This window comes from Nonomuraea sp. NPDC000554 (genome assembly GCF_040300065.1).
GTDB lineage: Bacteria > Actinomycetota > Actinomycetes > Streptosporangiales > Streptosporangiaceae > Nonomuraea.
The window spans coordinates 112,358-170,028 of record NZ_JBEPDC010000017.1; the positions used below are offsets into that span (position 1 = coordinate 112,358).

The following is a 57,671-nucleotide window of genomic DNA, read 5'->3' on the forward strand; positions in this document are numbered from 1 at the left end:
TCGGGACAGACTGGACAAGGAGGACGGCGAGGCCGAGCGTCACGCGGTCACCGAGACGGTGACGTCCTGGCTGCTGCGGATGGCCACCGCCGCGGGGCGGTGGTTCGAGCCTGCCTACGGCCGTCCCGAGTCTGGTCTCTCCTCCGCGGAAGAGGCCGACCACTGGCTGCGTGTGAACGTGGACAACTGGCTGGGTGCGTTACGGACGGCGGCGATTGCCGACCGGCACGCCGCCGTCCTCGACTGCGCCGAGTCCATGGACTGGTTCTCCGACCGGTGGATGCACGCGCCGCACTGGCAGGAGGTCTTCACTCTCGGTGCCGAGGCCGCCGCCGCGCTGGATGATCCGGTACGGCAGGCCAGGCAGCTGAACTTGCTGGCCTGGGTTCACCTGATACCCCGAGACGACCCGGAAACCGCACTGCGATACGCAAACCAGGCCCTGGATCTGGCCACCCACAGCGGCGCCACCGCGCAGATCGCCTCGGCGCGCCACACCGCGGGAGGCGCGCTTCGAAAGCTCGGACGGCTCGATGAGGCCACCGCGGCGGAAACCCGGGCCGCGCAGATGTTCAAGGCCGACGGCGACATCGACTCCTACGCCCAGTGTCTCGGCGCCCTCGGCTCCTGCCTGCGCGACGCCGGACACTACGCCGAGGCGCTGGAGCAGTACCTCGACCTGTGGGCCCTGGTGAACGACGAGCAGTCCGGGATGACGCCGGGCATCGCGGCGTTCACCCGCCCGATCGCCCTCGCCCGCGTCGGCGAATGTCTGGGACTGCTCGGCCGGCGAGCCGAGGCGATCATCAAACTCACCGAGGCGATCAGCCTCATGGAGCAGGCGCAGCTGCCCGCTCCGCAGGCCCGCGCCCTGGAGACGCTGGCCGCCCTGCTGGCCGGCGCGGGCAGGACCGACGAGAGCCGCGACGCCTACGCGCGGGCGGCCGAGGTGTACGAGGCCATCGCAGACCGCGAGTCGAGCAGCCGCTGCCGTGACCTGGCGACCGCCGCATCCTGACGCGCAGCCCTACTTCTGCGTGCTGTTCTGCGTGGTCCGTGATCTTCCGCGCGGCTTGGATTGAGCGCACTGGGACAGGCGTCCGGCCTGTCCATCCAGGTCAGGAGCGACCATGACCATCAAGAACATCGTGCTGGTGCACGGTGGCTTCGTGGACGGATCCGGCTGGCAGGGCGTCTACGACGAGCTCACCAGGCACGGGTTCCGCGTCCACGTGGTGCAGAATCCGACGCTGTCGCTGGAGGGCGACGTCGCGGTGACCCGCCGCGTTCTGGACTCGCTCGACGGCCCGGCCGTGCTGGTCGGCCACTCCTACGGCGGCGTCGTCATCACCGAGGCGGGCACCCACCCCAACGTCGCCTCCCTCGCCTACATCGCGGCGTTCGCCGCCGACAAGGGCGAGTCGGTCAACGCCCTCATCGCCGACCCGCCGCCCGGCGCGCCGGTGCCGCCGATCCTGCCGCCGGTGGAGGGGTTCCTGTTCCTCGACCGCGACAAGTTCCACGGCTCCTTCGCCGCCGACCTGCCCGACCAGGTGGCCGCGTTCATGGCCGACTCCCAGGTCCCTTGGGGCGTCGACGCGCTCGGCGGTACGGTCACCGAGCCCGCCTGGCGGCACAAGTCGGCCTGGTACCTGGTGGCCACCGAGGACCGGATGATCCCGCCGCCGGCCCAGCGGGCCATGGCCGAGCGCGCAGGGGCGACCGTCGTCGAGGTCGTCGGCAGCCACTCCGTGTACGTCTCCCAGCCCGCCGCCGTCGCCGACCTCATCCGCCAGGCCGCCGGCTAACCCTTTCTCAGCCCGGCCCTCGACCTGCGGGGGCCGGCGCCACCTCTCTTTCTTGGAGAAGGCCATGAACCGTCCTGTCGCCTTGTCGCGCCGTCTGATGCTCTCCGTCGCTGTCGGTGGCCTGGCCGCCGCGCTGCTGGCCGTACCGTCCGCGTCCGCTTCCACCGTCGCGTCCGATACGGCCAAGCCGACGATCGTGCTGGTGCACGGCGGTTTCGCCGACGCCTCCGGCTGGAACGCGGTGATCCAGCGGCTCCAGCGTGACGGATACAAGACGATCGCGCCCGCCAACCCGCTGCGCGGGCTGCCGACCGACGCGCCGTACATCAAGAGCGTCCTGAAGTCGATCGACGGGCCGATCGTGCTCGTCGCCCACTCGTACGGCGGAGCGGTGATCACCAACGCCGCCGTCGGTGTCGACAACGTCAAGGCGCTCGTCTACATCGCCGCCATGGTGCCCGACGAGGGTGAGAAGCTCGTCGACCTGTTCGGGAAGTTCCCCGGCAGCCAGATCCCGGACTCCGTCCAGGAGGTGCCCTATCCGGGCGGCGTCGACCTTTACCTCAAGCCGGATACGTTCCGGGGCGCTTTCGCCGCCGACCTGCCCGAGTCCACCACGCGCCTCATGCAGGCCACCCAGCGTCCGTTCGCCGCCTCCTCCTACACCGACACGACCACGGGAGCGGCCTGGCACACCATCCCGTCCTGGGCGCTGGTGGCCACCCAGGACAAGGCCATCCCGCCCGCCCTGGAGCGCTTCTTCTACAAGCGCGCCAAGTCCCACGTCTACGAGGCGAAGGGCGCCTCCCACGTACCGGTGATCAGCCAGCCTGGCCTCGTGACGAGCGTCATCAAGGACGCGGCCCGTGCCGTTGACTGATGTGGAGACCGTCCGCGGCCGGGTGCGGGCGGATGAGCTGAAGACGGTCCTGATGCACGAGCACGTGTTCGTGACCACTCCGGAGATCCAGCTCAACTACCCGCACCTGTGGGACGAGGACGAGCGCGTCGCCGACGCAGTGCGCAAGCTCACCGCGCTGAAACAGGCCGGCGTGGACACCATCGCCGACCCGACGGTGATCGGGCTCGGCCGCGACATCGCCCGCATCGCGAAGGTCAACGCCCTGGTCGACATCAACATCATCGTGGCGACCGGCATCTACACCTACAGCGACGTCCCGCACTTCTTCCAGTACCACGGCCCAGGGACGCTGCTCGGCGGTGACGACCAGATGGTGTCGATGTTCGTCCAGGACCTGACCGAGGGCATCGCGGGAACGGGAATCAAGGCCGCTTTCCTCAAGTGCGCGCTGGAAGGCGAGCTGACTCCCGGCGTCGAACGGGTCCTGAGGGCGGTGGCCGAGACGCACAAGCGCACCGGCGCACCGATCACCGTACACACCAATCCGGTCAGACGAACCGGGCTGGTGGCGCAGCGCATCCTGAAGGAGGAGGGCGTCGACCTCGGCGCGGTGGTGATCGGACACAGTGGCGACACCGCCGACCTGGACTACGTGCAGGAGCTGATCGACAACGGCTCCTACGCGGGGAATGGACAGGTTCGGTCTGGACATCCTGCCGAACTGGCACTACACCCACATCCACGACGCGGTCCTCCCGGCACTACGCCAGGCCGGGGTCACCGACGACCAGCTCGACACCATGCTGATCGACAACCCTCGCCGCTACTTCACCTGAATGCCGCCTTTCAGGAGTCCCTATGAGCTTGCCGCGTCCCGGCACCCACACCGTGAGCCTTCACGGTGTCCTACACCGCTACCACGTCGCGGGCTCCGGCCCGCTGTGCCTCGTCCACCCCGGCGGGCCCGGGCTCGGCTGGGAGTACCTGCGGATGCCGGACCTGGAACAGCACCTGACGCTGGTCTATCTCGAACCGATCGGAACCGGCGGATCCGGACACCTGTCCCGCCCGCAGGACTACCGCATCGACACCTACGCCCAGTTCCTGCACAGCCTCATCGAACACCTGAACGTGCAGAAGCCGTTCCTGCTCGGCCACTCCCACGGTGGCTTCGTCGCGCAACGCTACGCACTCGACCACCCCGCCGCCCTAGCGGGCCTGATCCTGTACGACACGTCGCCCCAGACCGGGGAGCGGTTCTGGAACCAGGCGCTCAGCAACCTCGACCGCCTGCCGGAGCGACACCCCGGCCAGCCCGAGGCCGCCACGATTCCGCAAGCCTTCCGCCAGACCTTGGCCGCCACCGACAACGAATCCTGCACCCAGGGCCTGCACGCCATCCTGCCCGCCTACTTCGCCGACTACTGGGCGCATGAGGCCGAACTGGCTCCGCTCCGGGCGCGCCTGCGCGCGTGGGTCGACCCGATGCGCGCGAACGAATCTCCCTTCGACCATCGCGACCGGCTCGGCGAGATCACCATGCCCACCCTGATCATCAGCGGAGCCCACGACTTCATCTGCGGCCCGCTCTGGGGACGGCAACTGCACGAAGGCATCCTCCGTTCCCAATTCGTCCTCCTGGACAAGAGCGGCCATCTGGGACACCTCGAAGAACCCGACGCCTTCACCTCCGCGATCACGGGATTCACCCGAGCGACGGCGTAGCTACCTGCGCCTGCTCAGGACGTCGGCCAGTAGGTTGAGCGCCTCGATCACGCGCGCGCGGGTCCGCGCCCAACCCCTCCAGCAACTCGGCCTCCCTGGCCAACTGCAGGGGGAAAACGGCATCGACGGCCGCTTCACCGGCGGGCGTCAGCAGTACCAGGGCCGCTCGCCGGTCGGTCGGGTTGGGTTCTCTCACGACCAAGCCGCGGCTCGCCAGCCGGGTCAGCGTCTTGCTGATCGCCGCACGGGAGTGGCGCATCTGATCGGCCAGGTGGCGTGCGATCGTCGGGCTGGGGTCGTGTCGCAGCGACGCCCGCGGATCCGAACGGCCGGGCTGCCCAGTCGGCCGTCTTGGTGCAGCCGTCTTTGCCCCGGCACCCGAGGCCGCCTCCTCGTGGCTGTAGGAGGCGCCGCTGGGATCGGGGACTTCCCCCTTCACGCGCCAGTCTGGTGCGTGCGCGTCCGCACCCAGCGGTCGGGCGCAGGCCGTAGCCGCAGGTCTTCGATGGCCATCTTGGGTTCTTGGCCCCTTCTCGCAGGTCAGAACGATGTGATCTTGTCAGATATGTAAGGGCACGGTGCTGAACCGGGCAGCCATAAGCGATTACTTCGCGCGCGTGCTTCGTGCACACGCGCGAAGGTAGGTCTTCGAGGAGGATGCGTGCGGGAATTGGCGCTAGACAGGCGATCTTCGTTCGGTGCCTGAGCGTGCCTGACGCCGACAGCCGTCATCGGTACGGCCCGCCCGGATTGCTTTCCCTCCTCGGCGGGATATCAGCCGTTGACGTATGCGTACTCGCCGACGGACGCGTCCCGCATGGTGAACCGCGCGCCGGTCAGACGCGCCTTGGCGGTCCCGTTGGCGGCCATGATCGGCGTGTCCACGCCGGTCAAGGCCAGTTCGCTGCCGGCAGGCTCAAGGTCCTTGAGCTTGCCGCCGAGGCGTACCGGGTTGGCCGCATACAGGGTGCCGGCCGGGGTGACGATGTCGAACTCGGCGTCGAGGTGCAGTTCGCTGGCGAACCGCACCCGGCTCAGGCTGTCCTCGTTCCCCTCGCCGAGGGTGCCACCGGACGGCCGCGGCCAGCTGGCGCGCAACATCACGCGGCCGCCGAGGGCGTCGCTGTGACCGACCATGGCCAGGCGCGACATCTGGGCCAGCACGCCGGCCCCGTCATCGTGCTTGTCGGGCCCGAACAGCAAGATCTCGGCGCCCGCCGCCTTGAGGTAGTCGCCAGCCACGTCGATGCGCTCGGTCTTGCCGTTGATCTCGACGTCGATGCTGCCTTCCATCGACACCTGCATGATCATCGAGGGGTCGACGAGCATCGACATGAACGGGGCCGCGCTCGGAGCGAAGAACAGTGTGGGCGTGATGCCGGTCGGCTCGTTGTCGTCGTCGGCCGGGTACCACGCCTCGGGCAGGGTGGTGCCGCGCAGCACGTTCGGCGCGTGGGCGATGTCGAACGGGCCGTCGCCGCGTGGGATGCCGTGGTAGGGCCTGGTGAGCGGCTTCGTGTGTGGGGGGACGTTGTCGATGACGGCGTAGGTGTCGATGGCGTTGCGGTGCACCAATCGCAGGGTGCTGGTCTCCAGGATGCCGAAGCGGCGGATGTGCATCTGCGCAGGGAAGTTCTTGCCCGGCGCGATCTGCCGCACGTGCCCGGTGCTGGGCAGGAACGGGTTGGACAGCAGCTGGATACGGTCGTCGAGTTCGTAGCTGAAGCCCTTGATGCCGGCCTCGGGAGCGCTGCCCAGCTCCTGCTCGAGCTCGGCGCGGCCACTGTCGTCCACGCGGGTCTCGAAGCCGGGCATCGGCCACGTGTTGATCTGAACTAACCCGGAGAGGTTGATCGTCTCGCGGCGGCCCGCGTAGTAGTCGTCGCCGAACACGACGGTGGCGCAGGCGAGGAGGTGGGCCCGGATCGGTTTGGGCTCGAGGTTGAGAGACTCATAAGTCTCTCGAAAAGTAGTCATATCGTCACGGTATCGCCGAGTTGTGCGTGAAGATCTACGGCAGGCCGCGAGGGGAACCACGCCGAGTTTATTGGAGGCCTCCAAGAATCCCGGACCGGTTTACCTGGCCCGTGGACACCACGCTGGCCGATGGCTGCTCTATGGTTGCTCCTGCGCGTTCGATCTGCCGTGAAGCTCAAGCCTCATCACGGAGTTCTGGCCCTGCGCAGCCTACAAAGAAGTGGACAAATAACGCATATTGCCGATGGTCAAGAACGCGTGGTTGCTCGGTGGCTGCTCGCGCGTACGCGATACAGCGCGACATCAACCGCTACTTCCCAGCACGATGATGGGGATGATCGTGGACAGAGCGATAGGAAACGTCACCCCGCGGCACTCAGCGGCACCAATAGAACCGACTCATAATCCGTGGGTCGTGGGTTCAAGTCCCACCCGCCCTACTCGACGAAATCCTTCTAGCTTGGGACTTCATCGGCTCACCTGAATCCGTGGGTTGCTCGGCCTCCTCTTGGGAGACCGAAGGGAGACCGCCAATGTGGGACGCTCCAACGGCGACCGCGCGAGGCACCAGAGCGACGCTCGCCTCGGCCAGTTGACTTACGCCCACGTCCTCAGCCTCGTTGGCAAGGACATAGCTGCTGAGAGTGCCGAACTCGACTACAAGGCGTAGGCCTACCCAAGGACGAGGCTGCGGCGTAGCCGGCGAGAAACAAACGCGACGACAAGCACAAGGAGGCTCAGATGTCCTACGACTACCCGCCCGAGCCGCTTGGCGTCATCGACGACGACCGGCTCCGGCTGATCTTCATCTGCTGTCACCCGCCGCTGGCGGTGGAAGCGCGTGGCGCTGAAGCTGCGCATGGTCGCCGGCCTGACCATGCCCGAGATCGTCTGTGCCTTCCTGGTGCAGGGGACCACCATGGAGCAGCGCATCACCCGCGCGAAGGCCAAGATCAAGGATGCGCGCATCCCCTATCCGATGCCGTCCGCCGAGAGTCTGCAGGCACTCGTCTCCGGCGTCCGACCAAGGCGAGCACGCCGACGGTCGGGCTCGCGCAAGCGTGCCCCACAAAGATCGCCCCCGCGCCTGCGGTCCGGCGCGCTTCCTGAGTCAGCTTGCAGGCGCCTCCGCAAGGCCGAGATGACCTGTCGCGCGCCGGACTGGCTCCGGCGACACGGTGGCGCAGGGTCCGACGCCCCGGGACCGAGCCCTGGTGGACATGGTCGAAGGCCGCTCCAAAGCAGTGCTCAAGACCTGGCTCGACGCCCAAAGCAGCGCCTTCCGCAATGGGTTCGAGGTCGTGGCGATGGACGGGTTCACCGGCTTCGAGACCGCCGCCGCTGAGGCCGTCCCCGACGCGGTCGCGGTCATGGATCCCTTCCACGTCGTAGCGCTGGCCGGCGACGCCCTCGACCGATGTCGGCGACGCATCGTCGCCGCCTACCGCGACCCGAATCGAGCCTCCGCGAAGACCAACCTGGCCAAGACCATCACCGTCATCAGCGCGACGGCGCCCGCGGCACTGACCGAGCTGATCACACTCGGGCGAACGCTCAAACGCCGGGCCGACATGTGTCGGCCTACTTCGACCGGGTCGGCGCCCGCAACGGACCGGCTGAAGCGATCAACGGCCGCCTCGAACACCTACGCGGCACCGCGCTGGGCTTCCGCACCCTCGCCAACTACATCGCACGATCACTACTCGGGGCTGGCGGGTTCAGGCCACAACTCCACCCTCAGATGGGATGAGCCCGGAAAGTTGTGAAAGAAATCCGGGAGGTGTGTCGGATCGGGGCGGTGGTGTTCGTAGCAGGGGTGAGGCCGCCACAAGGCGCGCGCGACCGACTTCCCGCAAGGAGACACCATGCCTGCCACCTACACCTTCGACATCTTCTCCACGCTCGACGGCTTTGCCAACCACGACGGCGACTGGGGCGGCTACTGGGGCAAGCAGGGCCCCGAACTCCTCGCCTATCGCGCCGCTGCCTACCGCGACCCGCTGCGCATGGTGCTCGGGGCCACGACCTACTCCTCGAACGCGCCGTTCCTTGACGCAGGCTTCGACCGCAGCCTGTTCGACGGGTGGATCACGCGCATGTTCGACTCCCCGGTCACGGTGCTCTCCAGCCGGCTGACCGAGCCGCTGGAGTGGCCGGACACGACCATCGAGTCCGGCGATCCTGTCGAGGTCGTCAAGCGCCTCAAGGCCGAATCCGATGTGCCGCTGCGCTCCCACGGCAGCCTGACGCTCAACCGGACGCTGCTGAACGCCGGCCTGATCGACGCCATCGAGGTGACGGTCTTCCCAGTCATCTCCGGGACGACCGGCGTGGACCGGATCTTCGACGGTGCGGACGACTTCGACCTCGAGCTGCTCGAGGCCCGGACCTTCGACGGCCACACCCAGGTGCTGACCTACCGGCCGACCCGACACAGTTGATCGGCGACGAGCCGTGCCGGGATCGTCATCCTCGCCGCGTGCGTGGGTGCTCCTGACGTCCACACGTTGACCAGGGATCTCGGCGACCAGCGCGCCGCGTGCGCGGCCTTGACGCGGGCACCGGATCTGGCCGAACCCGAGCGGCTGATCGTTTCCCTTCGCGATGGCGCATGGCTCCTCGAGACCATGCCGGCGGCCCGGACCTCGCACGGCGCGCTGATCAACGACATCCTCGATGCCGTCGAACACGGCAACCCCGCCGCTCCGCCGACCGCGGAGGAGCTCAGCTCCGGGGAGCTTCGCGTCTTCCGCTACCTTCCGACGCATCTGACCAGGCCCGAGATCGCCGGCGAACTGTCGGTCTCACTGAACACCGTCAACACTCATATCCGCAGGATCTACGCCAAACTCGGCGCCACCGACCGCTCGGCCGGCGGCGCCACGTCCGTCTTCAACCGGTAGGGGCCCGACAGCTTGAGGTAGCAGTACCCGCCGGCGAGCAGCGGCAGGAGTTCGGCGCGGCCCCGTAGTCGGTTGCGGTCATCGATCTTTTCTCCGGTCGCTCGAATGGTCGTTCCTCACCGAGAATCCGGGAAAGCGGAGGTGCTGGGGCATCGCACGAACAGGTGAGGGGCACGACGGGCAGCGGAGGGCCCGCATCTGACGCAGGATGAGAGCGAGCGGCTCGAAACTCCCGCGGAACCTACTCACCAAGAAGCCGTGCGCGTGCCGGACCCGGAGGGTGAACCATGCAGTCGGGATCGTTGTGGGGACGGACCGAGCCTATGGCGCGGGCGTTGGCGGTAGTGCGCGGAGCGCAGCGGCACGGGCTCGGCGGGATCCTGGTGATCGGCGGGCCCGCCGGGGTCGGTAAGACGGCGCTGACCTGGGAGGTACGGCGGCAGGCGGCCCGGATGGGGCTCAGGGTCGCCGCCGGGCAGTGCGATCCCGCGCAGCAGTCGGCACCCGGAGCCGCCGTGATCGCGCTGCTGCGGGCAGGGCGCGAACCGTTGCTCGACAGCGATGCTTATGCGGATCTCGTGCGCATGGCAGCGGAACCGCTGCCCGTCGCCGATCGGATCGGGGATCATCTGGCCGGTGCCGCGGGTAGCGGGCCGCTGCTGATCGCGCTGGACGATCTGCATCGAGCCGACCCGACCAGCCGATTCCTGTTGCGCACCGTGATTGCGCGGCTGGCCGGGCTGCCCATCGTCTGGGTGCTGGCCGGGTGTGACGATCTTTTCGTCGGTGAGCTGGCCGGAGCGGACGATCTCCGGGTCGAGCAGATACGGCTGCAGCCGCTGGCCACCGTCGATCTGGTCACCATGGCCACTGACCGGCTGGGGCACGGGCCTGACGAGCGCACCTCGCGATACCTCGACGCCACGGGTGGCAATCCTCGGTTCGCTGTGCGGATCATCGACAGCGTCGCGCGGGGTGCGGCCGATTCGGTGGCGGCCGAGTTCCACGCCATGGTCAGCGGCCGCCTTGCCCGGCTCGGCGAGGCTGCCCAGAGCGTGGTGCGCCTGCTGGCCGTGGCCGGCAGGCCCTTGACGATCGGCGAGATCGACGCGCTGCTGCCGGACACCGCCGCCCATCGCGAGGACGACGTGGTGTCCGAGGTCCTGGATTCCGGGTTGACCACGGCGGTCCGCGAGGGACTGTCCTGCCGCCACGAGCTGGTAAGCCAGGCCGTACGCGATTGCACACGTGCGTCGCACGTAAGAAGGCTGCATCGGCGGCTCGCCGAGTACTACCTCACTGATTCCGTACGGCCGGCGCAGGCGGTGGCCCATGCGCGGGCCGCCGCCGAGCCGGGGGATGCGAGCAGCGGCATGACCCTGCTCGTGGCCGCGGAATCGCTCGCCGACACCGACCCGGACTGCGCCAGCGAGCTGGCCACGCACGAGGATTGCCATCGGCCTCGGCGATGATGCGGTCGCGTACGCGCGGGTCGAGCCGCACCTGCCACGGGGAGCCCAGGAGCTCGACGGCCGCTGCACGGGCCAACCCGCCGATGCGCTGCGCAGGCAGATCTTCCAGTTCAGGCCTCTCCACCAGCTCCCGCACGGCGAACACCATGAGTATGCGCTCTGCTGTCAGGTTCCTGGCCATGATGCTCAGCGCACGACCAGAAGCCGGATCCAGCCATTGCGCGTCATCGATGACGCACAGGAGCGGTCGCTCACCGGCAACCTGAGACGCCAATGCCGAAAGGCCGTGCGCCACCACCGAAGCCTCTGCTTCGCCGTCCCGCAAGGCGAAAGCCCTTTCCACGGCCTCTCGCGGCTGCGACAGGATCCGATCGAGCTTGTCCAACAGCGGGACGAATAGCTGGTGGGCCGCCGCGAACGCCAAACCCATCTCGAACTCTGCACCCGCCGTCTGCATGATGCGGAACTCCGTCGCCTGCGCCCGGAGATGGCCCAGCAAGGCTGTCTTGCCGATCCCAGGGGCGCCATGCAGGATCAGCGCATTCCCGTGGCCCCGGCGGGCACGTCCAAGGAACCGGGCGAACAATCGGCTCTCACGCTGCCGCCCGTACAGGACCGGCACAAACGGGTCGAGCCTGGACTGATTCATCGAACAGCAATCCTAGCTAGCACCGACCTGCATGCCAGAGTCCTGGCGATCGAGTACCCACGTCAAGGAGAGGTCGCCGAGCCAGCCTAGGTATAACCCACCCCCTCTCCACCGCGATCCGAGTGCGGTTTCGCCCCTAATCTCGGAGCCATGGACAGTGAGCGGAACAGCCGGCTCGGGGAGTTTCTGCGCGTCCGCCGCGCGCAGCTACAGCCCGAGCAGGTCGGGTTGGCTGCGGCGGGCCGTCGCCGCGTCCCGGGTTTGCGTCGCGACGAGGTCGCCCGTCTGGCTGGTCTGAGTCCCGGCTACTACGTCCGTCTGGAGCAGGGACGCGAGCTTCGCCCAACACTTCAGACGCTGGAGAGCCTGACCCGCGCGCTACGGCTGAGCGGCGATGCCGTGGTCACGTTGTACCGCCTCGCACGTCCTACTTCACAGCGGCGGCGCCCGATCCGCGTTGAACGAGTGAGCGAGGACGTGCTCGCCCTGCTGAACGACTGGACTGTTGCTCCCGCCTATGTTCTGGGCCGGTCTCTGGACGTTCTCGTCCGTAATCCGCTGGCTACCGCTCTCCATAGCCGCTTCGTCTTCGGCGACAATCTGCTGCGCATGGTCTTCCTGGATCCGGTGGGCGGCGAGTTCTTCCGCGACTGGTCCATCACCGCGCGTGCCACCGTGCAGGAGCTACGCCGAGTAGCGGATCAGGCGCCAGACGACCGCACCGTGCGAGAACTGGTCGGCGAGCTGTCGATCGCAAGCCCGGATTTCCGTAGGCTCTGGGCTGGACCCGAACCACGCGGGGCGATTCCGTACGGTAGCCATTTCTTCCAGCCCGACATCGGTGAATTGCAGCTGAGAACCGAGATCTTCCCGATCGTCAGCAGCCCCGGCCAACGGCTGATCGCACAACCTGCCACGCCGGGATCTCGTTCCGCCGAAGCACTGGCGCTGCTGGGCACACTCATCGACCAGTCGTGATCACGCGTCGCACTCATCGGCCCCAACCTGTAGGGCGTCAGAACTTGCGTACGCGGGGTTTCACCAGTCGAGCCAGGCGACTCGGCGGTACTCGTTGATCGCTCCCGAAACGGCGTGAACCTCAGAGTGCGCCGTTCCGTCGCCGCGCTGACGTGAAAGCCCAGCCGCACCAACTCTCCGTGCACCCGTCGATGGCCCCACCCTGGGTTCTCTCGCGCCAAGCCAGCGCGCTCGCGACGCCGTGGGACGGCTTCGGGCGCGACCACGGCAGGGCATCGAACTCGGGGCACACCAGAGCCTCCAATGAAGCCGGAGCGCTTCGTTCCTTGTTCGGTTGGCGGGTTGATGTCCCGGATAGTCGCAGCCTGAGGTTATTTGATCCCTTATCTGGCTTATTCGGCGTGGTGTCCACGGCGGAGCCGCCACCCTGTTAGATTCGGGATCATGATCAAGGTGAGGCGCGCGTCAACGGCCCGGCCATGGGCCGTTGAGGCGTAGGACGGTGCTCCTCGGTTCTAGGAGGATCGACGGCCCTTCGACGGGGCTCTGATGCCGTCCCCGCGCGGCCGGTCAGTGCAGCAAGGTCAGGACCGGTCGTGTGCCGTGTGAGCAGCCAGGCCAGCCGATCAACGATGGGAGCAATGTGCCAAGAAGAACTTCCCTGCTCACCGCCGCCCTCGTGGCGATGGCGACGCTGTTAACCGCTCCTATGGCCGGGGCGGGCAACGCGACGGTATCTGGAGAGGACGTCACGGATGCCGTCGGCAAGCGCGGCATCACCTGGGGGCCATGCGAGGAGGAGCCGACCGTCGAGTGCGGCAAGCTGGCCGTACCGATCGACTGGTCCAAGCCGAACGGACCCACCGTCGCCCTGACCCTCGCCCGGCGCAAGGCCGCCGACCCCTCCGCGCGGATCGGATCCCTGCTGACCAACCCGGGCGGACCCGGCAACTCCGGCGTGAACGACATCCTTCGCCCCTCCGGCTTCAGTGAGGACGTCCAGCGGCGGTTCGACATCGTCAGCTACGACCCCCGGGGCGTCGCCCGCAGTGGCTCGGTGACCTGCTCGGCTTCGGTGTACAACAAGATGCCGTACCCGGTCATGACCAGCCAGGCCGACTACGACAAGTGGGTCGACTTCGACAAGAAGCTGTACGCGGACTGCCGCAAGCTCACCGGCCCCCTGTACGACCACATCGACTCGGCCAACGTGGCGCGTGACATGGACGCCATTCGCGCCGCGCTCGGCGAGGAGAAGCTGACCTCGTACGGCGTCTCCTACGGCACGCTCGCCCAGCAGATGTACGCCGAGCTCTTCCCGAACCGGGTCCGGGCCATGGTGCTGGACAGCAACATGGACCACAGCCTGAACGTCAAGGCGTTCCAGGTGACTGAGGCGGCCACCGTCCAGGACAGCTTCGATGAGTTCGTCGCCTGGTGCGACCGGGACACCGACTGCGTCCTGCACGGGCGCGACGTCCGGGCGCTGTGGAAGGGGCTGCTCAAGAAGGCGGACCGCGGCGAGCTGTACTGGCCGGGCTCCACCGACCGCCCGGTGAGCGCCCACAACCTCCTCTGGTTGGGCGTGGTGCTCAATGAGGCGCCCGTCTGGCGGCAGGAGGCCAAGGTGCTCCTCGCTCTGGACGGCGGGCCGGTGCCGGATGACATGCCGGGCCCTCCCGGCAACGGGCCCGTGAACGGTGACTCCGCCGAACTCCCCACCGCGATCCTCTGCGAGGACTTCAACCTGTCGCTCCGGAACTACAACGAGTACGCCGACGTGATGCGCAGCTCCAACGCGGTAGCCCCGGACATGCGGTACAACCCTATGCCGATGGGCGACATGCCGATCTGCCAGGGCCACCCGGTCAACAACCCGCAGCACCGGTTGCGGTACACGGGCAGAGCTCCGCTGCTGGTGGGCACCTCCAAGCACGACCCCGACACGCCGTACGAGTGGTCGGCCAACGTGGCCCGCCAGCTCGGTTCCAAGGCCACACTGCTCACGTACGAGGGCTGGGGCCACGGCATCTACGGCATGACTCAGTGCACCACGGCCGCCATGGACAGCTACCTGATCTCGCTGACCGTCCCCGCACGGGGTGCCCGCTGCCCGGCTGAAGAGCCCCAGGGTTAGGGAGAACAGCGGCAGACTGAGACATGAACGCCGGTGCCGGGCTGACGCGGATCAGCCCGGCACCACCATGACGGAGCTGCAGACGGGACCGTCACCGCCCACGATCTGGGCCGGCTGATGGTCTGCGGGCTCTCGGGCTGCTCGATCGCCACCGGAACGCCCGCGGCGAACGTCTTGGGCCTCGCGCTCCTCGAGTCCGGGCTCACACCGATGGTGAGCCCGCTGCCGTCCGTGCGCTCCGCAACAAAGGTGATGCCGGCGTCGGTCCGCATCTGCTCGCGAATCGGCGCCGCCGCGGCCTGATGACCGCCAGTCCCCATGAGCTGAGCGGTGATGAGCGCGGCGCGAATCGGGCCGTCAAGACCTGTCGACGACCTGCGTGGTGAACCCATCGTGCTCTTCGGGGCCGACGACGGGGTGCTCCGGGTGGGTGATCTTGACGCTTGATCGTCCGCCGGGACGAACCGGCGGGCCGCCCGTGGTGGAATCGGACGAACGCGGTCCGTTTGACCTGGCCTATGCTCCAGCGACATGGAGTCAGGGGGGATGCCGGTGTCGAGCTTCGATGAGATGAGCGCGTGGCTGCGAAGCCGGCTGCCGGACCTGCTCGCCGAGAACCGGGTGCCCGGGGCGGCGGTGGCGGTCTGCGCCGGCGACGAGTCGGTCGACGTCGCGGCCGGGGTGCTGAGCACGGCCACCGGCGTCGAGGCCACGACCGGCTCGCTCTTCCAGATCGGCTCGATCACCAAGGTGCTGACCGCGACGCTGGCGATGCAGCTGGTCGACGAGGGCAGGCTCGACCTCGACGCGCCGGTGCGGGCCTACCTGCCCGGCTTCATGATCGCCGACGAGCGCGCGGCCGTGCGGATCACCGTGCGGCAGCTGCTGTGCCACGTCTCGGGCTTCGAGGGCGACATCTTCACCGACACCGGCAAGGGCGACGACTGCCTCGAGAAGTACGTCGACCTCTTGCACGAGGTGCCGCAGCTGTTCGAGCCAGGAGAGATGTTCTCCTACAACAACGCCGGCTTCTGCGTTTTGGGGCGAATCATCGAGGTTGTCCGGGGCAGGCCGTTCGACGACTGCATGCGGGCGCACCTGTTCGAGCCTCTGGGCCTTACGCACGCTGCGAACGACCCGTACGACGCGATCCTCCACCGCACCGCGGTTGGGCACATCGAGCAGGAGCCCGGCGGCCCGCTCGAACCCACCCGCGTCTGGGCGCTGGCCCGATCGAACGCACCGGCCGGCTCGATGCTGGCGATGCGCGCCCGCGACCTGCTGGCCTTCGCCCGCATGCACCTGGACGACGGCCGGGGGCCGGACGGCCGCGCGGTGCTCAGCCAGGAGAGCGTCCGGGCCATGCGGCAGCCGCAGGTCTCTCAGCCCGACCTCGACCAGGGCACCGGCTGGGGCCTCGGCTGGGAGCTCTTCCACCGCCCCGACCGGGCGATCTTCGGCCACGACGGCAACACCATCGGCCAGTCAGCGTTCCTCCGCGTGGTCCCGGAGCGCGGCGTGGCGCTGGTGATCCTCACCAACGGCGGCTCCCCGAAGCCGGTCTTCCGCGAGCTCGCCGGGCGGGTGCTCGGCGAGCTCGCCGGAGTCGAGCCGGGTGAGGTGCCCCGGCCGGACCCGGCCGCGCCCCTGCTGGACGCCGCCCGCTACGTCGGCACCTACCTGTCGAGCACCTCGCGGACCACGGTGAGCCAGGACCCCGAAGGGCGGCTGTGGCTGGACCGCGTCCCCCTCGGCGTCACCGCCGACCTGGACGAGGCGCCGTACCGCACTGAGCTGGTCGCCTGGCGCGGCGACTCGGTGCTTCCGGCCGAATCCGAACGGGGCGTCCGCGCGCCGCTCGCCTTCCTCGGAGACGACGGGCAAGGGCGCGCCCTCTACCTGCACACCGGCCGGGCCGACCGGCGCGTGCCGTCCTGAACGCCGTGAAGGATCGCTGAAGAACTCGGTCTGTGCCCGCCGTGGATGGGATCGGCATCCTGTCATCAGGCGGCGGTTGCCCGGGCCACCAGCCAGGCCACTCCTCGTTCAACCGGTGAGCGCCAGCGACGATAGTCGGCCTGCCAGGCCGGTCGGTCGCGCCACGCACCCCAGCCGGCGCCACCATCAGAGTGATCATGCTCTGACTTCCGCGATCTGGCACCACGACAAGACCGGCCGGCCCACCGCACGATCCCTCACCGCCTATGACCGTTGACGCTCAGCCGTATGTCCTGGAATCAGCCGTTCACGGCGCCCGGCGATCAGTTCGTCCCGGTGGACGAACGCGGACTTCAAGGTTCGATCGAAGCGACGAACACCACCAGGGGATCGCGCCCCAATATCGTCGGATGGATTGGGAGAGCACGGCCTTGAGCACGGCCGATGGTTCCAGGGACGCGCATGGCGGCCGTTTGCTGACGATCCGTGACCTGTCGGTCGAGATCCGGCGGGGCGATCGGGTCGTCCGCCCAGTGTCCGGTGTCAGCCTGGCGCTCGACCGGGGCGAGACGCTGGGGATCGTCGGCGAGACCGGGTCCGGCAAGTCGATGACCGGTCTGGCGATCATGGGCATGCTGCCGGCCGGCGGCCGGGTCACTTCAGGCTCGATCGACTTGGACGGCAGGGAGCTAGTCGGGCTGCCCGCCGCGCAGTACCGCGCGATCAGGGGCAACGACGTGGCGATGGTCTTCCAGGACTCGATGACCGCGCTGAACCCGACCAAGCGCATCGGCGAGCAGGTCGCCGAGCCGGTTCGGCTGCACCGCGGCGCCTCGAAGCGGGAGGCGCGCGCCCGCGCCGAGGAGATGCTGGCCCTCGTGGGGTTGCCACGGCCGGCCGAGCGGCTGGACGACTTCCCGCACCAGCTCTCCGGCGGCATGCGGCAGCGCGTGATGATCGCGATGGCGCTGGTCTGTGAGCCCCGGCTCGTCATCGCCGACGAGCCGACCACCGCGCTCGACGTCACCATCCAGGCGGAGATCCTCGACCTCCTCGACGACCTCCGGTCCCGGCTGGGCATGTCGATGATCCTGGTCACCCACGACATGGGGGTGATCGCCCGGCACGCCGACCGCGTCGGGGTGATGTACGCCGGGCGCGTGGCCGAGACCGGGCCGACGCCCGTGTTGTTCGGCCGGACGCGGCACCGCTACACCCAGGCGCTGCTCTCCTCGATCCCGTCGCTCACGCAGGACCGCCGCGAGGAGCTCTTCAGCATCCCCGGGGCGCCGCCGGACCTGACCGTGGTCGAGGCGGGTTGCCCGTTCGCGCCGCGCTGCGCCGCCGTGACCGACCGGTGCCGCGAGGAGCCCCCGCCGCCCGCGGCCGAGGCCGATGACCACGTCTACGCCTGCTGGCACCCCGCCGACGGCCCGGCCGCAAGAGGCCGCGCGCGGCTGGTCGTCCCGGCGCCAGCCGTCACGGAGCCGCGCCTGCGCGTGGTCGACCTCCGGCGCGAGTACCCGGCGGGCAGCGCGGGCCTGTTCGGCGGCCGCCGCACCGTCAAGGCGGTCTCGGGCGTGAGCTTCGAGGTGGCGGCTGGGGAGACCTTCGGGCTCGTCGGCGAGTCGGGCTGCGGCAAGTCCTCCCTGGGCCGCATGCTGGTCGCTCTCGACCGGCCCACCTCCGGCGAGGTGATCTTCGACGGCGAGCCGGTCGCACGGATGAGCGCCCGCGCGCTGGGGCCCCGACGTACCCAGCTGCAGATGATGTTCCAGGACTCCAACGCCTCCCTCGACCCCCGCATGCGCATCGGCGCGATCCTGCGCGAACCCCTGGCCATCCAGGGGGTCGGCACCCGCGCCCAGCGCACCGCCCGCGCCCGCGAGCTGCTGCGGGACGTGGGCCTGCCGGCGAGCATGCTGGAGCGCTACCCCTATGAGCTGTCCGGTGGGCAGCGGCAGCGGGTGGGCCTGGCCCGCGCGCTCGCCCTGGACCCGAAGGTGCTGATCGCCGACGAGCCGGTCAGCGCCCTGGACGTCTCCATCCGCTCGCAGGTCCTCAACCTGATGCGCCGCATCCAGCTCGAACGCGGGCTCAGCAGCGTGGTGATCTCGCACGACCTCGCGGTGGTGCGGTACCTCGCCGACCGCGTCGGCGTCATGTACCTGGGCAAGCTGGTCGAGACCGGCACCACCGAGGACGTGTACGGCTCAGCCGCGCACCCCTACACCGCGGGGCTGCTGGCGGCGATCCCGGACGCCGACCCCGAGGCGCCGCAAGCCCCGGCGGCCGCGAGGGTGCGCGGCGAGCTGCCAAGCCCCATAGACCCGCCGAGCGGCTGCCGGTTCCGCACCCGGTGCGCCCTGGCGACCGAGTTGTGCGCCCAGAAGGAGCCCCCCTTGACGCCGGTCACCGGCACCCACCACGTCGCCTGCCATCACCCACTGCGCCGAGAGGAGTCGCGCTCATGACCTGGTACGTGCTCCGCCGCCTGGCGGTCTCGCTCCTCGTCCTGCTCGGGATCTCCGCGGTCGTCTTCCTCATGCTGCACCTGGTGTCGGACAGCCCGGGACGTGTCGTCCTCGGGCAGCGCGCCTCGCCGGAGGCCGTGTCGGCCTTCAACCGGGCGCACGGCTTCGACCGTCCGGTCGTTGTGCAGTACTTCAGCTACCTCGGCCAGCTGCTCCAGGGCGACCTGGGCCGGTCGTACAAGCTGAACGAGAACGTGGGCACGCTGCTGGCCCGGAACGCCGGCCGTAGTGCAATGGTGTCGCTGGCCGGGCTGGTGCTGGCGCTGCTGATCGCGGTCCCGCTCGGCATTCTGCAGGCGGTCCGGCGCAACAGCGTCGTCGACCGGGTCGCCACCGCGGCGTCGTACGTGCTCTACGCGACGCCGTCGTTCCTGGTCGGGCTGCTGCTGATCGCCGTCTTCAGCCAGACAATCCGGATCTTTCCGGCGGAGGCGTCGCAGTCGCACTCGCCGTGGGTGGTCTTCACCGATCCGCGGGCGATGGCGTTGCCGGTCATCACGCTCGCCGTCACCAGCGTCGCGGTCTTCGCGCAGTACCAGCGTTCCGCCGCCCTCGACCAGCTCGGCCAGGACTACGTCCGGGTCGCGCGCGCCAAGGGCCTGCCGGAGCGGCTGATCCTCACCCGCCATCTGCTGCGCAACGCCTGCCTGCCGCTGGTCATGCTGGTCGGCACGCTCGTCCCCACGCTGCTGGCGGGCAACCTGATCGTCGAGTCTCTCTTCAACTACCCCGGCCTGGGCCTGCTGTTCCTCAACAGCCTGCAGCGCGAGGACTACCCGGTGCTCCTGGCCTACACCCTCATCGGCGGCGTGCTGACCGTGGCCGGCAACTTCATCGCCGACGTCGTGGTGGCGTCCACCGACCGCCGAATCGAGCTGAGCACATGACCGCACCAGATGTGACCGCCGCGCCATCCCCCGAGGCCGAGACGTCGGCGGAGAGGAACCCGGTCTCGATCCGGTCGGTCCTGCGCGGGCTGCGCCGGCATCCGCTCGGCCTGGCCGGCGGGCTGCTCCTGCTGCTCATCGCCGGGTTCTGCTTCCTCGGGCCGCTGTTCTACCAGACCAACCAGACCGACGTGGACCTGGTCAACGCGGCCCTGCCGCCCGGCCCCGGCTACCCGCTCGGGACCGACACCAACGGCTTCGACGTGCTCGGCCGGCTGATGTCCGGCGGCCAGGTGTCGCTGCAGATCGGGCTGCTGGCCGCGCTTTTCGCCACCACGATCGGCACCGTCTATGGGGCCGTGGCCGGGCTGGCCGGGGGTGCGGTCGACGGGTTCATGATGCGGCTGGTCGACGTCATGTTGTCGATCCCGTTCCTGTTCTTCGTGCTGATCCTGTCGGCCCGCTTCCACGCCGACGCGCTGACGCTGAGCCTCGTCATCGGCGGGTTCTCCTGGCTCGTCTCCGCCCGGTTGGTGCGCGGTGAGGTGCTGACCCTACGGGTGAGGGAGTTCGTGCTGGCCGCCAAGCTGATGGGCGCCTCCCGCACGCGGACCATCCTCACCCATCTGATCCCGAACGCGCTCGGCGTCATCATCGTCAACATCACCTTCCAGGTCGCCGACGCCGTCCTGGTCGTCGCCGCCCTGGGCTTCCTGGGGTTCGGCCTGACCTACCCCACCGCCGACTGGGGCAGCCAGCTGGCCAGCGGCGTCACCTACATCTCCGCCGACTACTGGTGGCTGATCTACCCGGTCGGCGGCTGCATCGTCCTCACCGTGCTCGCGCTCAACCTGCTCGCCGACGCGCTCCGCGACGCGGTCGGGCGGCGGGCCGACTGATGCCCTGTTCACCAGGACGGAGGCGGGCGCGCGGAATTGTCCGCATCGCCGAACACGGGTCGAAGCCGCTGGTGCAGTGTCAACGCACCCCGGCACACTTCTTCAGGGAGCCATCAATGAACCACCGAGGCCGCCTCTCCGCGGCACTCGTCGCCGCCGTCGCCGTGCTGGCCACAGCGTGCAGCGGCGGCGGGGGAACGACGAAGGACATCGCCGGCAGCTACACCGCCAAGCCCACGCAGACCGGCACCCCCAAGCAGGGCGGGACCGCCACGGTCGCGCTGACCCCCGGGCTCAGCCCCAACTACATCTACCCCTACCCGCCGGCGGCGGCCAACGGCACCGTCATCGCCCGCGGCCAGCTGTGGCGCTCCCTCTACCGGCCCAGCGGCGAGGGCGACCAGGTCTCCGACGCCGAGCTGAGCCTGGCCGAGCCGCCCGTCTACAGCCCCGACCGCGACACCGTGACCATCAAGATGAAGGACTACAAGTGGTCCAACGGCAAGCCGGTCACGGCCGATGACGTCGTCTTCTCTCTGGCCCTGCTCAAAGCAGCGCTCGCGGAGAGCCCGGCCAACTGGAGCTTCTACACCCCCGGCCAGTTCCCCGACGGCGTGAGCGCCGAGGCCGCCGCGCCCGACACGCTCACCCTCAAGCTGGAGACCACGTACAACCCGTCGTACCTGCTGTCCATGCTGACGCTGCTGTACGTGCTGCCCTCCACCGAGTGGAACATCGCCGCAACCGGCGGCCCGCACCTCGACTACAAGCAGCCTGAGAACGCCAAGGCGATCTACAAGTACCTCACCAAGCAGTCGGAGTCGCAGGCCACCTTCGCCAGCAACCCGCTGTGGCAGGTCGTCAACGGCCCCTACCGGCTCAAGAGCTTCGACCCGACGACCGGCTCGTTCTCCCTGGCGCGCAACGAGTCCTACAGCGGACCGGGCGAGTCGCGGCTCGACCAGATCGACTTCAAGGCCTTCACCTCCGCCGCCGCCGTGCTCAACCAGTTCAAGGCGGGCAACCTGACCGTCGGCACGCTGGACTCCAGCTTCGCCACCCAGATCGGCGAGCTGAAGGCCAAGGGCTACAACGTGTACGGCGCGCCCGCCCCCGCCCGGTTCGACTCGCTCGTCATCAACTTCGCGAACACCGTCAACAACTTCGACAAGGTGATCAAGCGGCCGTACGTCCGCCAGGCACTGCAGCGGCTGATCGACCAGCAGGGCTACATCGCCAGTCGCGGCATCTACAACGGCGCCGGCTCCCCGAACTACAGCACCGCGGGCACCGGATCCCCCTACCCGCCCGCCTTCGGCGACCAGCCGCCCTACCCCCACGACCCGGCCGCCGCCGAGAAGCTGCTCACCGACAACGGCTGGAAGGTGGCGCCGAACGGCTCCACCACCTGCGAGCGTGCTGGCACCGGGCCCGGCCAGTGCGGCGCGGACATCCCGCAGGGGCAGACGATCAGCTTCACCCTGGCCTCCGCCAGCTCCCCGGCCTTCGTCGGCGCGCGTGACGTCGCCTTCGCCTCAGCGGCCAAGAAACTCGGCATCGAGGTCAAGATCGTGACCAAGTCGCTCAACTACATGTACGCCAACTACGGCAACACCTTCGCCCCCGCCACCAAGAACGAGTGGGCGATGCAGGACTACGGCCCCCTCTACCTGGCGGCCGGCTACCCGAGCAGCAACACGGTGTTCAACACCGAGGGCAGCTTCAATCTTGGCAGCTACAAGAACGCCGAGGCGGACAAGCTGATCAGCGCCTCGACCTTCGGGGCGGACGAGAAGTCGCTTTCGGCCGAGGTGACCAGCCTCGCCCAGGACCTGCCGGTGCTCTTCCTCCCGACCCCGCACACGCTGGTGGTGTGGAAGAACACCCTGTCGGGCCCGCAGTCGTCGTTCAACGCCCTGATCAGCTTCCTGTACACGCCGGAACTATGGTACTTCCACGACTAGCGCGAGACCTGGCCGGTGACGCCAGGGTGGTGGCCCTCGGCGAGGGCGCGCACAACATCACGGAGTTCTACGAGCTCAAGGACGAGCTGTTCCGCCTGCTCGTCGAGGAGCACGGGTTCACCGCCTTCGTGATGGAGTCGGGCTTCGCCGAAGGGCTGGCCGTCGACGCGTGGATCCACGGCGGGCCCGGCGAGGTCGAGACGGTCGCCCGCGACGGCATCACCTACCGGTTCGGCGAGTGCGAGCCCATGTGGCGGCAGCTGACCTGGATGCGTGAGTGGAACGCCGCGAACCCGACGAAGGTCAGCTTCTACGGCATGGACCTGCCCGGCTCCTCCACCTCGCCCGGACCGGCCGTGCGCGCGTGCCTCGACCGGCTGCCGGAGCTCCCCGGCGACGAGGAACTCCGTCGCCTCAGCGACCTGGGCGGCCGGACCGAGGCGGCGATCCGCTACCGGGCCATGCCCGCCGCTGAGCGGGCCCGCCTGCTCGACGGCCTCCGCGCCCTGGTGGAGCGTACGGCGGCGCACGACGACGGGGGCGTGCACCGGTGCGGGGCCTCGATCGGCGCCTTCCTCGCCGAGCTGGACGTGCCGAGGGCCGGGCCGTACCCGCGCGACGTGTTCATGGCCGATACCGTGCGCTGGATCCTGGAGCGCGAGGAGCGGATCGTCGTGAGCGCGCACAACGCGCATGTCCGGCGCACGCCGCTGCACGGCCGGCCGATGCTCGGCGGCCTGCTCGGCGAGGGTCCCGTCGTCATCGGGATGACGTACGGCTCCGGCCCCGAGGTGCGCTTCACTCAGCGCTCGCCGCGCCCGTTCGACTGCGACGTCTCCCTCCACGAGCGCACCCTGCCGCCGAACGCCATCGAGTCGCGGCTGGAGCGCCTCGGCCGGCCCGTCGCCGCTGTCGACCTGCGCCACGCGCCGGCCGAGCTGTTCGACGGGGTGGCGGGCACGCTGGCCGCCGGCGGCCTCGACCCCGTCGACGACTTCCCCGCCGCCTACGACGCGCTCATCCACGTCCGCCGGGTGACCCGGGTCCCCGGCGCGTTCGAGCGGCTCCGCGCAGAGTTCGAGACCGGAGCCCAGTCCCCAGAAGAGCCGGAGTCACCGTGACCGCTGCCTACCCGCCCGCCCGCACCGTCGAGGTCGTCGAGGACGTCGCCGGCGTGCGCGTGCCCGACCCCTACCGCTGGCTGGAGAAGGAGACCCAGGAGGTGCGGCAGTGGCAGCGGCGGCAGGCCGAGCTCGCCACCGCCGCCGTCTACATCGGCCAGGATCCGGAGGCCGTCCGCGACCTGATCCGCGCCTGCGACACCGGCTCCCGCCCAACCCTGCCGACGTACGCCTCCGGCCGCTGGTTCCGCGTCGTGACCCCGCCCGAGGGCTCGGCGCCCGTGGTGGTCGTCTCCGACAAGCCCCTCGGAGACGGGCGGAAGATCGTCTCCCTGGCCGGATGCGGTGCGGGCGAGCATCCGCCGGTCGTGTCCTGGCTGGCGCCCGCGCCTGACGGCCGGGTCCTGGCGCTCGGCCTGTGCACCGACGGCAGCGAGCACAACACCATCCGGCTCGTCGACGTCGCCTCCGGGCGGCAGCTCGACGGCGCGCCCGAGCAGGTCCTGCACAGCGCGTGGGCGGGCGGCGTCTCGTGGCTGCCGGACAGCACGGGCTTCTACTTCTTCGCGCTCACCGGCACGCCGGAGGAGTTCCGGCAGACGGTCTTCCTCCACCGGCTCGGCGGCGGGACCGAACCGGAGCCGATCCCGGTCGGCGAGGGCTCCCGCGAGTACACGCTCGTCCAGATGTCGACCGGCAGCCGCTGGGCCGTCGCCGCCCACCGGGTGGGCAGCCCCGTCCCGGTCGCGGTGCGCGACCTTTCCGACCCCGATACGGCCTGGCGGCCCTTCGTCACCGGGTGCACGGGGACGATCGCCGGGCACGTCGTGGGCGACCGCTACATCGCGGTGACCGACGTCGACGCCCCGCGCGGCAGGGTCGTCGCCATCCCGCTCGACGCGGCCGCCCCCAGCGACCCTGCCGGGTGGACCGAGCTCGTCCCGGAGGGGGACACGGTGCTGCGCTCCCTCACCCCGGTCGGAGAGCACCTCTACCTCAGCGAGTTCGACCGGACCTTCGCCAGGGTGCGCATCCTCGACCGCTCGGGAGCCGTCACCGGCGAGGTCCGCCTCCCCGGCCGGGGCGCGCTCGCCGCGCCCTTCTTCCCGCTCACCGCCCTGGCCACCGGCACGCCCGCGGCCGACTTCGTCTTCGCCTTCTCCACCCTCACCAGTTCCTGGGGCGTCTACCGGCACCGGCCCGGCGAGACGGAACCGGAGACGTTGACGCCCCCCGCGATCGTCCTCGACGCCGTGCTGGAGGAGGGCGAGGCCCTCGCGCCGGACGGCGTCGCCGTGCCGTACCACGTGGTGCGCGGCACCTGCGGCGATCCGTACGGCGTCGCCGTGCCGTTCCACGTGGTGCGCGGCGCCGGCGGTGATCCGGCGCCGGTGCTGATCTCCGCGTACGGCGCGGCCAACGTGCCGCTCCTGCCGCAGTACCAGCCCGACCTGGCCGCCTTCGTCGCCGCCGGAGGCGTGCTGGTCCAGGCGTACCTGCGCGGCGGCGGCGAGTTCGGCCGCGACTGGTACCTGGCCGCGCACCGGGAGCGCAAGCACGTCCGCGACGCCGACCTCGTCGCGGTCGCCGAGCACCTCCTCGCCACCGGCCTGACCAGCCCCGACCGGCTCGCGCTGACCGGCGGCTCCGACGGCGGCCTCATGTGCGGGATCGCCGTCACTCGGCGGCCCGAGCTGTGGCGTGCGGTCCTGCCGAGGGCCCCGCTGCTCGACCTCATCGGCGGCACCCGCGACCCCTACCTCGACTTCGTCATACGCAAGGCGTGGGGGGACCCGGACGACCCCGCCGAGGTGCGGCGGCTCCTCGGGCTCTCGCCGTACCAGCTGGTCGAGCCCGGCGTCTTCCCGGCGGTCTACCTGCAGGCCGGGGCGACCGACCCACGGTGCCGGCCCTGGCACGCGCGCAAGTTCGCCGCTCGCCTGCAGGCCGCGCAGCGGGGGGACGCGCCGATCCTGCTGCATGTCTTCGAAGACGCCGGCCACGGCGCGGCGACCGCCCCCGACGTCGCTGTCGCGCAGGACGCCGAGTGGCTGGCGTTCCTGATCGGCACGCTCGGCCTGCCGGGCGTCAGCCGTCCGGGACCGACCTGATCGACATCAGGCGCAGCTGCAACATGGCCGACAGCCGCGCGCCCGAGTCGCCGAGGTCGAGCCGGCCGACCTCGGCGGCGCGGCGCAGCCGGTAGCGGAAGGTGTTGGGGTGCACGTACATCGCGGCAGCGGCCACCGCGACGTCGCCGAAGGCGTCGAGCCAGGCCCGGAGCGTCTCGGCCAGGCTGCTCTGGTGCTCCCTGTCGTAGGCGACGATGCGGGCGACGGCCCCGCTGGGGATGTCGCCGCGCGGGACGAGGTCGGCGAGCTCGATCAGCAGCGCCTCGACGTGCACGTCGTCCAGGCGGGCCACCTGCTGCCCGCCGCCCCCTGAGCGCAGCGCGCGAAGGGCGCGCTCGGCACCCGACCGCGACCGGGCGAGCGCCGAGCTGTCAGCGGCGAGCGGCCCGACCCCGATCAGCGGGCGCAGCCGCGAGCCGACACGGGCCAGGAACTCGGTGGCGACCCACATCGCGCGCTCCTCGACGTCCTCGCGGTCTTGCTCCCGGTTCTGCGGCAGGGGCAGCACGCCGAAGGCGACGTCGCCGATGAGCGCCGCGGCGGCCCGCGGGTGCGCCGCGGACAGGTGCATGGCGAAGGCGTCGGCCAGCCGCTTGCGCTCGGTGGCCAGCTGGGCGGGCAGCGGGTGCTCGGCCGCCGAGCCGACGACGGTCAGCGCGAGGACGACCACGGGCTCGTCCTTCAGCCCGAGGCGGCGGACCGCCTCCAGCGACCCCGGCCCGCTCTCCAGGGCGGTGCTCAGCAGCTCGGCCCGCAGCCGCCGCTCCATGTCGGCGTCGGCGCGCTGCCACACCATGTGCATCGCGACCAGCTTGGACGCCTCGTACAGCGCCTCACTGCGCTCCTCGTCCAACGGTTCGGGGACGACCACCCAGATCGTGCCGAGGATCTCGTCCCCGGCCCGCACCGCGATCGCCGCCCGGGGCAGTTCCGGCGGCAGCGACGGGTCGACCGGCTCGGGAAGGGGCGCCACGTAGACCGGCCGGTCGCTGCGGTAGATCGCCTGGAACACCCCGCGCTCCTCCAGGATGCGCGTGTAGCGCCCCGGGACCTGGCGGCCCAGGATCGTCTGGACACGCGAGTGGTCGGCCTCCTCCTGCCGGCTGGAGAAAGCCAGCAGCCGCGAGTTGCGGTCCTCGATGGTGACGGGCGCGTCGAGCAGCGCGGCGATGGCGTTGGCGACCGCGAACAGGTCGCCGGACCTGATCCGGCCGACCGTGTGCGCGTCCCGGTCGGCCAGCCCGCCGCCCTCGGCGGTCAGCGACCGGAGCATCCCCGCCAGGTGCGTCCATGACGCGCCGCGCGCAAAGGACAGGACCGTCACCCCCGCCTCGCGGGCCGCCGCGACCAGACCGTCGTCGGGCACGACCGGCGCACGGACCACGAGGCCGACGGCGTCGTGCCGGCCGAGCTGGGTCACCACCCGGGCGAGGTCGGCCGAGTCGTGCAGGCCGACGCCGAACACCAGCGCGCGGCTCGGCAGCTCGGGCTCGTCGAGTGGGTCGTAGATGACGACGCCGCCGACGTCGCCGGCCTGCTCGACGTCGCCGCAGACGACGTCGAGCAGGGTAGAGCCGAGTTCCTCCAGGACGCGGGCGAGGCTGGCTCGCGGGAGGCTGGTCACGGGGACAAGCACGCGGCCGAAGCTAGCGCAGCGCGGGTGGGTCGGCGTTCGTTCTGCATGACGAAAGGATGCTACCCGGTTCGTCGGACCGGACCGGACCGGTCTCAGGCGAGGGGTACCCACTCCGTGGCGACCGTCACCTCGTCCAGGACCTCGGGGATCGGGGCGACGCCCAGCCCCGGGCCGGTCGGCACCGCGAGGTGCCCGTCCTCCAGGACGAACGGCGGCGTGAGGTCGGCCCGGTAGTAGCGCTCGGACGCCGAGGTGTCGCCGGGCAGGGTGAACCCGGGAAGCGCGGCGAGCGCCACATTGGCGGCTCGGCCCAGCCCCGTCTCCAGCATGCCGCCGCACCACACCGGCACGCCGTGCGCCGCGCAGACGTCGTGGATCCGCCTGGCCTCCAGGTATCCGCCCACCCGGCCCGGCTTGATGTTGACCACCTGGCAGGCACCCATCGCGATGGCGTCGGCGGCGGCGCGAGCCGAGACGATCGACTCGTCGAGGCAGATCGGCGTGCTGATCCGCCCCGCGAGCTCCGCGTGCCCGAGCAGGTCGTCCTCCGCCAGCGGCTGCTCGAGCAGGAGCAGCCCGAACGGGTCGAGCCCTGCCAGGTGCCGCGCGTCGCCGCGCCCATAGGCGGTGTTGGCGTCCACCTGCAGCAGGATGTCGCCGAAGCGCTCGCGCACCGCGCGGACCGGCTCGACGTCCCAGCCGGGCTCGATCTTCAGCTTGATCCGCAGGTAACCTGCCTCCAGGTAGCCGGCCACGGTGTCGAGCAGTTCGGGGATCGACCCGGTGATCCCCACGGACACCCCGCACGGCACGCTCTCGCGGACCGCGCCGAGGGCCCGGCCGAACGAGACCCCGGCCGCGCGCAGCTCGGCGTCCAGCACCGCCGTCTCCAGCGCGGCCTTGGCCATCCGGTGGCCCTTGAACCCGGCCAGCGCCGGAGCGACGCGGTGCGCGTCCAGGTCGGCCACCCCGGCGAGCGCCGGGACCAGGTAGCGGCTCAGTACGTCGGCTGAGGCGTGCGTGTACTCCGAGGAGTACAGCGGCGCGGTCCCCGCGCCGCACTCGCCCCACCCCTCGGCCTCGCCGGTGACGGCGCGCAGCACCAGCGCCTCCCGTACGGTCTCCGTCCCGAACGACGTACGGAAGGGCGCCACGAGTGGCATCCGGATGGTGCGGATCTCTACCCCGATGAGCTTCACAGCGACTCCTGCCTGTCCACGATGTACCAACCCGCGCGGTCGAAACCGCGCACCCGCGCGCCCTCGGCGAGCAGGTCACCAAGCACGTCCCGCAGCGCCGTACGCCACTGCGCGGCCAGCCCCGGGTCGTGCTCGCGCATGGTCTCGACGTCCCCGGGGACCCTGACCAGCACGGTGCGCGTGCCGGCGCGGCCGGCGACCGGCCCGCCCCTCGGCGACATGTCCAGCGCCACGGCAGCCTCCGCCGCGCGGGCGGACGCCGCGTCGGCCGGCCTGGGCACGCCCGCGCAGGCCGCCACGGCGGCGGGCGACTCCAGCCGCCACCGCACCAGAACCCGGTCGGTGTCGTCGTCGCGGTTGATGTCGTCGTCAATCGGGCCGTAGAAGTTCGGGAGATACTCGTCCGGGTCGGCGGCCAGCTTGGTGATGTTGAAGTAGGCGTTGCGCCGGATCAGCGGGTCGAAGGTCCAGCAGACCTCGCCGACGCCGCGCGACATGGCCCAGGCGCGCTGGTGCAGCTTCAGCGCGAAGCCGACGTTACGTCCCTGCACACGCGCCAGCACGCCGGCGATGTGACTGTGCAGGGCCTCGCGCGCGGGCGGGGAGAAGAAGCCGAAGCAGGCGCCCACCAGCTCGTCGCCGTCGAAGGCGCCGCTGACGTAGCTGCCCGCCTTCTCCATCGCCCGCAGCAGGTCGGCCGTCACCGGCGGGTTGCTGTCACCGGTACGCCAGATGCGCTCATACAGGCGGCGGACGGCCTCGAACTCGGCGACGCTGTCCAGGGGGCGGATGTCGACGCCCGCGCTGCGCGCGGCCGCCTCGGCTGCGCCGTACGCCAAGTCGACGGGCCGGAACCCGCGACGGTCGCGGATGAGATCAGTCACGCCGGTCATGGTTCCAGCCGGTCGGGCCCTGTAGCTGGTCGGCGAGCACGGGAGGATGGGCTCTGGTTCGTCCGGGCGGACAACCCCGCGCCCCGAGCAGCTCGGCGACCAGGGCCGTGAGCAGCCGCGTCCGCCTCGGCAGCTCCGCTACGACCACGTGCTCGTCGTCGGCGTGCGCCCCGCCGCCGACCGCGCCCAGCCCGTCGAGGGTCGGCGTGCCCACTCCCGCGGTGAAGTTCCCGTCGGAGGCGCCGCCGACGGCGACCGAGGCGAGCGGGCCGAGCCCGAGCGTCGCCGCGAGCCGGCGGGCCCGCTCGAACAGGTGCTCCGACGCCGCGGCCGGGAGCGGCGGCCGGTTCGGACCGCCCCTGATCTCCAGCTCGGCGCCTTCCAGCGCGGGCCGCAGGCCGAGCATCGCGGCGTGGACGCGGATCTGCTCGGCGGCCTCCCAAACCCGGGCGTCGACCTCGAAGCGCGCCGACCCGGGCACGGTGTTCACCGTGGTGCCCGCCTCCAGGCGGGTCGGCGTGACGGTCGTGCCCAGCCTGGGATCGCCCAGCCCGGCCACGGCGACGACCTGGCGGGCCACTTCCACCGAGGCGTTGACGCCGCGCTCCGGCTCCAGTCCGGCGTGCGCGGCCCGTCCCCGCACCAGCACCTCGTAGCGCGAGACGCCCTTGCGCGCGGTCTTCAGGGCTCCGCCGGGCCCGGCGGCCTCCAGGACCAGCGCGGCGGAGCACCCGCGGGCCTCGTCCTCGATGAGCGCGCGCGAGGAGGCGGACCCGGTTTCCTCGTCGCCGGTGACGAGCAGGGTCAGGCCGTCCAGGTCGTCCAGCGCCGCAAGCGCGTGGAAGGCCATCACCAGCCCGGCCTTCATGTCGAAGCACCCGGGCCCGCGCAGCAGCCCGTCGCGCACCTCGAAGGGATGCGTCCGCAGCGAGCCGACCGGCCACACCGTGTCGTGGTGCCCGAGCAGCAGCACCCGGGGCTCGCCGCCGAACCGCCAGCGCAGGTGGACGCAGCCGTCCACCGCCACCCGTTCCGCCTGCGCGCCCAGGAGCCGGGCGCCGACCTCGGCGACCGCCTCCGCGCTGCGGGCGACAGCGGCCAGGTCCTCGGACGGGGACTCGCAGCGCACGAGCCGATCGATGTCGGCGATCATCGCGGCTGCGGCGGGATCTTCATTTCCTGATCGGCGCATCGCTCCAGCATGGCGAAGCGCGGCGGGCGCGGACCTGTCCGGTCGGCCAACATCGGCTCGTCCCGTTGGGACCGGGCGATGAATGGGGCGGCACGCAGCCTTGCCACCTGCCGACGCACACCGCGAGCTGATGACACAGGACCAGAACGCGCAGCTGTACAGGAGAACGCCTGGGGCCGGTGTCGGCTCCCAGGCGTTCAGCGTCTCGGCTGCTACACGGTCAGTAGGTGAGGATGACGCAGCCGCTCTGGCCCGGGAGGCCGGGCTTGGGATCGGGGCCGTTGCCGCCGTAGCCGCCCACGCCGGTCCCTTGGGGGCAGGCGCTGTGGACCCCGGACCCGGGCATGCCTGGAATGCCTCCGGCACGGGTCCCGGCGGAGTTGCCGTTGGCGCCCTTCTGGCCGAAGTGGAGGCCGGCGTCGCTGCCGGCGCACCAGGTCTGGGCGTAGCCGCCTGCGCCGCCCCCGAACGCAGGGCCGCCTGGCGCGGTTGGATTGCTGGTGTCGCCGCCGCCTCCGGCGCCGGTCAGGACCACCTTGATCTCGGACACGCCGCTCGGCACGGTGAAGGTGTGCCGGCCGGGTGTGGTGTAGGGCTTCGAGGGGAGGCCGGACGCCTGCCCGCGACCATGATCCGCCACGTAAAGTGTTGGCAAGATTACGCTGCCGGTTTGCTGCGGTTCGGGTGTGTCGTCCTCTCCCAGGTCGCGTGACGTCGTGCGCCCTGGCGTCACAGGGCTTCCTGCGCACTCGCCCCGTGACGGTCAGCGGCGGATGACCAGGTGGAAGTTGTAGCGGTCGGCACGGTAGAGGGACTCGGCCTCCTCCACCAGCCGTCCCCGCGTGTCGACGCTGATGCGCATGGCGCGCAGCGCGGGGCTGCGGGCGGGAACACCGAGCAACTCTGCCTGGAGCTTGGTCAGCACGGTCGCGGTCAGGTCCTGATCGGCGCCGGAGACCCGGGTGTTGTAGCGCGTCTCCATGACCCGGTACAGCGAGCCCCCAAGATCCTGGTCGAGAAGCTTGGGGAACAGACGCGCGGGCAGGTGCAGCGTCTCCAGGCACATCGGCAGGAAGTCGGCGAGCCTGATGCGGACGATGCGGTAGACCGGCGTACCCTCCTCGATCTCCAGCGCGCGGGCCGTGGCCGCGGGCGCGGGCACCTCCTCGGCCGACAGGAGGCGTGAACCTGGCTGCAGGCCGCGGGCCAGCATGTCCTCGCTGAAGGAGGTGAGCACTGGCTCCTTGGAGATGCGCTGCCGGGCGACGAACGTGCCCTTGCCTCGCACGGAGTAGACGCGGCCCTCCTCCGTCAGCAACTGCAGTGCCTGCCGCACGGTGGCACGGCTGATGCCGTAGCGCTCAGCCAGCTCGCGCTCCTGCGGCAGCGCCTCGTCGGGCTGCAACAGGTCGATCTCGGCGACCAGGAGGCCCCGGACGTGTTGGTATTTGGGCTGTCTACTCATTCCCGCGCCAGGGTTCGTGGGACGGCCGCGACGAAGCGGCGCGTGATGTCGACCGGGTTGGTGATCGCGGTGCCGACCACGACAGCGAAGGCGCCCGCGGCGAAGGCGCCCGCCACGTGATCGGGCGACCAGATCCTCCCTTCGGCGACGACCGGCACTGGTTGCGTTTCGGAGAGTGCGCGCACCAGCTCCAGGTCGGGCTCGTCCGGGTGATGATCACTGCCAGTGTATCCGGAGAGCGTGGTGGCGATGAGGTCTGCGCCGGAATCGGCCGCGAACAGGCCCGACTCAAGGCTGTCCACGTCGGCCATGACCGGGACGCCGAGCTCGTCGTGTACGCGCCTGATCAGCTCGGGAAGGGTCTCGCCGCCGGGGCGCGGGCGCTCGGTGCCGTCGGCGGCGATGAGGTCGGCGCCCGCGCCGGCCAGCGCGACGGCGTCGTCGAAGGTGGGGGTGATGAAGACCGGGCAGCCTTCGCGGTGGATCTTCCTGATGCCGATCACGGGCAGGGCGCAGCGAGCCTTGATGGCGGCGATGTCGGCGGCGCCTTCCGCCCTGATGCCGCGGGCGCCGCCGAGCTCGGCGGCCCTGGCCATGGCGGCCATGTGCGCCGGGGTGCGCAGGGGGTTGCCCTCTGGAGCCTGGCAGGAGACGACGACCGCGCCGCGCAGCTTGTCGAGGATCACTTGTCTTCCTTCCGTGTGGCAGTGTCGACGAGGGGGCCGAAGCAGGCGACCGCGCCCATCACGGCGAGTGCGGACGCGCCGTCCAGCGGGGCACCGCGCGGCGGGCGCACGTCGAGACCTGGCAGGGCGGCGGTGAACGGATCGAGCATCAGCCCGCCCGCGGAGAAGAGCGCGCCGGTCCACGACACCGGCGCCTTCTCGATTCCGGTACGGCGGAGCGCGGCCAGGGTGGACTCGGCGAGCAATCGGCCCGCCTCCGTCCAGATCGCGGCGGCGATGGCGTCTCCCGCTCGGGCGGCCTCGGCCACGTCGACGGCGAACCCGGCGATCGTGGCTCCCCTCGCAGGGTCGGCCGACAAGCGCGTGGGCAGCTCGCCCAGGTCGCCGTAGTGGCGTCCGGCCAGGTCCAGCAGGGCGCGTGACCCGCCGCGCCCGTCGGCGCAGCGGAAGGCCTCCTCCAACCCGCGCCGCCCGATCCAGAACCCGCTGCCTGCGTCGCCGAGGAGGTGCCCGAGTCCGTCCACCCTGGCGGAGGCGGCCGCTACGTCCGAGGCCAGCACGACCCCCCCGGTGCCCGCTGCCACCACCGCCCCGGCCTGCTCGCCGAGCGCGCCCAGGTAGCCGGTCACGCAGTCGTCCGCGACGACGACGCGGCGCGTGCCGTACCGCGGAGACCATGCCCTGAGGATCTCGTCCGCGCAGGACGGCCGCCCGTGCACGCCGGTCACCCCCGCGGCGACGGTGCCGATACGCATGTCGCCCGCCATGGAGTCGACCAGCGGCGTCAGCGTCCGCAGCAGGGCTTCACCAGGCGGCACGCCGAGCGGAAGCCCGGCCGCGTCTGCTTCGCGATCCCCGAGTCGCAGCCGGCAACCCGACTGCCCGGCGTCGATGCTGAGCGTTGACTCCACTCGTGCCCCCTCTATTGACCGGTATCCGCGCGTCGATCTACGGTACTTCAGGTACGGACCTGAGAGAAAGTGGCCCGTACCTAGCAACCCCCCGGAGGATGCCATGAACAAGACGCGGCCTGTGGTAGTGGCGGCGACCATCGCCGGCTGTCTGCTCGTGGCGGCCTGTGGCGGCGGCTCGTCCGACCGGAGCGGCGGGAAGGTGAGCATCCGCTTCTCCTACCTGTGGACCGGCAAGGAAGCCGAGGCCATGGAGAAGGTCATCGCCGACTTCAACAAGAGCCAGGACAAGATCACGGTCACCGGGGTGTCGAACCCGGACCAGCAGGCCCAGCTCGCGGCGATGACCAGCACGAGAGGCGCCTACGACATCTCCGACAGCTTCGGCTCCAACACCGGGGCGTGGGCGTCCAAGGGCGTGCTCGAACCGCTCGACGAGTATGTGCAGGCCGACAAGTACGACCTGAGCGACTTCGTGGCACAGGCCATGGAGCAGGTCACGTACGACGGCAAGCTCTACGCGACGCCGATCGCGATGCACTCCTTCATGCTCCTGTACAACAAGGACCTGCTGGAGGAGGCAGGGATCAAGGAGCCGCCGAAGACGGCGAACGAGCTCGCCGACGCGACCGCCAAGCTCACCACGAAGGGCTCCGGCGGGCTCACCCGGCTCGGCTTCGGCTCCCCGACCGGCCAGGGCACCGACTACATCACGCTGGCCATGGCCTGGGGCGGCAACTGGTACAGCGGCGGCAAGCCCGCCCCGACCGCCCCACAGAACGTCGCCGCCGTCGACTTCTACGTCAACAACGTCATCAAGAAGTACGGCGCCGCCGAGGTGCAGAAGTTCACCTCGGGCTTCGGCGAGTACCAGTCGCCGCAGAACCCCTTCTACCAGGGCAAGCTCGCCATGATGATCGACGGCGAGTGGCAGTCGGCCCTGATTCAGAGCGCCGCGCCCAAGCTCAACTGGGGCGCGGCGCCCATCCCCTACCCCGATGACCACCCCGAGCTGGCCGGCGGCAGCCAGGCCACGGCGAGCATGCTGTACATCCCGAGGAACTCCCAGCACAAGAAGGAGGCCTGGGAGTTCATGAAATACCTGCTCTCACCACCGGCGATGGGCGCGTTCACCGAAGCGCTGACCAACCTGCCGGCCCGCACGAGCCTGCTCGACGACCCGCGCTACGACAAGTTCCCCAACTTCAAGGTGTGGCTGGACCAGTTGAAGAGCAAGAACCTCAAGGCGCTGCCGAGCCTGCCGTCCTACACCCAGTACAACGCCGACCTGACCAGCGCCTTCGACGCCGTCAACCGGCTGGAGAAGTCGCCGGCCGACGCGCTCGCCGAGGTCGCCGGCAAGGTCCAGGGCTATGAGTGAGCGGCGCTCCGGCATCCTGTTCAGCTCGCCGTGGCTGGTCGGCCTGCTGGTGCTCACCGCCGGGCCGGTTCTGGCCTCGCTGTACTACAGCTTCACCGACTTCAACCTCTTCGAGAGCCCCGAGTGGGTGGGGCTGGACAACTACGCCAGGCTGCTGGCCGACGACCGCTTCATGACCGCGTTGTGGAACACGGTCTACCTCACCGTGTTCGGCGTGCCGGTCATGCTGGCGCTCGCGCTGCTGGTCGCGCTGGCGCTGAACTTCCCGGTACGCGGCCAGCCGCTGTATCGCGCGATCGTCTACCTACCGGCGATCGTGCCGATCGTGACCGCGACCTACCTGTGGCGCTGGATGCTCAACGCCCAGTACGGCTACCTCAACCAGCTGCTCGACCTGCTGCACCTCCCCCAGCCCAACTGGCTGGACGACCCGCTGTGGACCAAGCCCGCCGTACTGCTGGTGGGATTCTGGGGGATCGGCTCCACGGCGGTCATCTACCTGGCCGCGCTCAAGCAGGTGCCGCAGCAGCTCTACGAGGCGGCCGCTGTCGACGGGGCCAACGCGCGGCAGCGGTTCTGGCATGTGACGTGGCCGGCGATCACGCCGGTGACGCTGTTCCAGCTGATCATGGGGATCATCACATCGCTGCAGATCTTCACCCAGCCGTACCTGCTGGCACAGGAGCGGCTCAACCCGGCGGCCGGCGGACCTGGCGACTCCCTGCTCACCTACACCATGTACCTGTACCAGAACGCGTTCTCCTTCCTGAAGATGGGCTACGCCTCGGCGATGGCGTGGGTGCTGTTCACGGTCATCCTCGCGCTGACCGCGATCGTGCTGAAGACCTCCAAGCGGTGGGTGCACTATGGCCTCGACTAGCCGTCGCTACCTGGGAAAGCGCGCCGGGTATCACGCGATACTCGTCCTCATCGCCGTGGGGTTCCTCTTCCCCTTCGCGATCATGTTGTTCACCGCGTTCAAGGATCCACAGGACATCTTCCAGTCGCCGCAGCTGCTGCCCAGGACGTGGACGGTGGACAACTTCGGCGACGCGGTCCGCTCGATGCCGTACCTGCGGTACGTGGGCAACACGCTCGTGCTGGTCGTCCTCAACGTGCTCGGCACGCTGCTGTCGTGCCCGCTGGTGGCCTACGCGCTGGCCAAGCTGCGGTGGCGGGGACGCGATGGAGTGTTCCTCAGCGTGCTCGCCACCATGATGCTGCCACCGCAGATCACCTTCATCCCGCTCTACCTGCTGTGGAACGAGGTCGGCGGGGTCGGCACGTTCCTTCCGCTGGTCATCCCGCAGTTCTTCGGCACCGGGTTCTACATCTTCCTGCTGCGGCAGTTCTTCACCGGGATCCCCGACTCGCTGCGGGAGGCAGCCCGCCTCGACGGCGCCTCGGAGCTGCGGATCTACCTGCAGATCATGCTGCCGCTGGCCAAACCGGCGCTCGCCACCGTGGCCGTGTTCCAGTTCGTGGCCACCTGGACCGACTTCCTGCTGCCGCTGATCTACCTCAACGACGACAGCAAGTACACCCTGTCCATCGGCCTCTACAGCTTCTTCGGCGAGCACGGCGTGCAGTGGGGGCCGCTCATGGCCGCCTGCGTCTTCTTCACCGCGCCCGCCGTCATCGTCTTCATGATCATGCAGCGGTACTTCGTCAGAGGTATCGCCATCACCGGAATGAAATGAGGTCTCCCTCCGTGTCCTACCTCCCGATCACCGGCACGTTCCTCGACGAGGTCACCCACGACATCCCCTCGCAGAACTGGGGCCCCGCCGAATGGGCCCGCGAGTTCGACACCTTCGTGCAGACCGGTATCGACACCGTCATCATCATCCGCAGCGGATACGGCGAGAAGCTGTCCGCACCGTCGAAGGCGATCTCCTCGCGGCGGCCCACCCTGCCGGTGTACATCGACCTGGTGCGGCTCTTCCTCGACCTGGCGGCCGAGCGTGGCATCAAGCTGTTCTTCGGACTGTACGACTCCGGCTACCACTGGTATCGCAACGACTGGACCGTCGAGGTCGACATCAACAAGGCCTACCTGCACGAGATGTTCGAGAACTACGGGGACTCGCCCGCCTTCCAGGGGTGGTACCTGCCGCACGAGACCTCGGACTCGGGGCTGCGGATCATCGACATCAACACCGCGCTGGCCAAGGAGATCAAGTCGATCAGCGACCTGCCGATCCTGGCCTCACCGTACTTCCACGCCCGGGCTGACTATGCCGTCGACACCCGCACCGTGCCACGGACGCCCGAGGAGCACGCACGCGCCTGGTCGGAGATCTTCGAGCGGTACGCCGGCCTGGTGGACTACTGCGCTTTCCAGGACGGCACCGCCGACCTGCTGGCCCTGGAGGACATCACGGCGGCCACCGCGCAGGAGGCGCGCAACCACGGGATCAGGCTGTGGTCGAACCTGGAGACCTTCGACAGGGACATGCCGATCAAGTTCCCGCCGACCGACTGGCGCAAGCTGGCGCACAAGCTCGACGTGGTCCAGCCGTACGTGGACAAGGTGATCACCTTTGAGTTCTCGCACTTCATGAGCCCGAACTCGATGTGGGAGCCGGCACGCAACCTGTACCGCCGCTACCGCGAGTTCCTGGAGACCAAGTGAGGCTGACCCGGCGCGCTGCGCTGCTCGGCGCCGCCGCTGCCATGCTGCCTGCCTCCCTCCCTTCCCTGCCCGCGTACGCCGGCGGCGGCCGGGGCGCGAGCATCCAGATCGACCCGACCTTTCCCTACTACCTGGACAGGTCGGCCGACAGCATCGCCGACGAGCTGCTGGCCAACGGGTACCGCACGGTCCACTACTTCGTGGTCAACGAGCTCGACGTGCGAACCGAGCTGGTCAAGGCGTTACGGCGGCGCGGCATCACCGTGTGGGCGATGGTCGTCGGGCTCGGCTCCTACTCGGTGGCGAGCTGGCCGCAGGGGTGGGAGAGCTGGCAGATGGAGTTGCTCAAGCCCATCGACCTGGGCGGGTTCCACTTCTTCTCGCCGTTCAGCGCCGACTACGTGACGTTCAAGAGCGGGATGATCGCCAGAATGCTGGCCGCCACGCCCTTCGACGGGATCGAGGTGGCGGAGCCGTACTTCCCCGACTGGGAGGGCATCGACAAGGGGTACTACGGCGACGTCGGGCCGCTGGCGCGTGCGGCCTTCCAGCGGGAGTACGGCACAGCCATCCCGGACTTCGCCGACCCGGCCTCGCCCACGTACTACAGGACCGACACCGCGCGGTACGAGAGGTGGATCCAGTTCCGCGTCGACGCCGTCAACCGGTGCGTCGCGGAGATCGCCGGCGCGGCCAGGGCGGCGCGACCGGACCTCAAGGTGGCCACGTGGTCGCTGGCGGTCGACGGCGGGCCGGACTCGGTGGCCAGGGAGCGCGAGTTCCAGGGGCTGGACGCGGCGGCCATGGTGGCCCTGGTGAAACCCGACGTGCACATTCTGCAGACGAACTGGCCTGACTGGGTCAAGCCCGACCTGCCACCCGACTACATCAGGGCCTACCAGCCCTTCGTCGACCAGATCAGGGCGGGTAGCCCCCGGGTGCCGATCGGCGTGCAGACCGATATCGGCTCGCAGCGCGCGATGGCGCGCGACGACGCGTGGATCGAGCGCTTCACACAGACGGTGGAGCGGATGGGGCTGGCCACGTGGATGGCGTACGAGTATCACCTCGGCGCATACATATACGAGAATCCCCCCATTCCCACGTCCGCATATATCCCGAACTCGGGGGCGATCGAGCTGTCCTTCCAGAAGCGGATCGACCCTGACTCGGCCAGGCGACCGGAGAGCTTCGAGGTCATCACGGAGACCTCGCGCCGGTTCGTCCCGCCGGAGGCGGTCACCGTCGACGGCAACCGCGTCACGCTCCTGACCCGGCCTCCTTCCGGACGACTGCGCGTCGCCGTGCGCAACGTCACCGACGCTCCGAAGTACTGGCTGTACGACAAGACCGCCCCCGCCAACCCGGTCCCGCCAGGCGCGGTCGTCGACGTGTCACGCCGGCGTCCCGAGGGCGCCTAACGCGGCGGTGGCGCGGATCGATCCCCTTCGCGCTCCAGGTCGAGGGCTCAGGAACCGGGTACGGCGTCGCCGTAAAGCATGGAGGTCCAGGCCTTGGTGAGGGTGTCGACCAGAACCTCCTCGTTGTCGAACGGCGGGATTCCGGCGGCGGCGAGGTAGTAGAGCCGTTCGCCCAGCCATGTCAGCGATGCCGCGACCGCCCGCAGGTCCACGTCGCCGAGCCGTTCGCGGGCCTGCGGGTCGGCGGCGATGCGGGCCGCGGCGGCCTCGGTGAACAGGTCCATCTGGGCGAGCCACAGCGCTCGCAGGCCCTCGTCGGAACCCCAGCTTTCCACGATCGCCATGAGGACGCCCGCGTTGTCGCGCCACAGTCTGGCGCCGTCGCTCACGCCTGACCTGAGCGCGGCGACGGGGTCTCGCTCCTGGTCGATCCATGGTCGTGCGGCCTGCTGCCCGCGAGCGACAGCCTCCCGTACGAGCTCGCCGAGGACGGCCTGCTTGCTCGGGAAGTAGAAGTAGAAGCTCGCCCTGGAGACCTCCGCCGCCGTGAGGATATCGGCCACGCTCACGACGTCGAAGCGGTGTCGCTGGAGGAGGTCGCGGGTCGCGGTCAGGATCCGCTCGCGCAGGTCGGCGGAGGGGGGCGCCGTACCGGATCGGCGGGGAGAACGTGGGCGTGACATGCGGTCCATCCTATGCACATCCTGTACGGACACCATGTATGGACGCAGTGTTCATACATGCTGTATGGTCACGTCATGACACACATTGCGATCCACCTCGTTTGCACCGGCGCGGACGAGGCCGCCGCCTGGTACACCGAGGCGCTGGGCGCTCGGGAGACGAGCCGCCTCACCCTCCCTGACGGCACGACGCTGACCGTCGAACTCCGTCTCGGCGATACCACGCTGGCCGTGGCCGGGGAGATGCCCGCGCGGGGGATGCGCGCTCCGAGCGGCCTCGGGGCCACCTCCGCGGCCTTCCACGTCCAGGTTCCGGACGTCGACGCGGCGTGGGCTCGGGCGATGGCGGCGGGCGCGACGGTTTTCGAGCCGGTCCACGACGCCTTCTGGGGTGACCGCACCGGCCAGCTGCTGGACCCCTTCGGGCACCGGTGGGCGCTGAATCAGCACGTCCAGGACGTCCCTGCCGACGAGATCGCCCGCAGGGCGGCGGAACTGCTCAGTGGATCAGCACCGGCGTGAGGCGGACGGGCCGGCGCGTTGCGGCGCCGCTGCTCGGCGGGGCGCCCCGCCGCGTCGGGAAGGGAGACCGCCGGTTCCGGTCGGCTCCCCCACAGTCACCGCCCGAGGCACCAGAGCGGCACTCGCTTCCGCCGCTGGCCGCCCGCGCCACGGCCGACCTGCGGCTGAGCAGGCCCCGAGCGGGCGCGGCGACACCGCGCCCGCTCTTCGCGCCCACCGCGACCCGCCGACGCGGTCAGGTTCCGATGTCGCCCTGGGCCCCACGTACGTCCTGAGCAGGACGGCACGTCGGCGTGGCCTGCTCGGTGATGGTTCAGCCGACCACTGCTTGATGAACTGGGGCTGCGACCGCTTGCCGATGACCGCGGTGACGTAGATCGACACCGGCACCGTGACCAGCGCGATGAGCGGCACGTTGGCTGGCTGCCGCTGCTGTGCCGAGAGGTGGCTTGATCGCCGTCAGCGCGGGGGCATGGTCATCCATCGCGTGGCCGTCGTCCTTGGTCAACCTGCCCGTCCGCCCGCTCTGGGGGTCAGGGCCACTTGGTTTGGGCATCCCACTTCACGATCTTCTTGAGCTCAGCGACAGGCGGTAGTCCTTTGGCGCCTCTCAAGTCGGCCCTCTTCAAGTCGGCGCCTTTCAAGTAGGTGTCGGTCAGGTCAGCACCACGAAGATCGGCGTCTACTAGCGTGGCCTTCTCCAGGTTGGAGTTCCTCAGGTTGACGTTGTTCAGCGTGGCCGAGTTCAGATCGGTGAAGCCTATGTCGGAGTTACTCAGGTCAGCGCCCTGCAGGTCGGCAGAGAACAAGTCGACCTGCTGCAGGGCGACGCCGCTCACCTTTGCCCTGCTCTAGGCGATACTGAGGTTGACGCCGCTCAGACTTGCCTCGCGCAGGTCAGCGCCAACCAAGCTGGAGGTACTCAAGTCGGCATCGGACATTTCAGCTTCACGTAGGTCGACGCCGTTCAGGTTGGCACTACTCAAGTGAGCTTCACCACTTAGATTTACGCCGTTCAGGTTGGCACCTTCCAGATCAGCTCCGTTCAGGTAGGCGTCGGCCAGGTTGGCGTTGCTCATATTGACGCCACTCAGGTCAGCTGCTGGGAGTCGGACGTCTGGCCAGTGCACCGTCAGGGGCTTGGTCACCCCTCCGGATATCACTGGATTTCGTCGCAGGACGGTGAGCGCTGCCTGCACATCACTCGGAGCGCGTTCGAATACGTCCGGGTTCCCCTTGGGCACCCCATTGTCATGCTCAGGGACATAAGCCACGAGTACGTCGAGAACGGTGACGTGGTATTCGGGCGAGTCCTTGATCGCCTTCTCGAGAGCATATATGCCACCCAACCTGGCTTCGATCTTGTTGCTGCTGAGCTGCTCGACGGCTTTCACAAACCGCTCGTTGGCCTGCCCCAAGCGGCTGAGGTCCAGCTCGTCCTGGGCGATCCGCTGCGCTTTGCGCGACTCCTCAACCGAGGCGGCGGTCTGTGACAGCCCGAGTCCGGTGAAGACGAGACCGGCAACGACTCCAAGAGAGGTGATGATCTGGACAGCGGTGAGCACCGTCTGGTGCCGCTCCTGCCGAGCTGCCTGGTGAAGTTCGGCTCTGCGGTCAGCGGGAAGGGTTGCGAATTCCTCGGGAGTGAGTCCCCAGGAACTTGATCGGCGCGGGCGCCGTTTCGGTGGTGGTTCGGACTTTTGCGGAGCCCGCCGAGTCCGCTGGGCTAATGCTCTGGCGGTGCGGGCCGACGGGGCGGACTGTATCGCTCCCTGCAAGCTCCTCCGAGATCGCGCCATACCGGTATTTTGCGATCAAGCACGCTGCTCGGCCAAGTCTGAAGCTCGCTCCGACGGACTCGACGAGGAGCATGACCGAGCTGGATCATAGATCATCGGCCAGGAGACCCAGGGTTTCGGGCGTTTCCCAGGCCGTCAGCTGCCGATCGGGGTCGGTTTCCTCCTGAGAGCACTCGCTCCACATCAATACTGGCCGCGCACGATCACCGGCGATCGGCGAAAGATCCCTCATCGCCATCTGAGCACCGCCGCTGAGCTGGGCGGACTTAATCGCATGTACCTGGTTGCACGAGTCTTCCCGACACCCCTTCTTCCAGCTCTGCGATGCGGAGGAATCGGGCAGTGCCCTGGGTGGCGTCGACCCGGTCGAGTTCCCAGGCGATCCAGCGTGCACGTACCCCGCGCGCAGGGCCCTCGTGCGGAGCACTCTGTGGGGCTCGGGCCTGGCGGGCGGCGGCCGGGACCGGCCGGAGAGCCACACGCCCGGCTGTCGATCCGCCAAGCCCGCGCCCCGCGCGTCGGCGCGGGGCGCGGCTTGATCCTTCACAAGGACTATTCGGCAAACTGGTCGGGCCTATACGGTGCTCGATGGCGTGAGCTGTGATTGCCCCAGCCCCAGCGCCTCCGATCTCACGGGAGGCGTTCCGCTCTCATCAGCAGTTGTGCAGGCCGTCGAACTTGCCCGGCCACTTCCAGGACCAGTTGATGGTCTCGCCGGCCCCGTAGTACGTGCACTTGGGGTCCCTGCGGTGCGCCAGGATTACCTTGAACCAGTGAGCTTCGCCGCAGCCGTTGGTCACGCTGAGGTGGTCCGTGAAACCGCTGCTGCTCAAGTGCCAGTGAACGCACCCGGGAATGGGGCTGCGCGCTTGGGCGGTCGCCGCGGAGGCCGCTCCGCCGGTGGACAGGAGCAGCGAGGCGGCTCCTGCGGCGGCCGCGACGGAGGCTGCAATCTTCCTGCTGAATGCCATGGCTTCCTTCTTTCCGGTTCGCGATGGAACGGGTACACGAGGAAATGTCTCTTGGTGACGTGGGCTCGCCTGGGATTCGGCCAGGCACGGCCAGTTCACCTGGGCAGACGGGTGTCCAACAAGCGGCGCAACACAATTGGACGCAATTGACTGATCTCGTACGGCGGGCGTAGACGCTAGAGGTCCAGCCGACTGCCCCGCTCTCCAAAGTCCAGGAAGGTGATACGGCTACGCCAGGGCGGTGGTGGCGGGGCCGAGTGCGCGGGCTGGCCTCCTGCGCTGCGGTCGCTGTCAGCGGGGCGGGTGTTGGCTTGCGGTTCATGGAAGGGCCTCGCTCGTGGGTGGGGTCGGATGGACGCGGATGGAGGGCATGCCGAGATTCCCCCCTGCCCGTCGATCACTCGACCTCTTCGGCGGGCGGGCCCCATGACGAGGTCCTGCACCTCACAGCAGCACGACCATCGTCGCCGCAGCCGCCCCAGTGCCGGCGCACTGAGCAGGGAGGAAGACTGGCCCGGCGGAGCTGGTCTTCACCTGGCGCGTCCGGCCAGCCAGAAGAGCGCGAGGGCGGCCAGTTCGACTCCGGCCGCCACGGCCGGCAGCCAGCCGCTTCCATGCCTGACGAGCACGAGTCCGCCGACCGCGCTGCCGGCCGATACCCCGACGTAAACAGCGCTGCTGTTGAGTGCGAGCGCCTGTGGCCCGGCCGGGCCGGCCAGGGCAAGCAGGCGGGTTTGTGCGGGTGGCGGGATCCACCAGGACACGGCTGCCCAAACGAGCAGCAGTGGCAGCAGCAACGGCAACGGGACCGGCCGCAGGAACCAGCAGGCGCTGAAGGCGGCCATCGCCGCCGCGAACCCCATGACTCCGATGATCAGCGCTCGATCGGATCCCCATCGATCGGCGGCCCGCCCGCCGAACTGCCCGCCGGCGAACCCGGCGAGGCCGGCCAGCACGAACACCCACCCGAGCTCGGCGGGTCCGGCCCCGGCCAGGTCACGCAAGAACGGCGCGAGGTAGGTCAGCACCATCATGCTGCCCAGTACGATCGCCACGATCCCGAGCAGTCCCAGCAGCACCCGACGGCTGGCCAGCGGTGCCAGCCGGTCCCGGATGGGCATGGCGGGCACTGGGGGCATCTCGGGCAGTGTGCTCCTGATCGCCACCAGCGAGACCAGTCCCAGCGCCGCGCCGAGCCCGAACGTGGCCTGCCAGCCGGACACGCCGCCTATCCAGGTGCCGATGGGCACGCCGAGCGCGAGGGATCCGGTCAACCCGCCCATCACCAGCGCCAGGTAACGCCCTTGACGCCCTTCGGGCGCGAGGGTGGCCGCGATGGCGTACGTGGCGGGAACGACGGCCGCCGCTGCCACCGCGGCCAGCACCCGCAGTCCCATGAGCAACCCGTACGAGGTAGTGAACGCCCCCGCCCCGTTCGCCACCACGAACAGCGCCAGCGCCCCGGTGAGCAGCCCGCGCCGGGGCCAGGTGGCGGTCACCACGGAGGCGATGGGTGCCGCCAGCGCGAACGCGAGGGAGAAGACGGTGACGAGCTGCCCGCCTGCGGCCTCGCTGACGCCGAGGTCCGTCGAGATCGCGGGGAGCACCCCGGCGATCATGTAGTCGTCTGTGGCGAAGGTGAACGTGGTGAAGACCAGGGCGAGCAGCCACGTGGGCAGCCGGGCACGCTGCTGTGCGGCGACAGGCATGGGCATGGCTATCCCCTTAATTAAGGTAACGAGTGTTTCCCAATTAGGGTAACAGTCGTCACCTCAATGACGTCAAAGGGATTGCGATGACCAGGACCGCCGACCCACACCGCCGTGCGGAGCTACTCGACCAGATCGTCGACTACCTCGCCGGGCACGGCCTCTCGACGTTGTCGATGCGCCCGCTGGCCCAGCACCTGGGCAAATCCACGCGGGTGCTGACCCATCACTTCGCCGACAAGGAGGCTCTGCTCTCGGCCACCTTGGAACGCCTGGACGAGCGGCAACGGGCCTGGCTGCGCTCACTACCGGGCTGGTCAGGCTCCGACAGCGTGGGCACGATCATCCGGTGCACCTGGGACTGGCAAACGCAAGAGGAGAACCTGCCGGTAGCCCGGCTGATCCACGAGATCGAGGGCCTGTCGGCGGCCGGCAAGCTGGGTGGTCACGTGCCCCGACTGCTGGCGGACCGGTCGGAGTTTGTGGCGGGTCTCCTGCGTGAGCGTGGTGTCCCCGAAGCTGACGCGTCGCGCATCTCCACGCTGGCCAACTCGGCGTACACGGGGTTGCAGCTCGACTTCCTCATCAGCGGCGACCGTGAGCGCGTGGAGGCCGCTCTGGATCAGCTCTGCGCCCTGGTGGACAACTGGGTAGCTACCGCGTGAACCCAGCACGACCCGGCCGAGATCGCCCTGCGACGCTCAGCCGCTCTGGAAGATGGTCGGTTCTGCGAGGCTGGCAGGCCCGATGAGCCGATCTTCTTCGATCCGGAGTCCAGCGAGCCCCGCATGGCGACGGTGGAAACCTTCGAGCGTGAGAGCTCTCCTCGGCGGCCTGCTGCTCGGCGTCATCCCGGACTTGGTCCTGATCCCTATCCTGGCCGTCGTCTTGCTGATCTCAGCCGTCAAGATGGCCCGCCACAGCTGACTGCTGCGCACCTACTTGCCTTACGTGCCTTACACGCCTTCAAGCGGCTGACCAGCTAGTTCGCTTGGCAACCCCAGATAGCGATCGACGAACGACCTTGACCTGCGACGAGAATCGACCACCATCACGGCGCCGGGAAGAGCGCGCTGATGGCCTCACTCACCGCTGGCCGTAGATGGCCCGGTGGGGTGGGTCGGTGACGATCAGCAGGAACCGGTCAGCCAACTCGCCAGGTGGGTCGGCTGACACCCGTCACGTCAGGAGGGTGCGCCAGCGGTCGGCTGACTCCATGATGTCCAGGCTGACGCGTTCCAGGTACGCCGCTGTCTTGGCCAGCCGTTGCCCCACGGGGCTGTCGAGCCCGTACGTCTCGGCCACCGCCATCGTGGCCCGCGCCGTCTGGAGCGTCTGCCGCTCGCTGATCATGATCGCGTGGTACCAGGCGTCGTCGTCGATCACGTAGATGTTGCGACGCCGCTGCGGATCGCGCTCGCGACGGACGAATCCCTGCTGGACCAGGAAGTTCACGGCGACGGAGATGGAGGCGGGGCTGACCTTCAGCCTACGGGTCAGCTCGGCCGCGGTGCGCCGGCCGTCCTCGGACAGCGCCAGGTCGTGGTGCACGCGCGCGGCTGTCCTCGGCATCCCGGCTCTGACCGCCATCTCGATGATCTCCTGTTCCATCGCGGCGACCGGCGGTGTGGCCGCGTGTGGGGGTGCCGGTGTGCCGCGCCGGGCCCGCTGGATCGTCGCTTGGTGCGCCTGCTGGGGCCGGTATCCGGCGGGGCCGCCGTTGCGGGCGATCTCCCGGGTGATCGTCGAGGTCGGCCGGTCGAGCCGCCTGGCGATCTCGCGGTAGGAGAGCCCGTCGGCGAGTCCGGCCGCGATGCGCTGACGGTCCTGCTGGGTCAATCGTCCTCCTGGCATACCGTCAGTGTTGCCTTAGCCGCCACTCATTGCAACATGGTGTTGCTTTCGATCACAGCGCCATTGCACCAATTTACCGCTATTCACCTGGGTAAACGTTCATTTTGAGATTGACGTGAATCTGAATGCAACGTAGCTTTCGAGCTGCACAAGACACGTACTATCGCAATCGAGGAATGGCTATGGGTCAATCTCTCCATACCGTCAAGAGCAACAGGGCCTTCCGGCGCGCGGCGGTCACGGCGCTGGCGGCCGCGCTGCTGGCCGGATCGGCCACACCCGCAGTGGCCACAGCGGGTATAGCCGCCGCGGACAGCAGCGCGGCCGTGTCGAAGGCCGCCGCCGGGCAGGATCGCCCGGAGCTGCAAAAAGCCATCCAGACGTTCGTCGATGCCGGCTTCCTCGGGGTACAGGTGCGCGTGAACGATGAGCGGGGCGAGTGGGTCAGCAGCGCCGGGCAGCGCAAGCTGGGCGCGAGCGCGAAGCCGCCGACGAACGGGCACTTCTGGGTGGGCAGCGTCACCAAGACCTTCCACGCGACCGTGGTGCTGCAGCTGGTGGCCGAGGGCAAGATCGGGCTGGACGCCCCGGTGGCCGGCTACCTGCCCAAGCTCGGGCTGGACCGGCGGATCACGGTGCGGATGCTGCTGCAGCACACCAGCGGATTGTTCAACTACACCGGCGACCTCGACCCCGACGGGACATGGGTTCCGGGGCTCCCCGCGACGGGCAAGGAGTGGCTGGACAACCGGTTCCACTCGTACCGGCCGGAGGAGCTGGTGCGGTTCGCGCTGTCCAAGCCGGTGAAGTTCGCGCCGGGGAAGGACTGGAGCTACTCCAACACCAACTACACGCTGGCCAGGCTGCTGATCGAGAAGGTCACCGGCCGCTCGTTCGACGCGGAGCTGAAGCGGCGGATCCTGGGACCGCTCGGGCTGAGGGGCACCGTGGTGCCGGGCGACCGGACGCAGCTGCCCGGGCCGTACGCCCACGGCTACTTCCGCTACCAGGACGCCGGCCAGTGGAAGGTGGCCGACGTCTCCCGCCAGAACCCCTCCCTGCTGGCAGGCGCCGGTGACATGATCTCGACCACCAAGGATCTCCACACGTTCTTCTCCGCGCTGAACGGCGGCAAGCTCCTGCCGGCCAAGCTACTGACCGAGATGCGCAAGCCGCACCCGAAGAGCGACCCCCTCTACGGCCACTACGGCCTCGGGATGTTCGTGCAGGACCTGGGCCCGACCTGCGGCACCGTCCTCAACCACAACGGCAACCCGCCGGGGGGCTACGCAGCGCTGATGTACAGCACGCCCGACGGCAGCAAGACCCTGACCGCCTCGCTGACCGCCGGCGACGCCGCATTCGACCTCGCCAAGTATCCGAAGATGCTGGACGGGCTCGTCAAGGCGGCGTTCTGCGGCGGGCAGGCCGGGTCAGCTGACGAGGCCAAGTCGGGCTGAGTAGACGGGGCCGAGCACCTTGGGCCCGCACACCTTCAAGGCGGGACCCGTTGCGGTCGTGCATCAGGTAGAGCGCGAAGTAGGCCACGCCGAGCTCATTGAGCGCGGCGTGGCCGGTCCAAGAGGCGCGGACACCGAGCAGGCACAACCGGTCGGCAAACCCGTCAGAGACGAAGCCAGCCAAGGGGACAAGGCCGGCCAAGGGGATGCCTGCTCGCCTCGCCATGGTCTGCTTGGTCGTAGCCCAAGCGGCTGGCGTGCCGGCCGGACAACCCGAGCAGATCGAACGGATCACGGCGGGCTGTAAGCATCACGAAGGTCGCCGGCATCGACGAACTCGGCCCGCAGGCGGTGCGGCACGAGAACACCAGCCTGCTCACCCAGATGATCGCCGACCTCGAAACCCGGCTCGCCGAACCAGCGACAGGCACGCCCAACGACAAGCCACAACAGCCTTCCGTCGCAGCTAGTAGTAGATCGACTACAGTGCGTCCATCGTGGGCGGAGGGCGGCACCTGCCACCCCCGCACCCCAGAACTGATGAGGAACCCCGATCATGCGACGCACTCTGGCCGCACTGGCTACTTTCGCCACAGCCGCCGCCCTCACTGTCACCATTCCGGCCGGCCCCGCCTTCGCCATCAACGAAGTCGAATGCCGTGCCGGCGAGAACTTCCTGAAGATCTGGTCGCACCTCGATGGCCGCGACCGCGTTCGATGCTTCGCCAACCGCGGAAAAACCGACTTCGGCGGATGGTGGGTCGACCGGATCTCCACCGGCAATAACGACCTGATCTACTCCGACGCCAACGGCGACTCGGTGAAGATCGAGCGCTGGCACGACATCAGCTTCCCGAACCGCCCTCCGAAGGTCGACGCCATCGAGATCCTGTGACGCGTTGACATCCGGCTGCGCCGGAATCGCCGGGCCGTCACTCACGCCCCGCAGGCATGACGGCCCGGGGAGTTGGTGCCATGCTCGTTTAGGCCGTGGAGCGCGATCCTTACAGCCAGGCCAACTTTGACTAACCCCAGCACCCCCCTGACCGCCGCTGCCGGGGTCTTTGCTTGTTGGCCACCAGGCAAGATCAACAGAACCATGCCGAACCTACTTGCCTGGCGTGCCTGACTGACTCTTAAGCACGGCCTGATCAGGGAATTCCGCCCGGCCCGTCGGGAACCGGCCGTTCAGCGCGTAGAACCGCAGATGCCGAGCTTCGTCGCGCCCCGCCGGCCCGATAGCTGATCCAGCTCGTCCCCGACCAGCGTCCAGTTCCCAACGAGCTCGTTCTCGTCCAGCACACACGCCACGCGGCATCCGGCTCTCTCGCGAAGCGGTCAGCCAGGCCGCCGCATACCTCACGAATCCGGATCAATACTGGCCACACACGATCGCCGACGTCGGACAATCCGAGAAAGATCCCTTAACGGTCCGTCAGCGGTGTCGCTGACCTGGGTGAACTCAATCGCGTGTACCTGGCTGCACGACTCTTACCGACACCCCGCCTTCACCGGAACAGTTCGCGGAACACCTATACGAACACCCCGACCTGGGGTCCATCCGGCCCGGGTGGTGTTCCGTTGAGGGATCCCCAAACGGAACACCAGAGTGATCACGGTCGCGGCTGGTTCCGCTGGTTTCCTCCGAAGGCCCGATGGTCGCCGGGCGGGGGTGCGGGGTGCTCCTCGGACGCTCCTTAGAGGACGGTTATGATGCCGGCCAGGATGAGGTCGATGCCGACCAGGAACTGCGTGCGGTCGTCGTGCTCGGGCAGTTGTGTCGCCACCTGGCGCATGATCGGGTACTTGTCGGGGTCGAGTTGCGCCCACCGTGCGGCGATGTCTTCGAGTACGGCCGACCGGTCGTGCGGGTGGAGGCGGGCGCGAGCGGCGTTCTGTCCGGCGACGCCGAGGATGTAGTTCCCGAGCGCGGATCCGCAGTCGAACTGTGCTCGCTGGGGGACACCAAGCGCCTGGAGGTGCCTGCCGAGGCTTTCGGCGATCTGCAGGAACGCGGGCTGCCACGGCTCGCGCGAGAGCTGGGAGCCCGCCCAGGGGTGGGAGTCGGTCGCGTCGAACACTGCGAGGGCGGTGGCCCGGATCGCCTCCCGCGGGTCGGCGACGCTGACCACGTCGGTCATGGCACTGGCGATGACGTCGTCGGTGGCCGCCGCGAGCAGTTCGTTCATGTTGGCGACGTGATGATAGATCGCCCCGGTCCCTGTCGCCAGGCGGGCCGTGAGCGCGCGGATGGTCAGGGCGCTCTCACCGCCGGCGTCGAGGATCTCGATGGCCGCCTCGACGATCCGCTCCCTCGACAGCGCGTCCGCGCGCCGTTCCCCTCGTTTCGTCCTGGTCGCCATGAGCTCCATCATGCCACCGTTTGGAGCACTGCTCCAAACTGGATATATTGGAGCAGTGCTCCAACCGAGTTTGAGAGGAACATGATGACGACACCAGTCACGATCATCGGTGCGGGCCTTGGTGGCCTCACCCTCGCCCGCGTTCTGCATGTCAACGGCATCCCCGCGACGGTCTATGAGGCCGATTCCTCTGCGGAGGGCCGCACGCAGGGCGGCCAGCTCGACATCCACGACTACAACGGGCAGCTCGCGCTCGAGGCGGCCGGCCTGATGGAGGAGTTCCACGCGATCATCCATGAGGGCGGCGCGGCTTCACGCGTGCTCGACTCCCGCGGAACGGTGCTGGCCGAAATGCCCGACGACGGCACGCACGGGCGTCCGGAGGTGCTCCGCGGCGACCTGCGCCGGATTCTGCTCGACTCCTTGCCTGCCGAGACTATCCAGTGGGGACGCAAGGCCACCGGTGCCCGGTCCCTGGGCGACGGCCTGCATGAGGTGGCCTTCGCCGAGGGACCGGCGGTGACCACCGGCCTCCTGGTCGGCGCCGACGGCGCCTGGTCGAGGATCAGGCCGCTGCTGTCCGACGCCCAGCCTCGCTACACCGGCACCTCCTCCATCGAGACCTTCCTGCACGACGCCGACGAGCGGCACCCCGCGGCGGCCAAGGCGGTCGGCGGCGGCGCGATGTACGCCCTGTCTCCCGGAAAGGGGATCATCGCGCACCGCGAGGCGGGCAACATCCTGCACACGTACTTCGAGCTGCACTGCCCTGAAGAGTGGGTGGCCGGCATCGACTTCACCGACGCCGCCGCCGCGACCGCCCAGGTCGCGGCCGAGCTCCAGGGATGGGCGCCGGAGCTCACCGCTCTGATCACCGACAGCGACACCGCACCGGTCCCGCGCCCGATCTACACCCTCCCCGACGGGCACCGATGGGACCGCACCCCCGGCGTGACACTCCTCGGCGACGCCGCACACCTGATGCCGCCGTCCGGCGAGGGCGCGAACCTGGCGATGCTCGACGGCGCCGAACTCGCCAAGGCGATCGCCGCCAACCCCGGCGACATCGAAGCGGCACTCACCACCTACGAACAGGGTCTCTTCCCGCGCAGCGACGCCGCATACGCCGATGCGAACGAGACCGTCGACCTCTTCCTCGGCGACCAGACACCGTTCCAACTCGCCAACCTCTTCACCGCCGCCCTCAACGCGCCACACGAGGAACCCGCGCAATCCTGATACGCATCGCCGACGACCCCGTGCGATCGCGGCCGGGGAACGCGACCCACTGCAGCCTTCCTTCCTACACGGCGGTCCCGAGATCGAGGCGGCTGTCCATGTCGAGGCGGAACCGGCCGTAAGGGTTGACGTGTGCCCAGAACAGCGGCGTCAGGGCGCGCCGGTCTTCGCCGGTGAGCTTGGCCGCCCACGTGGGGTCTCGCAGGACGGCTTGCAGGAGTCGGGTGTTGATGAACACCAGCGAGGACTGCAGGAGGTGGAGGGCGAGCATGGAGACTTCGGCGTGTTCACGGTCGGCTCCGGTGATGGCTCCTTCTCGCCCGTAGAAGATCTTGTCGTTGGCACCGTTCTGAGGTCCCAGTCGATGGGGCGCTTCTTCAGCGCCTTCTCCAGGCGGGGCCAGGGCGCCTGGTTGGCGACGGGCGCGTACAGCTGGATCGCGCCGATGTTCTTCAACCAGGGTAGAAGCTTGAAGCCCAGGAGCTCGGTGAAGGCGAACCCGACCAGGGACGCGCCGTGGGTGTCGGTGTAGTTGGCCTCGATGTCGGCGTCGGTGCCGTGCCGCGGCAGTCCTTCGATCATCGCCGCGACCTCGGCGGAGGAACAGGACTTGAGCTGGGAGTAGATACACAGCCGGCCCTTGTCGACATGCCAGTAGATCATCACGCCGTAACCGCCGTAGCGGGCGTGGAACTCGGTCATCAGATTGGAGTCCCAGGAGGCGAACCGCTTGGAGTCCGGGAGAGGCTGCTTGCGGCCCGTCCAGCACTTCCGCGTCCTTGCTGTCAGGCCTGCAGGAACGGCGCCAGTTTCTCCTCGCACGGCGCGTGGCCGATCGCCCGGCACAGCCGCAGGGCCTGCGTGGCCATGCGCGCCGCCGCCTCGTGCTCACCTCGTCGCCGTTCCAGAACGGCCAACTCGGTGAGCGCCGCCAGTTCCGGCAGCCGGTACGAAGCCTCGATCGTCACGTCACGGCCCTTCAGCGCGTGGCGGACGGCGCCCTCGTGATCGCCCAGGGCGGAGCGCAGCCGGGCACGGGCGATCAGGGAGTACGCCAAGTGCCAGCACAGGCCGCCCGCGGTGATGAGCTCGTTGGCCAGGTTCAGGCTGTCCCCGGCCTCGGCGGTCAGGCCGAGGTGGAGCCCGGCGTCGGCCAGTGCCACCAGTGCCGCCGCCTCCACCAGCCGGTCCCCGTGGCTGCGGGCCTGGTCGACCGCCAGCAGCGCCGCCTCTCGCGACTCCTTCCACCGGCCGCGCTCCCAGTGCAGCCGGCTGATCCAGGTGTGGGTCGTGGCGATGCCATGGCCGCCGAGTGAGGTGAGCAGGTCGGCCGACTCCCGCAGGCAGGTCTCTGCCTCGTCGTATCGTCCCTGGTCGAGCAGCACCGCCCCGAGATTCCGTAGATCGGCCCCCTCGGCGTAGGCGAGCCCGTGCCGCCGGCTCAGTGCGAGAGCCTGCCTGCCGCACTGCTCGGCGAGGCTGAGCCGGCCCAGGTGATGGAACTGGCTGACGAGGGCGTTGAGTGTATGGTTCTGCCCGGAAATGGAGCCGAGCTCGTGAAAGAGCCGTGCGGCCCGAGTCGTGTCGGCCATGGCCTCGGAGAGGCGTCCCGTCCACGTATGCGCGAAGCTCAGCCCGACCCGAGCCGCCGCCTCGCCCTCCCGGCCGTCGGCATCGCGGGAGATGCGGGCGGCCTGCTCCAGGTGCTCGACGGCCTGCTCTCGGCGGCCGATGCGGAAGAGCCCCTCCCCCATGCTGATGTGCAGCATGGCGTGGACGGCCGGCACATCCTGGGTGGCGGCCGCCTCCAGCAGGGACGGCGCGATGTCCAGCCACTCGCTCAGCCGGCCGGTGCGGGTGCAGATGACGCGGACCATGCCGGCCAGGCGCCACACCTCGGGGCCGGGGTCGCTCTCGATCGCCCGCATCAGCGCGGCCATCAGATTGACCACGTCGGCGGCCGCGTAGGACAGTTCCGCACGAACCTCCGCGAGCGGCTTCGAGCCGGAGAGCCGGAACTCGTCGAGCCCGCCCCAGGCGGCGATGGTGCCGCCAACATCCAGGTAATGGCCGAGCAGGCGATGCCACGCCGCCTCACGTTCGGGGTCGCGCCCAGCCTGCGCCGTGGCGTAGAGGCGGACCAGGTCGTGGAAGCGGTACCGGCCGGTGGCGTGGTGTTCGACGAGGTGCGCGGCGGCCAGCGCGCCAAGCGAGGTGCGCGCCACGTCCTGGGAAAGACCGCAGGCCGCCGCCGCGGCCGCCACAGTGAGATCAGGGCCGGGTACAAGCCCGAGGAGGCGGAAGACCCGTTGCTCGGCGGGGGCGAGCGCGCGGTAGGAGACGGAGAAGGCGAAGGTGACGGCGTTGTGCCCGGCGCCGTCCTCGGGCCTGGCGGCGGCGTTCGCCGCGGCGATGCGCAGCGCGAGCGGCAACCCGCCGCACAGCCGCACCATCTCGTCCCGCCAGGCCGACTCGGCCGGGCTGCCGGCTGACCCGAGCACCCTGTCCACCAGCGCCCGGCCGTTCTCGCCGGAGAGCGGACCGAGGGAGCGCTGCCTGGCCCCCGCGTATACGACCAGCTCACCCAGCCGGTGCCTGCTGGTCACGAGCACCGCACCGGCCGGGGGCAGGAGCGGCTCGACCTGGGCCGCGGAGCGCGCGTTGTCCAGGAACAGCAGGAACGAGCGCCTCGCCAGCAGGGAGCGGTAGAGAGCGAGCCGGGCCTCGAAACCGCCCGGCGCCTGGTCGGGATCGACACCGAGCGAGATCAGCAGCCGGGTCAGCGCGACGGCCGTGGTCAGCGGCTCGTTGTCTGACTCGTAGCCGCGAAGATCGATGTAGAGCTGGCCGTGGGGGAAACGGTCCGCAGCCTGGTGCGCCCAGTGCAGCGCGAGAGCCGTCTTGCCCATGCCGGCCGTGCCGCTGAGCACGCACACGCCGTCGCCGCCGCCCAGGCCCTCCTCCAGCCACGCCAGCTCGGCTTCGCGGGCGATGAACCCGCGCACGTTCCTGGGCAACTCCGCCGGCCGCACCGCCAGGGGCGCCACTGGCTCGCGCGGCGAAGGGGACGGCCGCGCGGGAGGAGAATCCGGCCCTACGCTCTGCACCGGGCTGTCCGCTTCGTCGGCCAGAAGCTGCTGGTGCAGCCGGCGCAGTGCCTGGCCCGGCTCGATTCCCAGCTCATCCACCAGCCGCTGCCGCGCATCGCGGTAGACGGCCAGCGCGTCGGCACGGCGCTCGCACCGGTGCAAGGCCAGCATGAGTTGTCCCAGTAACCGTTCGTGCAGTGGGTACTCGATCACCGCCGTGTGCAGTTCGCCGACGACCTCAGCGTGCCGTTCCAACGCCAGCTCCGATTCGTAGAGCTCCTCCAGAGCGCACACTCGCCGATCCTCAAGGCCCGGGCGTTCCTGCTCGATCAGTGTGGCGCTGGTCCCGGCCAGCGCGGGCCCGCGCCACAGCGCTGCTGCCGCGCGCAACCGCAGCACCGCGTCGGCGTGGCGGCCCGCCTCGGCGTGGGCACGGGCGGCGGTTCTGTGCCGCTCGAACAGCTCCAGGTCGAGCTCGCCCTCCCCCACGCGAATGCGGTAGCCCGCGCCCAGGCGGCGGATGCGGTCCTTCCCCAGCAGGGCCCGCAGCTCGTGGACGTACACCTGTAGACGCGTGATCGCGGTGCGCGGCGGCTGCTCGCCCCAGATCAGGGCGAGGAGCCGGTCGTCCGACACCGTGCTGCCGACGTTGAGCAGCAGCGCGGCAAGAACGGTCCGCTGCTTCGGCGAGCCCAGCACGATCGGCCCGTCAAACCCGTCGGCCGACACCGGCCCGAGAAGCGCAAACCGTGCTTCAGCCCCCGTGTGCCCCTCCATGTCCCCCGTTCCCACCGTGATGGTACCGACGAAGATCGCGGCGCTGCGAGGGCGGTGGGAAGCCGAAAGGCAGCCGAGCGGAATGAACACGCCGACGATCGGCCGGTGCTGTCCGATGGAGGCGGGCACATGACGAGCCGGCAGGTTGTCCGGTGGTACTTCCGAAAGGCCCACGAGCCCGGCGGATGGGTCAAGAGCTGGGCGACAACGACAACGGGGCCGGGCTTCCGAGTGCTGCGGTGTGTGCGGTGGGCAGTTCCCGGCATATCCAGGTCCGCGAAACCGCCGAGCGCGATTGGGCGGCATGAGTGTGGGTGGCCTCGCGCGGTGATGAGCGTGCGAGAATGCGGCCGGAAGTGACGGAGAAGAGTTACGGAAGCCTTGGCTGCGACGCTTTTCGCGTAATCGAGCGAAGGCAGGTTCTCCATGCTGAACAAGATCATGAGCGTGGTGGTCCCGGCGACCGTCCTGGCGATGGCTGCGACACTCGGCACCAGCGCGTCCGCGAACGCGGATGTGGTGAAGCCCATGGCCGCCCACATCAAGAGCGTCCACAGGACCCTCGCGCAGTGCGAGGCAGCGGGGCGCAGGTACTCCGGAGACCACGAATACTGGGACTGCGAATGGGACAGCCCGTTCTGGGCGCTCTGGGTCCTGAAGTAACCCACCAGCCGCACTCACCTGTGGGTGGTCACGTCGTCCACGCCTGCCGTGGACGATCGCGGCGCAGCCATTGATCAGGCTGGACAGGTCCCGTCGCAGGATCTGGAGCCGACCGCTTCCAAGCTCGGGCCGGCGGTGGTGCCGACGTGGCGGTAGTCGCTGATCATGCAAGATCGTTGAGGTCGGTCAGGGCTGCGATCCGGTGCCAGCACGTCGGCGGATGGTGCGCGGCCTGCTCGGCTGATGGTTCAGCCGACCAGGTTGCACACCGTGCGGCGGGAGGTGTGCCACCTGGTCGGACGGCCCAGCGACAACGGCCGGCCGGCGATGTTCGAGCTCTAGTCCACCTCCGCGACGGCCTGGGCGAACTGGGCCGAGTACAGCCGGGCGTAGGCGCCGCCCACGGCCAGCAGCGACTCGTGCGTGCCCTGCTCGACGATCCGCCCGTTCTCCATGACCAGGATCAGGCTGGCGTCGCGGATCGTGGACAGCCGGTGAGCGATCACGAAGCTGGTGCGCCCCTCGCGTAGCGAGCTCATCGCCCGCTGGATGAGCACCTCGGTCCGGGTGTCGACCGAGCTGGTGGCCTCATCCAGGATCAGGATCGCCGGCTCGGACAGGAACGCCCGGGCGATCGTGATCAGCTGCGTCTCGCCCGCGCTGACCGTCGCGCCCTCATCGTCGATCACCGTGTCGTAGCCGTCAGGCAACGTGTGCGCGATGCGGTCCACGTGGGCGGCCTCCGCGGCGGCCTCGATCCGTTCACGCGTGGCGCCTTCCGCCCCGTAGCCGATGTTCTCCGCGATCGTGCCGCTGAACAGCCAGGTGTCCTGCAGCACCATGCCGATGTTGGCGCGCAGCTCCTCCCTGGACATCTCGGCGATGTCGACGCCGTCGAGCGTGATACGGCCGCCGGTCACCTCATAGAAGCGCATGACGAGGTTGACCAGCGTCGTCTTGCCCGCTCCCGTGGGGCCGACGATGGCCACGGTCTGGCCGGGCTCCACGGTCAGCGACAGGTTCTCGATCAGCGGCCTGTCCGGCGCGTAGCGGAAGGACACGTTCTCGAACGCCACGCGGCCCCTGATCTGTGCGGGCCGCGCGGGCTCGTCGGGCTCCTGGGACTGCTCGGGAGCC

At 69.5% G+C, this 57,671-nt stretch carries 50 protein-coding genes and 4 pseudogenes (2 of these 54 running past the window's edge); 30 read left to right on the top strand and 24 right to left on the bottom strand.

Annotation, left to right across the window (positions count from 1 at the left end; translation table 11 throughout):
- The 5 genes from ABT294_RS29570 to ABT294_RS29595 form a co-directional block, all read left to right on the top strand.
- Positions 1-1,018 carry the 3' portion of an ATP-binding protein gene (locus ABT294_RS29570; RefSeq protein ID WP_350809556.1) on the top strand. Its footprint begins 1,184 nt before the window's first position, so 1,018 of the gene's 2,202 nt are visible here — the last part of the coding sequence; its start codon lies beyond the left edge, outside the window; its stop codon occupies positions 1,016-1,018.
- A 112-nt stretch (positions 1,019-1,130) separates the two neighbouring features.
- On the top strand, positions 1,131-1,808 hold the full coding sequence (locus ABT294_RS29575) for an alpha/beta fold hydrolase (RefSeq protein WP_350809557.1): 678 nt from the start codon (positions 1,131-1,133) through the stop codon (positions 1,806-1,808).
- Between the two features lie 64 nt (positions 1,809-1,872).
- Positions 1,873-2,688: an alpha/beta fold hydrolase gene (locus tag ABT294_RS29580; protein WP_350809558.1), complete on the top strand. Its 816-nt coding sequence runs from the start codon at positions 1,873-1,875 to the stop codon at positions 2,686-2,688.
- A complete protein-coding gene (locus ABT294_RS29585) occupies positions 2,675-3,532 on the top strand; it encodes a phosphotriesterase family protein (protein ID WP_502912155.1) in 858 nt (285 codons plus the stop codon). Before ABT294_RS29580 ends, ABT294_RS29585 begins: the two co-directional genes overlap by 14 nt.
- A complete protein-coding gene (locus ABT294_RS29595; protein ID WP_350809559.1) occupies positions 3,529-4,395 on the top strand; it encodes an alpha/beta fold hydrolase in 867 nt (288 codons plus the stop codon). The genes ABT294_RS29585 and ABT294_RS29595 overlap by 4 nt, the downstream gene beginning before the upstream one ends.
- Here ABT294_RS29595 and ABT294_RS29600 read toward each other — a convergent pair.
- The 3 genes from ABT294_RS29600 to ABT294_RS29610 form a co-directional block, all read right to left on the bottom strand.
- Positions 4,376-4,834 (bottom strand): MarR family winged helix-turn-helix transcriptional regulator, encoded by a 459-nt coding sequence (locus ABT294_RS29600; protein WP_350809560.1) that lies wholly within the window; start codon positions 4,832-4,834, stop codon positions 4,376-4,378. The genes ABT294_RS29595 and ABT294_RS29600 overlap by 20 nt on opposite strands.
- A 335-nt stretch (positions 4,835-5,169) precedes the next feature.
- Positions 5,170-6,372, bottom strand: a complete 1,203-nt coding sequence (locus ABT294_RS29605; protein WP_350809561.1) for a DUF6004 family protein — start codon at positions 6,370-6,372, stop codon at positions 5,170-5,172.
- A gap of 672 nt (positions 6,373-7,044) precedes the next feature.
- The gene (locus tag ABT294_RS29610; RefSeq protein WP_350809562.1) at positions 7,045-7,341 is read right to left on the bottom strand and encodes a hypothetical protein; all 297 of its coding nucleotides are present in this window, start codon (positions 7,339-7,341) and stop codon (positions 7,045-7,047) included.
- 242 nt (positions 7,342-7,583) lie between these two features.
- On the opposite strand from ABT294_RS29610, the pseudogene ABT294_RS29615 reads away from it, so the two are divergent.
- The 4 genes and pseudogenes from ABT294_RS29615 to ABT294_RS29630 form a co-directional block, all read left to right on the top strand.
- Positions 7,584-8,122 (top strand): annotated as a pseudogene (locus ABT294_RS29615) (transposase); the annotation flags it as partial.
- 115 nt (positions 8,123-8,237) lie between these two features.
- Positions 8,238-8,813 (top strand): dihydrofolate reductase family protein, encoded by a 576-nt coding sequence (locus tag ABT294_RS29620; RefSeq protein WP_350809563.1) that lies wholly within the window; start codon positions 8,238-8,240, stop codon positions 8,811-8,813.
- Positions 8,814-8,855: 42 nt separating this feature from the next.
- Positions 8,856-9,275 (top strand): helix-turn-helix transcriptional regulator, encoded by a 420-nt coding sequence (locus tag ABT294_RS29625; RefSeq protein ID WP_350809564.1) that lies wholly within the window; start codon positions 8,856-8,858, stop codon positions 9,273-9,275.
- Positions 9,276-9,562: 287 nt separating this feature from the next.
- A complete protein-coding gene (locus ABT294_RS29630; RefSeq protein WP_350809565.1) occupies positions 9,563-10,747 on the top strand; it encodes an AAA family ATPase in 1,185 nt (394 codons plus the stop codon).
- Between the two features lie 154 nt (positions 10,748-10,901).
- Here ABT294_RS29630 and ABT294_RS29635 read toward each other — a convergent pair.
- Positions 10,902-11,396, bottom strand: a pseudogene (locus ABT294_RS29635) (ATP-binding protein); the annotation flags it as partial.
- Between the two features lie 150 nt (positions 11,397-11,546).
- Between ABT294_RS29635 and ABT294_RS29640 the strand changes: the two are divergent.
- The 10 genes and pseudogenes from ABT294_RS29640 (at position 11,547) to ABT294_RS29680 (ending at position 25,965) form a co-directional block, all read left to right on the top strand.
- Positions 11,547-12,374: a helix-turn-helix domain-containing protein gene (locus ABT294_RS29640; RefSeq protein WP_350809566.1), complete on the top strand. Its 828-nt coding sequence runs from the start codon at positions 11,547-11,549 to the stop codon at positions 12,372-12,374.
- A 643-nt stretch (positions 12,375-13,017) separates the two neighbouring features.
- On the top strand, positions 13,018-14,511 hold the full coding sequence (locus tag ABT294_RS29645) for an alpha/beta fold hydrolase (RefSeq protein WP_350809567.1): 1,494 nt from the start codon (positions 13,018-13,020) through the stop codon (positions 14,509-14,511).
- Positions 14,512-15,042: 531 nt separating this feature from the next.
- Entirely contained in the window at positions 15,043-16,449 is a 1,407-nt protein-coding gene (locus ABT294_RS29650) for a serine hydrolase domain-containing protein (RefSeq protein WP_350809568.1), read from the top strand.
- Between the two features lie 164 nt (positions 16,450-16,613).
- Positions 16,614-16,726, top strand: a pseudogene (locus ABT294_RS50880) (IS982 family transposase); the annotation flags it as partial.
- A 196-nt stretch (positions 16,727-16,922) separates the two neighbouring features.
- Positions 16,923-18,923: an ABC transporter ATP-binding protein gene (locus ABT294_RS29655; protein WP_350809569.1), complete on the top strand. Its 2,001-nt coding sequence runs from the start codon at positions 16,923-16,925 to the stop codon at positions 18,921-18,923.
- Positions 18,920-19,870: an ABC transporter permease gene (locus ABT294_RS29660; RefSeq protein WP_350809570.1), complete on the top strand. Its 951-nt coding sequence runs from the start codon at positions 18,920-18,922 to the stop codon at positions 19,868-19,870. Before ABT294_RS29655 ends, ABT294_RS29660 begins: the two co-directional genes overlap by 4 nt.
- Positions 19,867-20,769 carry an ABC transporter permease gene (locus ABT294_RS29665; protein WP_350809571.1) on the top strand — a complete coding sequence of 301 codons (903 nt, stop codon included), beginning with the start codon at positions 19,867-19,869 and terminating at the stop codon, positions 20,767-20,769. The genes ABT294_RS29660 and ABT294_RS29665 overlap by 4 nt, the downstream gene beginning before the upstream one ends.
- A 116-nt stretch (positions 20,770-20,885) precedes the next feature.
- On the top strand, positions 20,886-22,733 hold the full coding sequence (locus tag ABT294_RS29670; protein ID WP_350809572.1) for an ABC transporter substrate-binding protein: 1,848 nt from the start codon (positions 20,886-20,888) through the stop codon (positions 22,731-22,733).
- Complete coding sequence (locus tag ABT294_RS29675; protein WP_350809573.1) at positions 22,715-23,854, top strand: erythromycin esterase family protein; 1,140 nt, start codon at positions 22,715-22,717, stop codon at positions 23,852-23,854. Before ABT294_RS29670 ends, ABT294_RS29675 begins: the two co-directional genes overlap by 19 nt.
- Positions 23,851-25,965: a prolyl oligopeptidase family serine peptidase gene (locus tag ABT294_RS29680; RefSeq protein ID WP_350809574.1), complete on the top strand. Its 2,115-nt coding sequence runs from the start codon at positions 23,851-23,853 to the stop codon at positions 25,963-25,965. Before ABT294_RS29675 ends, ABT294_RS29680 begins: the two co-directional genes overlap by 4 nt.
- On the opposite strand, the gene ABT294_RS29685 is transcribed toward ABT294_RS29680, so the two are convergent.
- The 8 genes from ABT294_RS29685 to ABT294_RS29720 all read right to left on the bottom strand — a co-directional run bounded on the left by ABT294_RS29685 (position 25,943) and on the right by ABT294_RS29720 (position 33,968).
- Complete coding sequence (locus ABT294_RS29685) at positions 25,943-27,622, bottom strand: PucR family transcriptional regulator (RefSeq protein ID WP_350809575.1); 1,680 nt, start codon at positions 27,620-27,622, stop codon at positions 25,943-25,945. The two genes, ABT294_RS29680 and ABT294_RS29685, sit on opposite strands and share 23 nt — an antisense overlap.
- Positions 27,623-27,714: 92 nt before the next feature.
- Positions 27,715-28,821 (bottom strand): o-succinylbenzoate synthase, encoded by a 1,107-nt coding sequence (menC, locus tag ABT294_RS29690; protein ID WP_350809576.1) that lies wholly within the window; start codon positions 28,819-28,821, stop codon positions 27,715-27,717.
- Positions 28,818-29,705, bottom strand: coding sequence for a GNAT family N-acetyltransferase (locus ABT294_RS29695; protein ID WP_350809577.1), 888 nt, complete (start codon positions 29,703-29,705; stop codon positions 28,818-28,820). The genes menC and ABT294_RS29695 overlap by 4 nt, the downstream gene beginning before the upstream one ends.
- Entirely contained in the window at positions 29,698-30,906 is a 1,209-nt protein-coding gene (locus ABT294_RS29700; RefSeq protein WP_350809578.1) for a M20 family metallopeptidase, read from the bottom strand. The genes ABT294_RS29695 and ABT294_RS29700 overlap by 8 nt, the downstream gene beginning before the upstream one ends.
- A gap of 220 nt (positions 30,907-31,126) precedes the next feature.
- Positions 31,127-31,546: a glycine-rich domain-containing protein gene (locus tag ABT294_RS29705; RefSeq protein WP_350809579.1), complete on the bottom strand. Its 420-nt coding sequence runs from the start codon at positions 31,544-31,546 to the stop codon at positions 31,127-31,129.
- Positions 31,547-31,669: 123 nt separating this feature from the next.
- Complete coding sequence (locus ABT294_RS29710) at positions 31,670-32,371, bottom strand: GntR family transcriptional regulator (protein WP_350809580.1); 702 nt, start codon at positions 32,369-32,371, stop codon at positions 31,670-31,672.
- Entirely contained in the window at positions 32,368-33,057 is a 690-nt protein-coding gene (locus tag ABT294_RS29715) for an N-acetylmannosamine-6-phosphate 2-epimerase (protein ID WP_350809581.1), read from the bottom strand. The genes ABT294_RS29710 and ABT294_RS29715 overlap by 4 nt, the downstream gene beginning before the upstream one ends.
- Positions 33,054-33,968 (bottom strand): N-acetylglucosamine kinase, encoded by a 915-nt coding sequence (locus ABT294_RS29720; RefSeq protein WP_350809582.1) that lies wholly within the window; start codon positions 33,966-33,968, stop codon positions 33,054-33,056. Before ABT294_RS29720 ends, ABT294_RS29715 begins: the two co-directional genes overlap by 4 nt.
- A 103-nt stretch (positions 33,969-34,071) precedes the next feature.
- On the opposite strand from ABT294_RS29720, the gene ABT294_RS29725 reads away from it, so the two are divergent.
- The 5 genes from ABT294_RS29725 to ABT294_RS29745 are packed head-to-tail and all read left to right on the top strand — an operon-like array spanning position 34,072 to position 39,405.
- Positions 34,072-35,349 carry an ABC transporter substrate-binding protein gene (locus ABT294_RS29725; protein ID WP_350809583.1) on the top strand — a complete coding sequence of 426 codons (1,278 nt, stop codon included), beginning with the start codon at positions 34,072-34,074 and terminating at the stop codon, positions 35,347-35,349.
- Complete coding sequence (locus ABT294_RS29730) at positions 35,342-36,229, top strand: carbohydrate ABC transporter permease (RefSeq protein ID WP_350809584.1); 888 nt, start codon at positions 35,342-35,344, stop codon at positions 36,227-36,229. Before ABT294_RS29725 ends, ABT294_RS29730 begins: the two co-directional genes overlap by 8 nt.
- Positions 36,216-37,049: a carbohydrate ABC transporter permease gene (locus tag ABT294_RS29735; protein ID WP_350809585.1), complete on the top strand. Its 834-nt coding sequence runs from the start codon at positions 36,216-36,218 to the stop codon at positions 37,047-37,049. The genes ABT294_RS29730 and ABT294_RS29735 overlap by 14 nt, the downstream gene beginning before the upstream one ends.
- A gap of 11 nt (positions 37,050-37,060) precedes the next feature.
- Positions 37,061-37,984 carry a DUF4434 domain-containing protein gene (locus ABT294_RS29740; RefSeq protein WP_350809586.1) on the top strand — a complete coding sequence of 308 codons (924 nt, stop codon included), beginning with the start codon at positions 37,061-37,063 and terminating at the stop codon, positions 37,982-37,984.
- The gene (locus ABT294_RS29745; protein WP_350809587.1) at positions 37,981-39,405 is read left to right on the top strand and encodes a hypothetical protein; all 1,425 of its coding nucleotides are present in this window, start codon (positions 37,981-37,983) and stop codon (positions 39,403-39,405) included. The genes ABT294_RS29740 and ABT294_RS29745 overlap by 4 nt, the downstream gene beginning before the upstream one ends.
- A gap of 47 nt (positions 39,406-39,452) precedes the next feature.
- Here the strand turns inward: ABT294_RS29745 and ABT294_RS29750 are convergent, their stop codons facing one another.
- Positions 39,453-40,088 carry a TetR/AcrR family transcriptional regulator gene (locus tag ABT294_RS29750; RefSeq protein WP_350809588.1) on the bottom strand — a complete coding sequence of 212 codons (636 nt, stop codon included), beginning with the start codon at positions 40,086-40,088 and terminating at the stop codon, positions 39,453-39,455.
- 75 nt (positions 40,089-40,163) lie between these two features.
- On the opposite strand from ABT294_RS29750, the gene ABT294_RS29755 reads away from it, so the two are divergent.
- Positions 40,164-40,610, top strand: coding sequence for a VOC family protein (locus ABT294_RS29755; protein ID WP_350809589.1), 447 nt, complete (start codon positions 40,164-40,166; stop codon positions 40,608-40,610).
- Between the two features lie 533 nt (positions 40,611-41,143).
- On the opposite strand, the gene ABT294_RS29760 is transcribed toward ABT294_RS29755, so the two are convergent.
- The 4 genes from ABT294_RS29760 to ABT294_RS29775 form a co-directional block, all read right to left on the bottom strand.
- Entirely contained in the window at positions 41,144-41,449 is a 306-nt protein-coding gene (locus ABT294_RS29760; protein WP_350809590.1) for a pentapeptide repeat-containing protein, read from the bottom strand.
- A gap of 12 nt (positions 41,450-41,461) precedes the next feature.
- Complete coding sequence (locus ABT294_RS29765) at positions 41,462-42,175, bottom strand: pentapeptide repeat-containing protein (RefSeq protein WP_350809591.1); 714 nt, start codon at positions 42,173-42,175, stop codon at positions 41,462-41,464.
- An 887-nt stretch (positions 42,176-43,062) separates the two neighbouring features.
- On the bottom strand, positions 43,063-43,380 hold the full coding sequence (locus ABT294_RS29770) for an alpha-amylase inhibitor (RefSeq protein WP_350809592.1): 318 nt from the start codon (positions 43,378-43,380) through the stop codon (positions 43,063-43,065).
- 530 nt (positions 43,381-43,910) lie between these two features.
- A complete protein-coding gene (locus ABT294_RS29775; RefSeq protein WP_350809593.1) occupies positions 43,911-45,095 on the bottom strand; it encodes an MFS transporter in 1,185 nt (394 codons plus the stop codon).
- A gap of 80 nt (positions 45,096-45,175) precedes the next feature.
- On the opposite strand from ABT294_RS29775, the gene ABT294_RS29780 reads away from it, so the two are divergent.
- Positions 45,176-45,754, top strand: coding sequence for a TetR/AcrR family transcriptional regulator (locus ABT294_RS29780; RefSeq protein ID WP_350809594.1), 579 nt, complete (start codon positions 45,176-45,178; stop codon positions 45,752-45,754).
- Between the two features lie 514 nt (positions 45,755-46,268).
- Here ABT294_RS29780 and ABT294_RS29785 read toward each other — a convergent pair.
- Positions 46,269-46,943, bottom strand: a complete 675-nt coding sequence (locus tag ABT294_RS29785) for a GbsR/MarR family transcriptional regulator (RefSeq protein ID WP_502912158.1) — start codon at positions 46,941-46,943, stop codon at positions 46,269-46,271.
- 182 nt (positions 46,944-47,125) lie between these two features.
- Between ABT294_RS29785 and ABT294_RS29790 the strand changes: the two genes are divergently transcribed.
- Entirely contained in the window at positions 47,126-48,403 is a 1,278-nt protein-coding gene (locus ABT294_RS29790) for a serine hydrolase domain-containing protein (RefSeq protein ID WP_350809596.1), read from the top strand.
- A gap of 291 nt (positions 48,404-48,694) precedes the next feature.
- On the opposite strand, the gene ABT294_RS29795 is transcribed toward ABT294_RS29790, so the two are convergent.
- On the bottom strand, positions 48,695-48,853 hold the full coding sequence (locus ABT294_RS29795; protein ID WP_350809597.1) for a hypothetical protein: 159 nt from the start codon (positions 48,851-48,853) through the stop codon (positions 48,695-48,697).
- Positions 48,854-48,959: 106 nt separating this feature from the next.
- On the opposite strand from ABT294_RS29795, the gene ABT294_RS29800 reads away from it, so the two are divergent.
- On the top strand, positions 48,960-49,298 hold the full coding sequence (locus ABT294_RS29800; protein ID WP_350809598.1) for a beta/gamma crystallin domain-containing protein: 339 nt from the start codon (positions 48,960-48,962) through the stop codon (positions 49,296-49,298).
- Between the two features lie 802 nt (positions 49,299-50,100).
- Here the strand turns inward: ABT294_RS29800 and ABT294_RS29805 are convergent.
- Positions 50,101-50,766, bottom strand: a complete 666-nt coding sequence (locus ABT294_RS29805) for a TetR/AcrR family transcriptional regulator (protein ID WP_350809599.1) — start codon at positions 50,764-50,766, stop codon at positions 50,101-50,103.
- Positions 50,767-50,847: 81 nt separating this feature from the next.
- Here ABT294_RS29805 and ABT294_RS29810 point away from each other — a divergent pair, with 81 nt between their 5' ends.
- On the top strand, positions 50,848-52,005 hold the full coding sequence (locus tag ABT294_RS29810) for an FAD-dependent oxidoreductase (RefSeq protein ID WP_350809600.1): 1,158 nt from the start codon (positions 50,848-50,850) through the stop codon (positions 52,003-52,005).
- A 64-nt stretch (positions 52,006-52,069) separates the two neighbouring features.
- Here ABT294_RS29810 and ABT294_RS29815 read toward each other — a convergent pair whose 3' ends face one another.
- The 3 genes and pseudogenes from ABT294_RS29815 to ABT294_RS29825 all read right to left on the bottom strand — a co-directional run bounded on the left by ABT294_RS29815 (position 52,070) and on the right by ABT294_RS29825 (position 55,823).
- On the bottom strand, positions 52,070-52,465 hold the full coding sequence (locus tag ABT294_RS29815; RefSeq protein WP_350809664.1) for a Tn3 family transposase: 396 nt from the start codon (positions 52,463-52,465) through the stop codon (positions 52,070-52,072).
- Positions 52,363-52,851: pseudogene (locus ABT294_RS29820) on the bottom strand (Tn3 family transposase); the annotation flags it as partial. The gene ABT294_RS29815 and the pseudogene ABT294_RS29820, both read right to left, overlap by 103 nt.
- Complete coding sequence (locus ABT294_RS29825; protein WP_350809601.1) at positions 52,791-55,823, bottom strand: AfsR/SARP family transcriptional regulator; 3,033 nt, start codon at positions 55,821-55,823, stop codon at positions 52,791-52,793. The gene ABT294_RS29825 and the pseudogene ABT294_RS29820, both read right to left, overlap by 61 nt.
- A 474-nt stretch (positions 55,824-56,297) precedes the next feature.
- On the opposite strand from ABT294_RS29825, the gene ABT294_RS29830 reads away from it, so the two are divergent.
- A complete protein-coding gene (locus tag ABT294_RS29830) occupies positions 56,298-56,534 on the top strand; it encodes a hypothetical protein (RefSeq protein WP_350809602.1) in 237 nt (78 codons plus the stop codon).
- A gap of 338 nt (positions 56,535-56,872) precedes the next feature.
- Here the strand turns inward: ABT294_RS29830 and ABT294_RS29835 are convergent, their stop codons facing one another.
- A protein-coding gene (locus ABT294_RS29835; RefSeq protein ID WP_350809603.1) for an ABC transporter ATP-binding protein crosses the window boundary here: on the bottom strand, positions 56,873-57,671 show its final stretch. Its footprint extends 1,154 nt past the window's final position; the window shows 799 of its 1,953 coding nt (coding positions 1,155-1,953); its start codon lies beyond the right edge, outside the window; its stop codon occupies positions 56,873-56,875.

Bases quoted from the DNA above. Each gene is read 5' to 3' on its own strand.
- ABT294_RS29605 (WP_350809561.1), bottom strand. From the start codon at position 6,372: ATGACTACTTTTCGAGAGACTTATGAGTCTCTCAACCTCGAGCCCAAA.
- ABT294_RS29805 (WP_350809599.1), bottom strand. From the start codon at position 50,766: ATGGCGACCAGGACGAAACGAGGGGAACGGCGCGCGGACGCGCTGTCG.
- ABT294_RS29710 (WP_350809580.1), bottom strand. From the start codon at position 32,371: ATGAGTAGACAGCCCAAATACCAACACGTCCGGGGCCTCCTGGTCGCC.
- ABT294_RS29665 (WP_350809571.1), top strand. From the start codon at position 19,867: ATGACCGCACCAGATGTGACCGCCGCGCCATCCCCCGAGGCCGAGACG.
- ABT294_RS29620 (WP_350809563.1), top strand. From the start codon at position 8,238: ATGCCTGCCACCTACACCTTCGACATCTTCTCCACGCTCGACGGCTTT.
- ABT294_RS29750 (WP_350809588.1), bottom strand. From the start codon at position 40,088: ATGTCACGCCCACGTTCTCCCCGCCGATCCGGTACGGCGCCCCCCTCC.
- ABT294_RS29595 (WP_350809559.1), top strand. From the start codon at position 3,529: ATGAGCTTGCCGCGTCCCGGCACCCACACCGTGAGCCTTCACGGTGTC.
- ABT294_RS29735 (WP_350809585.1), top strand. From the start codon at position 36,216: ATGGCCTCGACTAGCCGTCGCTACCTGGGAAAGCGCGCCGGGTATCAC.
- ABT294_RS29610 (WP_350809562.1), bottom strand. From the start codon at position 7,341: ATGCGCGCATCCTTGATCTTGGCCTTCGCGCGGGTGATGCGCTGCTCC.
- ABT294_RS29755 (WP_350809589.1), top strand. From the start codon at position 40,164: ATGACACACATTGCGATCCACCTCGTTTGCACCGGCGCGGACGAGGCC.
- ABT294_RS29780 (WP_350809594.1), top strand. From the start codon at position 45,176: ATGACCAGGACCGCCGACCCACACCGCCGTGCGGAGCTACTCGACCAG.
- ABT294_RS29790 (WP_350809596.1), top strand. From the start codon at position 47,126: ATGGGTCAATCTCTCCATACCGTCAAGAGCAACAGGGCCTTCCGGCGC.
- ABT294_RS29650 (WP_350809568.1), top strand. From the start codon at position 15,043: ATGGAGTCAGGGGGGATGCCGGTGTCGAGCTTCGATGAGATGAGCGCG.
- ABT294_RS29575 (WP_350809557.1), top strand. From the start codon at position 1,131: ATGACCATCAAGAACATCGTGCTGGTGCACGGTGGCTTCGTGGACGGA.
- ABT294_RS29675 (WP_350809573.1), top strand. From the start codon at position 22,715: ATGGTACTTCCACGACTAGCGCGAGACCTGGCCGGTGACGCCAGGGTG.
- ABT294_RS29630 (WP_350809565.1), top strand. From the start codon at position 9,563: ATGCAGTCGGGATCGTTGTGGGGACGGACCGAGCCTATGGCGCGGGCG.
- ABT294_RS29810 (WP_350809600.1), top strand. From the start codon at position 50,848: ATGATGACGACACCAGTCACGATCATCGGTGCGGGCCTTGGTGGCCTC.
- ABT294_RS29700 (WP_350809578.1), bottom strand. From the start codon at position 30,906: ATGCGCCGATCAGGAAATGAAGATCCCGCCGCAGCCGCGATGATCGCC.
- ABT294_RS29830 (WP_350809602.1), top strand. From the start codon at position 56,298: ATGCTGAACAAGATCATGAGCGTGGTGGTCCCGGCGACCGTCCTGGCG.
- ABT294_RS29770 (WP_350809592.1), bottom strand. From the start codon at position 43,380: ATGGCATTCAGCAGGAAGATTGCAGCCTCCGTCGCGGCCGCCGCAGGA.
- ABT294_RS29660 (WP_350809570.1), top strand. From the start codon at position 18,920: ATGACCTGGTACGTGCTCCGCCGCCTGGCGGTCTCGCTCCTCGTCCTG.
- ABT294_RS29670 (WP_350809572.1), top strand. From the start codon at position 20,886: ATGAACCACCGAGGCCGCCTCTCCGCGGCACTCGTCGCCGCCGTCGCC.
- ABT294_RS29640 (WP_350809566.1), top strand. From the start codon at position 11,547: ATGGACAGTGAGCGGAACAGCCGGCTCGGGGAGTTTCTGCGCGTCCGC.
- ABT294_RS29800 (WP_350809598.1), top strand. From the start codon at position 48,960: ATGCGACGCACTCTGGCCGCACTGGCTACTTTCGCCACAGCCGCCGCC.
- ABT294_RS29580 (WP_350809558.1), top strand. From the start codon at position 1,873: ATGAACCGTCCTGTCGCCTTGTCGCGCCGTCTGATGCTCTCCGTCGCT.
- ABT294_RS29730 (WP_350809584.1), top strand. From the start codon at position 35,342: ATGAGTGAGCGGCGCTCCGGCATCCTGTTCAGCTCGCCGTGGCTGGTC.
- ABT294_RS29775 (WP_350809593.1), bottom strand. From the start codon at position 45,095: ATGCCCATGCCTGTCGCCGCACAGCAGCGTGCCCGGCTGCCCACGTGG.
- ABT294_RS29725 (WP_350809583.1), top strand. From the start codon at position 34,072: ATGAACAAGACGCGGCCTGTGGTAGTGGCGGCGACCATCGCCGGCTGT.
- ABT294_RS29785 (WP_502912158.1), bottom strand. From the start codon at position 46,943: ATGCCAGGAGGACGATTGACCCAGCAGGACCGTCAGCGCATCGCGGCC.